This window comes from Candidatus Kurthia intestinigallinarum, from assembly GCF_003991225.1.
GTDB lineage: Bacteria > Bacillota > Bacilli > Bacillales_A > Planococcaceae > Kurthia > Kurthia populi.
Genome location: NZ_JTFC01000042.1, coordinates 115,343 through 171,844, shown reverse-complemented (window position 1 = coordinate 171,844; position 56,502 = coordinate 115,343). Strand labels below are relative to the sequence as shown.

General features: G+C 39.1%; 65 protein-coding genes (2 of these 65 only partly in view). 32 read left to right on the top strand and 33 right to left on the bottom strand.

What is annotated here, in order from left to right; genetic code table 11:
- From QI30_RS17370 to QI30_RS17360, 3 genes are all read left to right on the top strand, one after another.
- Positions 1-160, top strand: partial view of a DMT family transporter gene (locus tag QI30_RS17370; RefSeq protein WP_126991846.1) — the final stretch only. 167 nt of this gene lie to the left of the window's left edge; only the last 160 of its 327 coding nucleotides appear in the window; its start codon lies beyond the left edge, outside the window; it ends in the stop codon at positions 158-160.
- A gap of 1 nt (position 161) precedes the next feature.
- Complete coding sequence (locus QI30_RS17365) at positions 162-473, top strand: DMT family transporter (RefSeq protein WP_126991845.1); 312 nt, start codon at positions 162-164, stop codon at positions 471-473.
- A gap of 86 nt (positions 474-559) precedes the next feature.
- Entirely contained in the window at positions 560-2,011 is a 1,452-nt protein-coding gene (locus QI30_RS17360; protein ID WP_126991844.1) for a M20 family peptidase, read from the top strand.
- A 38-nt stretch (positions 2,012-2,049) separates the two neighbouring features.
- Here QI30_RS17360 and QI30_RS17355 read toward each other — a convergent pair whose 3' ends face one another.
- On the bottom strand, positions 2,050-2,697 hold the full coding sequence (locus QI30_RS17355; RefSeq protein WP_126991843.1) for an HAD family hydrolase: 648 nt from the start codon (positions 2,695-2,697) through the stop codon (positions 2,050-2,052).
- A 280-nt stretch (positions 2,698-2,977) separates the two neighbouring features.
- Between QI30_RS17355 and QI30_RS17350 the strand changes: the two genes are divergently transcribed.
- From QI30_RS17350 to QI30_RS17335, 4 genes are read left to right on the top strand one after another with little or no spacing between them, the layout of a single operon-like run.
- Complete coding sequence (locus tag QI30_RS17350) at positions 2,978-4,114, top strand: betaine/proline/choline family ABC transporter ATP-binding protein (protein WP_126991842.1); 1,137 nt, start codon at positions 2,978-2,980, stop codon at positions 4,112-4,114.
- A 12-nt stretch (positions 4,115-4,126) separates the two neighbouring features.
- Positions 4,127-4,762, top strand: a complete 636-nt coding sequence (locus tag QI30_RS17345; RefSeq protein ID WP_126991841.1) for an ABC transporter permease — start codon at positions 4,127-4,129, stop codon at positions 4,760-4,762.
- 12 nt (positions 4,763-4,774) lie between these two features.
- On the top strand, positions 4,775-5,695 hold the full coding sequence (locus QI30_RS17340) for an osmoprotectant ABC transporter substrate-binding protein (protein ID WP_126991840.1): 921 nt from the start codon (positions 4,775-4,777) through the stop codon (positions 5,693-5,695).
- A gap of 2 nt (positions 5,696-5,697) precedes the next feature.
- Entirely contained in the window at positions 5,698-6,393 is a 696-nt protein-coding gene (locus QI30_RS17335; RefSeq protein WP_126991839.1) for an ABC transporter permease, read from the top strand.
- Positions 6,394-6,529: 136 nt separating this feature from the next.
- Here QI30_RS17335 and QI30_RS17330 read toward each other — a convergent pair whose 3' ends face one another.
- Together QI30_RS17330 and QI30_RS17325 are read right to left on the bottom strand one after the other, a co-directional pair.
- On the bottom strand, positions 6,530-6,889 hold the full coding sequence (locus tag QI30_RS17330; protein ID WP_126991838.1) for a hypothetical protein: 360 nt from the start codon (positions 6,887-6,889) through the stop codon (positions 6,530-6,532).
- Positions 6,890-6,891: 2 nt separating this feature from the next.
- A complete protein-coding gene (locus QI30_RS17325) occupies positions 6,892-8,226 on the bottom strand; it encodes an MATE family efflux transporter (RefSeq protein WP_370323631.1) in 1,335 nt (444 codons plus the stop codon).
- A 75-nt stretch (positions 8,227-8,301) separates the two neighbouring features.
- Between QI30_RS17325 and QI30_RS17320 the strand changes: the two genes are divergently transcribed.
- On the top strand, positions 8,302-8,838 hold the full coding sequence (locus tag QI30_RS17320; protein WP_126991836.1) for a 5' nucleotidase, NT5C type: 537 nt from the start codon (positions 8,302-8,304) through the stop codon (positions 8,836-8,838).
- A gap of 50 nt (positions 8,839-8,888) precedes the next feature.
- On the opposite strand, the gene QI30_RS17315 is transcribed toward QI30_RS17320, so the two are convergent.
- The 3 genes from QI30_RS17315 to QI30_RS17305 are packed head-to-tail and all read right to left on the bottom strand — an operon-like array spanning position 8,889 to position 11,378.
- Positions 8,889-10,037, bottom strand: a complete 1,149-nt coding sequence (locus tag QI30_RS17315) for an MGDG synthase family glycosyltransferase (RefSeq protein WP_126991835.1) — start codon at positions 10,035-10,037, stop codon at positions 8,889-8,891.
- Between the two features lie 44 nt (positions 10,038-10,081).
- A complete protein-coding gene (locus QI30_RS17310; RefSeq protein WP_126991834.1) occupies positions 10,082-10,678 on the bottom strand; it encodes a DedA family protein in 597 nt (198 codons plus the stop codon).
- A complete protein-coding gene (locus tag QI30_RS17305) occupies positions 10,668-11,378 on the bottom strand; it encodes a polysaccharide deacetylase family protein (RefSeq protein WP_126991833.1) in 711 nt (236 codons plus the stop codon). Before QI30_RS17305 ends, QI30_RS17310 begins: the two co-directional genes overlap by 11 nt.
- 179 nt (positions 11,379-11,557) lie before the next feature.
- On the opposite strand from QI30_RS17305, the gene QI30_RS17300 reads away from it, so the two are divergent.
- Positions 11,558-12,061 (top strand): RNA polymerase sigma factor, encoded by a 504-nt coding sequence (locus QI30_RS17300; RefSeq protein ID WP_126991832.1) that lies wholly within the window; start codon positions 11,558-11,560, stop codon positions 12,059-12,061.
- On the top strand, positions 12,054-12,896 hold the full coding sequence (locus QI30_RS17295) for a DUF3298 and DUF4163 domain-containing protein (protein WP_126991831.1): 843 nt from the start codon (positions 12,054-12,056) through the stop codon (positions 12,894-12,896). Before QI30_RS17300 ends, QI30_RS17295 begins: the two co-directional genes overlap by 8 nt.
- 360 nt (positions 12,897-13,256) lie before the next feature.
- Here QI30_RS17295 and QI30_RS17290 read toward each other — a convergent pair whose 3' ends face one another.
- Positions 13,257-13,772 (bottom strand): DNA-3-methyladenine glycosylase I, encoded by a 516-nt coding sequence (locus QI30_RS17290; RefSeq protein ID WP_126991830.1) that lies wholly within the window; start codon positions 13,770-13,772, stop codon positions 13,257-13,259.
- 107 nt (positions 13,773-13,879) lie between these two features.
- On the opposite strand from QI30_RS17290, the gene QI30_RS17285 reads away from it, so the two are divergent.
- The 3 genes from QI30_RS17285 (at position 13,880) to QI30_RS17275 (ending at position 16,866) form a co-directional block, all read left to right on the top strand.
- Positions 13,880-14,080: a YwbE family protein gene (locus QI30_RS17285; RefSeq protein WP_126991829.1), complete on the top strand. Its 201-nt coding sequence runs from the start codon at positions 13,880-13,882 to the stop codon at positions 14,078-14,080.
- A gap of 383 nt (positions 14,081-14,463) precedes the next feature.
- Positions 14,464-16,233: a bifunctional metallophosphatase/5'-nucleotidase gene (locus QI30_RS17280; protein ID WP_126991828.1), complete on the top strand. Its 1,770-nt coding sequence runs from the start codon at positions 14,464-14,466 to the stop codon at positions 16,231-16,233.
- 108 nt (positions 16,234-16,341) lie between these two features.
- Positions 16,342-16,866: a DinB family protein gene (locus QI30_RS17275; RefSeq protein WP_126991827.1), complete on the top strand. Its 525-nt coding sequence runs from the start codon at positions 16,342-16,344 to the stop codon at positions 16,864-16,866.
- Here the strand turns inward: QI30_RS17275 and QI30_RS17270 are convergent.
- Both QI30_RS17270 and QI30_RS17265 read right to left on the bottom strand, forming a co-directional pair.
- Positions 16,807-17,250 carry a hypothetical protein gene (locus QI30_RS17270; RefSeq protein ID WP_126991826.1) on the bottom strand — a complete coding sequence of 148 codons (444 nt, stop codon included), beginning with the start codon at positions 17,248-17,250 and terminating at the stop codon, positions 16,807-16,809. The genes QI30_RS17275 and QI30_RS17270 overlap by 60 nt on opposite strands.
- The gene (locus QI30_RS17265) at positions 17,247-17,972 is read right to left on the bottom strand and encodes an alpha/beta fold hydrolase (protein ID WP_126991825.1); all 726 of its coding nucleotides are present in this window, start codon (positions 17,970-17,972) and stop codon (positions 17,247-17,249) included. The genes QI30_RS17270 and QI30_RS17265 overlap by 4 nt, the downstream gene beginning before the upstream one ends.
- 189 nt (positions 17,973-18,161) lie before the next feature.
- On the opposite strand from QI30_RS17265, the gene QI30_RS17260 reads away from it, so the two are divergent.
- A complete protein-coding gene (locus QI30_RS17260) occupies positions 18,162-19,814 on the top strand; it encodes an FAD-dependent oxidoreductase (RefSeq protein ID WP_126991824.1) in 1,653 nt (550 codons plus the stop codon).
- Between the two features lie 118 nt (positions 19,815-19,932).
- On the opposite strand, the gene QI30_RS17255 is transcribed toward QI30_RS17260, so the two are convergent.
- The gene (locus QI30_RS17255) at positions 19,933-21,450 is read right to left on the bottom strand and encodes a flotillin family protein (RefSeq protein ID WP_126991823.1); all 1,518 of its coding nucleotides are present in this window, start codon (positions 21,448-21,450) and stop codon (positions 19,933-19,935) included.
- 201 nt (positions 21,451-21,651) lie between these two features.
- Between QI30_RS17255 and QI30_RS17250 the strand changes: the two genes are divergently transcribed.
- The 8 genes from QI30_RS17250 to QI30_RS17215 all read left to right on the top strand — a co-directional run bounded on the left by QI30_RS17250 (position 21,652) and on the right by QI30_RS17215 (position 29,469).
- Complete coding sequence (locus QI30_RS17250; protein WP_126991822.1) at positions 21,652-23,061, top strand: C69 family dipeptidase; 1,410 nt, start codon at positions 21,652-21,654, stop codon at positions 23,059-23,061.
- A gap of 221 nt (positions 23,062-23,282) precedes the next feature.
- Positions 23,283-23,996, top strand: coding sequence for an HD-GYP domain-containing protein (locus tag QI30_RS17245; protein ID WP_126991821.1), 714 nt, complete (start codon positions 23,283-23,285; stop codon positions 23,994-23,996).
- Between the two features lie 281 nt (positions 23,997-24,277).
- Positions 24,278-25,525, top strand: coding sequence for a LysM peptidoglycan-binding domain-containing protein (locus QI30_RS17240; protein ID WP_233600624.1), 1,248 nt, complete (start codon positions 24,278-24,280; stop codon positions 25,523-25,525).
- Positions 25,526-25,644: 119 nt separating this feature from the next.
- Positions 25,645-26,682 (top strand): ABC transporter permease, encoded by a 1,038-nt coding sequence (locus tag QI30_RS17235; RefSeq protein WP_126991819.1) that lies wholly within the window; start codon positions 25,645-25,647, stop codon positions 26,680-26,682.
- Positions 26,682-27,359, top strand: a complete 678-nt coding sequence (locus tag QI30_RS17230; protein WP_126991818.1) for an ABC transporter ATP-binding protein — start codon at positions 26,682-26,684, stop codon at positions 27,357-27,359. The genes QI30_RS17235 and QI30_RS17230 overlap by 1 nt, the downstream gene beginning before the upstream one ends.
- A 267-nt stretch (positions 27,360-27,626) precedes the next feature.
- Positions 27,627-27,905 carry an AbrB/MazE/SpoVT family DNA-binding domain-containing protein gene (locus tag QI30_RS17225; protein WP_126991817.1) on the top strand — a complete coding sequence of 93 codons (279 nt, stop codon included), beginning with the start codon at positions 27,627-27,629 and terminating at the stop codon, positions 27,903-27,905.
- Positions 27,906-28,081: 176 nt separating this feature from the next.
- Positions 28,082-28,777: an MIP family channel protein gene (locus QI30_RS17220; protein ID WP_370323630.1), complete on the top strand. Its 696-nt coding sequence runs from the start codon at positions 28,082-28,084 to the stop codon at positions 28,775-28,777.
- A gap of 287 nt (positions 28,778-29,064) precedes the next feature.
- A complete protein-coding gene (locus tag QI30_RS17215; protein WP_126991816.1) occupies positions 29,065-29,469 on the top strand; it encodes a hypothetical protein in 405 nt (134 codons plus the stop codon).
- A 37-nt stretch (positions 29,470-29,506) separates the two neighbouring features.
- Here QI30_RS17215 and QI30_RS17210 read toward each other — a convergent pair whose 3' ends face one another.
- Both QI30_RS17210 and QI30_RS17205 read right to left on the bottom strand, forming a co-directional pair.
- Positions 29,507-29,890 (bottom strand): SET domain-containing protein, encoded by a 384-nt coding sequence (locus QI30_RS17210; RefSeq protein WP_126991815.1) that lies wholly within the window; start codon positions 29,888-29,890, stop codon positions 29,507-29,509.
- A gap of 62 nt (positions 29,891-29,952) precedes the next feature.
- Positions 29,953-30,264, bottom strand: a complete 312-nt coding sequence (locus QI30_RS17205; protein WP_126991814.1) for a DUF3784 domain-containing protein — start codon at positions 30,262-30,264, stop codon at positions 29,953-29,955.
- Between the two features lie 231 nt (positions 30,265-30,495).
- Here QI30_RS17205 and QI30_RS17200 point away from each other — a divergent pair, with 231 nt between their 5' ends.
- Both QI30_RS17200 and QI30_RS17195 read left to right on the top strand, forming a co-directional pair.
- Positions 30,496-30,873 (top strand): nucleotide excision repair endonuclease, encoded by a 378-nt coding sequence (locus tag QI30_RS17200; protein ID WP_126991813.1) that lies wholly within the window; start codon positions 30,496-30,498, stop codon positions 30,871-30,873.
- A gap of 200 nt (positions 30,874-31,073) precedes the next feature.
- A complete protein-coding gene (locus QI30_RS17195) occupies positions 31,074-31,979 on the top strand; it encodes a tyrosine-type recombinase/integrase (RefSeq protein WP_126991812.1) in 906 nt (301 codons plus the stop codon).
- 104 nt (positions 31,980-32,083) lie between these two features.
- On the opposite strand, the gene QI30_RS17190 is transcribed toward QI30_RS17195, so the two are convergent.
- Entirely contained in the window at positions 32,084-32,452 is a 369-nt protein-coding gene (locus QI30_RS17190) for an OsmC family protein (protein WP_126991811.1), read from the bottom strand.
- A gap of 128 nt (positions 32,453-32,580) precedes the next feature.
- Between QI30_RS17190 and QI30_RS17185 the strand changes: the two genes are divergently transcribed.
- The 4 genes from QI30_RS17185 to QI30_RS17170 all read left to right on the top strand — a co-directional run bounded on the left by QI30_RS17185 (position 32,581) and on the right by QI30_RS17170 (position 35,838).
- Positions 32,581-33,108: a DUF308 domain-containing protein gene (locus tag QI30_RS17185; protein WP_126991810.1), complete on the top strand. Its 528-nt coding sequence runs from the start codon at positions 32,581-32,583 to the stop codon at positions 33,106-33,108.
- Between the two features lie 57 nt (positions 33,109-33,165).
- Positions 33,166-33,828: a glyoxalase gene (locus QI30_RS17180; protein WP_126991809.1), complete on the top strand. Its 663-nt coding sequence runs from the start codon at positions 33,166-33,168 to the stop codon at positions 33,826-33,828.
- 39 nt (positions 33,829-33,867) lie between these two features.
- A complete protein-coding gene (locus QI30_RS17175) occupies positions 33,868-34,704 on the top strand; it encodes an AraC family transcriptional regulator (protein ID WP_126991808.1) in 837 nt (278 codons plus the stop codon).
- 399 nt (positions 34,705-35,103) lie between these two features.
- Complete coding sequence (locus QI30_RS17170; RefSeq protein WP_126991807.1) at positions 35,104-35,838, top strand: hypothetical protein; 735 nt, start codon at positions 35,104-35,106, stop codon at positions 35,836-35,838.
- A 148-nt stretch (positions 35,839-35,986) separates the two neighbouring features.
- Here QI30_RS17170 and QI30_RS17165 read toward each other — a convergent pair whose 3' ends face one another.
- Entirely contained in the window at positions 35,987-36,322 is a 336-nt protein-coding gene (locus QI30_RS17165) for an NINE protein (protein ID WP_126991806.1), read from the bottom strand.
- Positions 36,323-36,608: 286 nt separating this feature from the next.
- Here QI30_RS17165 and QI30_RS17160 point away from each other — a divergent pair, with 286 nt between their 5' ends.
- The gene (locus QI30_RS17160) at positions 36,609-37,034 is read left to right on the top strand and encodes a response regulator (protein ID WP_126991805.1); all 426 of its coding nucleotides are present in this window, start codon (positions 36,609-36,611) and stop codon (positions 37,032-37,034) included.
- Between the two features lie 56 nt (positions 37,035-37,090).
- Here the strand turns inward: QI30_RS17160 and QI30_RS17155 are convergent, their stop codons facing one another.
- Positions 37,091-37,735, bottom strand: a complete 645-nt coding sequence (locus QI30_RS17155) for a VC0807 family protein (protein ID WP_126991804.1) — start codon at positions 37,733-37,735, stop codon at positions 37,091-37,093.
- Positions 37,736-38,087: 352 nt separating this feature from the next.
- Between QI30_RS17155 and QI30_RS17150 the strand changes: the two genes are divergently transcribed.
- The gene (locus QI30_RS17150) at positions 38,088-38,489 is read left to right on the top strand and encodes a PaaI family thioesterase (protein WP_126991803.1); all 402 of its coding nucleotides are present in this window, start codon (positions 38,088-38,090) and stop codon (positions 38,487-38,489) included.
- 79 nt (positions 38,490-38,568) lie between these two features.
- Here QI30_RS17150 and QI30_RS17145 read toward each other — a convergent pair whose 3' ends face one another.
- The 6 genes from QI30_RS17145 to QI30_RS17120 all read right to left on the bottom strand — a co-directional run bounded on the left by QI30_RS17145 (position 38,569) and on the right by QI30_RS17120 (position 44,636).
- Positions 38,569-40,395, bottom strand: coding sequence for an endonuclease/exonuclease/phosphatase family protein (locus QI30_RS17145; RefSeq protein ID WP_126991802.1), 1,827 nt, complete (start codon positions 40,393-40,395; stop codon positions 38,569-38,571).
- A gap of 273 nt (positions 40,396-40,668) precedes the next feature.
- Positions 40,669-41,169 carry a hypothetical protein gene (locus QI30_RS17140; protein ID WP_126991801.1) on the bottom strand — a complete coding sequence of 167 codons (501 nt, stop codon included), beginning with the start codon at positions 41,167-41,169 and terminating at the stop codon, positions 40,669-40,671.
- Between the two features lie 36 nt (positions 41,170-41,205).
- Positions 41,206-41,703 (bottom strand): hypothetical protein, encoded by a 498-nt coding sequence (locus QI30_RS17135; RefSeq protein WP_126991800.1) that lies wholly within the window; start codon positions 41,701-41,703, stop codon positions 41,206-41,208.
- A gap of 60 nt (positions 41,704-41,763) precedes the next feature.
- The gene (locus QI30_RS17130; RefSeq protein ID WP_126991799.1) at positions 41,764-42,237 is read right to left on the bottom strand and encodes a hypothetical protein; all 474 of its coding nucleotides are present in this window, start codon (positions 42,235-42,237) and stop codon (positions 41,764-41,766) included.
- On the bottom strand, positions 42,230-43,699 hold the full coding sequence (locus QI30_RS17125; protein ID WP_126991798.1) for an FAD-binding oxidoreductase: 1,470 nt from the start codon (positions 43,697-43,699) through the stop codon (positions 42,230-42,232). The genes QI30_RS17130 and QI30_RS17125 overlap by 8 nt, the downstream gene beginning before the upstream one ends.
- A 94-nt stretch (positions 43,700-43,793) precedes the next feature.
- A complete protein-coding gene (locus QI30_RS17120) occupies positions 43,794-44,636 on the bottom strand; it encodes a methyl-accepting chemotaxis protein (protein WP_126991797.1) in 843 nt (280 codons plus the stop codon).
- A gap of 164 nt (positions 44,637-44,800) precedes the next feature.
- On the opposite strand from QI30_RS17120, the gene QI30_RS17115 reads away from it, so the two are divergent.
- The gene (locus QI30_RS17115) at positions 44,801-45,250 is read left to right on the top strand and encodes a VanZ family protein (protein WP_126991796.1); all 450 of its coding nucleotides are present in this window, start codon (positions 44,801-44,803) and stop codon (positions 45,248-45,250) included.
- 34 nt (positions 45,251-45,284) lie between these two features.
- On the opposite strand, the gene QI30_RS17110 is transcribed toward QI30_RS17115, so the two are convergent.
- The 8 genes from QI30_RS17110 to QI30_RS17075 form a co-directional block, all read right to left on the bottom strand.
- Entirely contained in the window at positions 45,285-45,926 is a 642-nt protein-coding gene (locus tag QI30_RS17110; RefSeq protein ID WP_126991795.1) for a hypothetical protein, read from the bottom strand.
- Positions 45,923-46,579, bottom strand: coding sequence for a hypothetical protein (locus QI30_RS17105; protein ID WP_126991794.1), 657 nt, complete (start codon positions 46,577-46,579; stop codon positions 45,923-45,925). The genes QI30_RS17110 and QI30_RS17105 overlap by 4 nt, the downstream gene beginning before the upstream one ends.
- Positions 46,569-47,231: a hypothetical protein gene (locus tag QI30_RS17100; RefSeq protein ID WP_126991793.1), complete on the bottom strand. Its 663-nt coding sequence runs from the start codon at positions 47,229-47,231 to the stop codon at positions 46,569-46,571. Before QI30_RS17100 ends, QI30_RS17105 begins: the two co-directional genes overlap by 11 nt.
- Positions 47,228-47,887 (bottom strand): hypothetical protein, encoded by a 660-nt coding sequence (locus QI30_RS17095; protein ID WP_148113872.1) that lies wholly within the window; start codon positions 47,885-47,887, stop codon positions 47,228-47,230. The genes QI30_RS17100 and QI30_RS17095 overlap by 4 nt, the downstream gene beginning before the upstream one ends.
- On the bottom strand, positions 47,862-48,728 hold the full coding sequence (locus tag QI30_RS17090) for an ABC transporter ATP-binding protein (RefSeq protein WP_126991791.1): 867 nt from the start codon (positions 48,726-48,728) through the stop codon (positions 47,862-47,864). The genes QI30_RS17095 and QI30_RS17090 overlap by 26 nt, the downstream gene beginning before the upstream one ends.
- Entirely contained in the window at positions 48,725-49,102 is a 378-nt protein-coding gene (locus tag QI30_RS17085; RefSeq protein WP_126991790.1) for a GntR family transcriptional regulator, read from the bottom strand. Before QI30_RS17085 ends, QI30_RS17090 begins: the two co-directional genes overlap by 4 nt.
- 129 nt (positions 49,103-49,231) lie before the next feature.
- Positions 49,232-50,854, bottom strand: a complete 1,623-nt coding sequence (locus QI30_RS17080; protein ID WP_126991789.1) for a long-chain fatty acid--CoA ligase — start codon at positions 50,852-50,854, stop codon at positions 49,232-49,234.
- Positions 50,855-50,874: 20 nt separating this feature from the next.
- The gene (locus QI30_RS17075) at positions 50,875-51,996 is read right to left on the bottom strand and encodes a thiolase family protein (protein WP_126991788.1); all 1,122 of its coding nucleotides are present in this window, start codon (positions 51,994-51,996) and stop codon (positions 50,875-50,877) included.
- Between the two features lie 118 nt (positions 51,997-52,114).
- On the opposite strand from QI30_RS17075, the gene QI30_RS17070 reads away from it, so the two are divergent.
- Positions 52,115-52,891 carry an ABC transporter substrate-binding protein gene (locus QI30_RS17070; RefSeq protein WP_126991787.1) on the top strand — a complete coding sequence of 259 codons (777 nt, stop codon included), beginning with the start codon at positions 52,115-52,117 and terminating at the stop codon, positions 52,889-52,891.
- A 54-nt stretch (positions 52,892-52,945) separates the two neighbouring features.
- On the opposite strand, the gene QI30_RS17065 is transcribed toward QI30_RS17070, so the two are convergent.
- From QI30_RS17065 to grpE, 4 genes are all read right to left on the bottom strand, one after another.
- On the bottom strand, positions 52,946-53,812 hold the full coding sequence (locus QI30_RS17065) for a carbohydrate kinase family protein (protein WP_126991786.1): 867 nt from the start codon (positions 53,810-53,812) through the stop codon (positions 52,946-52,948).
- Between the two features lie 44 nt (positions 53,813-53,856).
- A complete protein-coding gene (locus QI30_RS17060; protein ID WP_126991785.1) occupies positions 53,857-54,246 on the bottom strand; it encodes a DoxX family protein in 390 nt (129 codons plus the stop codon).
- 240 nt (positions 54,247-54,486) lie between these two features.
- Positions 54,487-56,235: an Hsp70 family protein gene (locus QI30_RS17055; protein WP_126991784.1), complete on the bottom strand. Its 1,749-nt coding sequence runs from the start codon at positions 56,233-56,235 to the stop codon at positions 54,487-54,489.
- Positions 56,236-56,248: 13 nt separating this feature from the next.
- A protein-coding gene (grpE, locus tag QI30_RS17050) for a nucleotide exchange factor GrpE (RefSeq protein WP_126991783.1) crosses the window boundary here: on the bottom strand, positions 56,249-56,502 show its 3' portion. Its footprint extends 502 nt past the window's final position; the window shows 254 of its 756 coding nt (coding positions 503-756); its start codon lies beyond the right edge, outside the window — the gene reads right to left on this strand; it ends in the stop codon at positions 56,249-56,251.

Here is a 56,502-nt window from a genome sequence, read left to right as displayed (position 1 = left end):
GTATGCAGTATTTACGGGTATCGGCACAGCGGGCACAGTTGCTGTTGGGATGTTATTTTTAGACGAGCCATTTAGTTGGTTGAAGATTTTATTTATTACGACATTATTAGTAGGTGTTATTGGCTTAAAACTTGTCACAGGTGAAAAGGAGGCAGCTTAACATGGCTTGGATCGCATTAATTGTAGCAGGTTTATCAGAAGTAATCGGTGTAAATGGAATGAATATGTTGGCGCGTCGTGATAAGCGTGGCCTATTTGTGATGATTATTGGTTTTATCATCAGTTTCTCGCTCTTAAAATATGCGATGATGTCGCTTCCGATGGGCATGAGCTACGCTATTTGGACAGGGATTGGTACAGTGGGTGCTGCCTTGATTGGAATGTTTTTCTACGGTGAGTCTAAAAGTGCGCTACGTCTAGCGTGTATCGCGCTTATTCTTGGCTCAGTGATTGGCTTGAAATTAATCGCGTAAATGACAAGGCCTGATTTAGTATCAGGTCTTTTTTTATTGCATGAAAACGTTTTCCAAATTATAGTAATGAAAAGGAGTGGTGCGAGATGTGGAAAAAAATAGGCCTCATTATTTTAACTGTAGTCGTTGTTTTTTTCATTGCGACGATTACAGTAACCATTTTACAAAAGACAAAGCAGCCTGAGGTGAAAAAAGTAGCTGTAGCGATAGATGAGGACAAGGCTCTTAACCATTTATCGCAATCGATTACCTTTCAAACAATTTCATACGATGATCGTACGAAAATCAATTTTAAGCCGTATGATGAATTTTTATCTTTTTTAGAAAAAACGTATCCACATGTATATGATGAGCTGGATGTAAAGCACATTAATGACTACAGTGTCGTATTTAAGTGGAAGGGACAAAGTAGTGACGCACCGATTGGGCTCATGGCGCATTATGATGTTGTGCCTGTCGCAAAAGGAACTGAAAAGAACTGGGAACAGCCACCATTTAGCGGCATAATTGATGATAAGTACGTTTGGGGGCGCGGTACATTAGATGATAAAGTAGGGGTTATTAGTATTTTAGAAGCTGTGAATCATCTGTTAGCAGAAGGCCATAAGCCAGCACAAGACCTTTATTTACTCTTTGGTCATGATGAGGAAATTGGTGGCGATGAAGGTGCAGCAAAGATTGTCGCGTACTTAGAGAAGGAAGGCATTCATCTGCGTTATGTGCTTGATGAGGGGGGTGTCATTGTAGAGGATATGATGCCAGGTGTAAGTGAGTCGATTGGCGTTATTGGAATTGCAGAGAAGGGCAGTGCGAATGCAACGCTCACAGTAGAGGGAAGCGGCGGCCATTCATCACAACCAAAGGATGTTACTACACTTGGCCGTTTAGCACATGCCATTTCAGCTCTTGAGGAAACGCAATTTCCAAGTGATATTCAGGGCCCTACAAAAGAGATGTTCACCTATGTGACACCAGAAATGTCCTTTGGTTACCGATATGTATTTGCGAATCAGTGGTTATTTAAGCCGATTATTAAATCCATTTTACTCGACAAACCTGCTACAGCGGCTGTTACACGAACAACGATTGCCCCAACCGTTTTAACTGCAGGAGATAAGACAAATATTTTACCAGAGAAAGCGACGGCTACAATTAATATGCGCGTCATTCCTGGCGATACATTGGATTCGTTGAAAAAGGAAATCGAAAAAATTATTGATGACAACCAAGTGCAAGTCCATGTAGAAGGCGAAGTCGCATCAAGTGTGTCTAAAACAGATAATGCAGCCTTTAAAGAAATTCAACAGGCTATTTTAGCGACGCATGACAATACGGTTACTACGCCTTACATTATGATTGGAGGAAGTGATGCCAAGCACTATCAAGATGTCGCCGATGATACGTACCGCTTCTTACCAATCGCGATGGAGAAAGATGGCTTAGAGCGAATGCATGGCACAAATGAGCGTATTGAAAAACAAGCATTTATCGATGCGATTTCCTTCTATGTAACCTTAATTAAAAATAATATGAACTAAGTAATAAGGAGGCTACCATGTATAGGTAACCTCCTTTTTTAGCCATTCATCGTTTTTAATGTTAATAAATCCATGACATTATTGATTAAATAGGTAGGCTCTTCTGCTAATAAACTTTCTTGTGAATGGCTACCCCAGGTCACCGCACATGTTTTAATACCAGCCGCCTTTCCCATTTGCAAATCAAATGTCGCATCCCCAATCATGACCGCCCTTTCAAGCGGAAAGTGATGCCGCTGCTGTAGTAGGAAAATACTTTCTGGATTTGGCTTATGCTCTGCGACCATATCGGCACCAATCACATCGCTAAAATAATCACGAATGCCAATGAGTGTGAGGTTGCGTAATAACGCATTACTATGCTTACTAGACGCAACATAGCATGCATCTAGTTTGGAGAGTGTCGCTAAAACTTCGGGAATCCCATCATAGACATGGATATATTCTTGTTCATATTCTTTATATAAAATGCGAAATAATGTAATAAGTTCAGCTAAATCTGTGTCATTGAGTGGTTCAGCTGCCATTGCTTGAAATGATTTTTCAATTGGAATGCCCATATAGTAGATAATGGTTTCATCACTTGGCACGGTTAAGTCTAAGTCGAAATAGGCTTTACGTGTCGCAATTAAACTACATTCACGTGAATCTGCTAATGTACCGTCAAAATCAAAAATAAAGACCATTCTAGCTCACTCCTTTCAAGTCACGTACGTTATTCTTTACCCGAAAAAGGCAAAAGTTGAACAGCATCATAACAGCTAGTACGCAACGCGCTAAATAATTTTTTAAAAATAATAATATCGTCGATTGGTAAAAGAAAAAATTATGAAAGGTTTCGAGTAGAAAATGATATTTATGTCCATTTTATGCGTGTTGTTAGTTTCGGTGATGAGTGTTTTCTATCTTTTGTGTTACAATTGGATACTTTTAGGGTATAGGTTTCAGTAGAAAGGGGAGAAGCATATGCTGAAATTAGAACATTTATCAAAAGTATATCGGGGTGGCAAAAAGGCAGTAGATGACCTCAATATCGAAGTGGAAAAGGGTGAATTCATTGCCTTTATCGGTACGAGTGGGAGTGGGAAGACGACCGCCCTTCGTATGATTAATCGAATGATTGAACCAACAAGTGGTACTATCACATTAAATGGTGAAAATTTGATGAAGAAGAATCCGGTGGCACTACGCCGCTCCATTGGGTATGTTATTCAACAAATTGGCTTAATGCCACATATGACAATCCGCGACAATATTACCCTCGTACCAAAGCTTTTAAAATGGTCAAAAGAGAAGAAGGACCAAAGCGCCGAAACATTAATCGACCTTGTTGACCTTCCTCGTAGTTATTTAGACATGTACCCTGCACAGCTATCTGGTGGTCAGCAGCAAAGAATTGGGGTACTACGTGCACTTGCTGCGAATCAAGACATTATTTTAATGGATGAACCGTTTGGTGCGCTAGATCCTATCACACGCGATACCCTACAAGATTTAATGAAGGACTTACAGCAGCGTTTAGGCAAAACGGTTATTTTTGTGACACATGATATGGATGAAGCCATTAAGCTTGCGGATCGTATTTGCATTATGCATAACGGGCAAATGGTGCAGTTTGATACACCAGATAATATTTTAGCCGCGCCAGCGAATGACTTCGTACGTGAATTTATCGGCTCACATCGCCTGATTCAAAACAAACCAAGTGCCAAACTCGTAGATGATGTAATGATCAAGCCGATTACGATTTCAATGGAGAAAAGCATTGATGAGGCGATTTTAATGATGGTCAAACGTCGTGTTGATACGTTGTTTGTTGTCGATGGAAAAGAACATTTACGTGGCATGATTACAGTCGAGGCCATTACAACGAATCGTAATTCGACAGATACGGTGTCTGATGTGATGACAAAAGATATTTATGCCGTACATACGGGCACCAAACTTCAGGATACTGTACGTCGAATTTTACGTCGTAATTTAAATAATATTCCAGTAATTGATGATGAAAAACATCTTGTGGGGCTTGTCACCCGCGCAAACATTGTCGATATTGTGTATGACACAATTTGGGGCGATGAGGAAACAGAAAAAGCAGAATAGGGGGCGTTATCCATGATGGAATTTATTCAAGCTAATAGTAGCGATATGCTAACGAAAACATGGGAACATCTCTACATTTCGCTAATTGCACTGGGCCTCGGCATTGTTGTTGCAGTACCACTTGGCATTTTGTTATCAAAAACGAACAAGGTCGCGAAAGTCGTTTTATCGATTACAAGCGTGCTGCAAACATTACCATCACTCGCAATTTTAGCGTTAATGATTCCATTTTTAGGCGTGGGGGTTGTCCCTGCAATTATCGCATTATTTATTTACGTACTATTACCGATTTTAAATAATACATACTTAGGTATGCGGTCGGTAAATTCAAACTTAGTCGCTGCGGGAACAAGTATGGGTATGACCCGTTGGCAAACGATTTATATGGTCGAATTGCCGCTTGCGATTCCTGTGATTATGGCAGGGATTCGTCTATCAGCCGTCTATGCCATTTCATGGGCAACACTCGCATCTTATATCGGTGCTGGCGGATTAGGCGACTTTATTTTTAACGGTTTAAACTTATATCAAACAGACTACATCGTAGCAGGGGCTGTCCTTGTTACCGTACTCGCACTACTTGTTGATTTTATTTTAAGCCGTGTTGAAAAATGGGTGACACCAAAAGGCTTGCGTGTCGAACGATAAGGGGGAAGGATAATGAAAAAGCTTATATCACTTTTAGCTTGTAGTATCCTACTCGTTTTAGCGGGATGCTCAAGTCAAAACGCTGTTGAATCAGGAGATCAGGTCACGATTGCGTCTGTTTCTACAACAGAAAGCTCCATTATGGCCTATATGCTACGTGATATGATTGAACATTACACAGATGAAGAAGTAGAGATGATTAATAATTTAGGAACGAGTACGACACTTCACCAGGCAATGCTAAACGGGGATGCGAATGTTTCTGCAACGCGTTATACAGGAACGGATTTAACAGGGGCACTCGGTGAGGACCCCATTTCAGACCCTGATAAAGCATTATCAACGGTTAAAAAGCTAACGAAAGAACGCTTTAATCAAACATTCTTTGATTCGTATGGCTTTGAAAACACCTATGCTTTTTTAGTCACAAAAGAAACAGCAGATAAATATAATTTAAAAACCGTCAGTGATTTAGGGAAGGTCGCAAAAGATTTACAAGCCGGGGTAGATACTTCTTGGATAAACCGCGAAGGGGACGGCTATAAGGGCTTTACACAGGCATATGGTTTTGACTTCAAAAAAGTATATCCAATGCAGATTGGGCTTGTCTATGATGCCCTACAAGCAGGGAAAATGGATGTGGTCCTAGGCTATACAACAGATGGTCGTATTAGCAGCTATGACTTAGTCGTGTTAAAGGATGATAAACAGTTCTTCCCGCCATATGATGCGAGTCCACTGGCAACAGATAAATTACTAGAGAAAAAACCGGAAGTAAAGGCGGCAATTGAGCGCCTAATCGGTAAAGTTTCGACAGAGCAAATGCAGAAGCTAAACTATGAAGCGGATAATGATTTAATTGAGCCGTCAATCGTAGCTGAGCGCTTCTTAGAAGAGCATAATTACTTTAAAGACGATAAAGGAGGCGAGTAAAAATGGCAGATATGAATACACTCGAGCAATTTTTTTACTACCTCTCTGAAAACGGCTCCTATGTAGTACTTCAATTTTTAAATCACTTTTTAACATCGATTTACGGCGTATTGCTTGCGGCAGTTGTTGGTATTCCGATTGGCGTGTTAATTGCGAAGTATGGCAAACTCTCTGGACCGATTATTACAATCGCCAATATTATTCAAACGATACCAGCACTCGCATTACTCGCGATTTTAATGCTTGGTATGGGACTTGGTCGTCCGACGGTTATCGTTGCCGTATTCCTATATGCGTTACTACCCATTATTAAAAATACGTATACCGGCATTACAAATATTAATCAAGATTTAATTGATGCGGGTAAAGGCATGGGCATGACGCGAAGTCAAGTGCTCTATATGATTGAGTTACCGTTATCCTTGTCTGTTATTATCGGTGGTTTGCGCATCGCCCTTGTTGTGGCGATTGGTGTCGTAGCCATCGGGGCATTCATTGGTGCCGGTGGTCTTGGCGATATTATTATTCGCGGGACGAACGCAACAAACGGTACAGCGATTATTTTAGCAGGAGCGATACCGACCGCGTTAATGGCGGTCATTGCTGATATTATTTTAAGCTTTGTTGAGCGTCGATTAGATCCAGTGAAGCGACATAAAAAAGCTTCAACACCAGAAGTACAATCATTAGAGAATTAATAGAGGCTGGGACAAAACACGTTATTTTCTTTTTTTAGCATTCGCAACGAAAAACCGGAATCGCGCTATGGTGCGATTCCGGTTTTTCTTATGCTCATATAAGAGGTTGTTTGAACATATATGTCTAGCCTCTTTTTTACCCTTTAAATTCCTCAAATGGCTGAATCGTTAATTTCATTTGTAAAATGCCTAATTGCTCATCTGATAAGCCATAAAAATCTGTTGCTGCATTATTCAGTGCTGTTACAATGAATGGTCCGAAAATACGCATTGAAAATTTATCTTCATCTGAAGCGATACGGAATGAAAAGCCTTCTTGGTCATATTGCGCGTTTTCATCACAAAATAGTACGACATTTGGTACGACATCATTTAAGCTAGCTGGCGCTAATTTGCGCTCCTCTAAGCCAAGCTGATCTAATGCCCATGTAAAATCAAGCTGACCTTCTTTCGACATTATTTGAACCCCTTGATCGGTTGCGATAAGATAATGCATCTCTAAATCCCCCTAAGTGTTTTTCTTCTAAATTGGAACCATAAAAATATGGAGCGAACATATAAATCAATTAATAATGCGAGCCAGACACCTGCAATGCCCATATTGAGTGTAATACCTAGTACATACACCCCGACAATGCGTAGTCCCCACATACCAACCGCAGTGGCATACATCGGTGTTTTCGTATCACCGGCACCTTGAAGTGCACCAGCTAACACAAAGCTCATCGCCACAGCAGGCTGTGCAAAAGCATCAATGCGTAGCGCCGTGACGATTTGGTCAATGACTACAGGGTCGTCAGTAAACCAGTGTGCCATCCATGGACAAAAAATAAACATGAGCACACCGAGTACAGACATTACAACAATCGTTACAACTGTTGACAGCACCCCGTATTCAAATGCTTCCTTCATACGTTTTGCCCCAATACTAGCGCCAACAAAGGTCGTTGCCACAACCGCCATCCCATACCCAGGCATAAACGTAAATGCCTCAATATTTTCAGCAATCATATGTGCCGCATACGTGTCCGCTCCGATTTTAATAATCAGACCAAAGTACACAACCTGCCCAACACGCATAATGAGTCGTTCTAGTGCAGCGGGTGTAGCTAAAGCTAAGAGCTGCTGCAGGAGTGTTGCATCATTTGGGCTACGCCAACTGAAGCGCAATGCCGTTTTTTGGACCGCTTGATACAGCCAAATACTATTCACGATTCGAATGAGGACAGTCGCATACGCAGCACCCGCCACGCCGCCATCAAGTACGATAATAAAAATATAATCAAGCCCGATATGAATGATGTTCAGGATAAAGCTGATTTTAAGCGGAGTTGTTGTATTACCAGTAGCGCGAATGACGCTTGCGAGCACCATTGTTAACGAAATAAAGAATGCAGGAATACCAACAATGCGTAAATAAACCGCACCTAGCTCAACAATTGCTTCTCCTGCACCCATGACGCGTAGCATATGCTCGGCAAAAAACTGCGTAGCTAATCCAAAGAGAATACCAGAGACAAGCGCGAGAATCGTGGATTGCTTTGCGGTCTGCCGTGCTTTGCTTATATTGTCTGCACCTAAATACCGTGCAATCAGTGACGAAGCGCCGACACCAATTGCCATAAAGATAGCCATATAAATCGCAATAATTGCATTGGCGATACTGACCGCTGTCACTGCATCTAAGCTAACCTTTGAGACAAATAGTGTATCGACAAAACCAACGAGTGTTTGCAAAATGTTTTCAAACATAGCCGGAATGCCCATGACAAGGATAGCTCGTAATTTTTTCTTTCTTGTATTATATTGCTCAAGTTGTAATTTTTCCATCATGCTAAAAGTATAGCACAATAGTTGCGCTTTTCGTCTAGAGCCTTTAGAGTGGATTATAGAAGGCGAGGTTTTTTCATGAAACGTATTGCACTTGACATGGACCAAGTAATGGCGGATTTGGTCGCAAAATTTTTAAGCCGCTTCAATGAAGATTTTGATAAAAACTACACGAAAGAAGATGTTGTAGGCAAACGCTTACCAGAGCTAGACGAACAGGCACCACAAGCATTATACAATTATTACGGGGACCCTACATTCTTCCGCGATTTACCAGTCATGCCACATAGCGTTGAAGTCGTAGAGCGTCTAAGTGAACACTATGAAATTTATATTGCGACAGCAGCAATGGAAGTCCCCCCATCATTTATGGCGAAATTTGAATGGCTACAACAATTTTTCCCAACAATTCCACAACATCAATATGTTTTTTGTGGCGATAAAAGTGTCATTCAAGCAGATTATTTAGTCGATGATACAGCGCTTCAACTAAATCGTTTCAAAGGCACTGGCGTGATGTTTACGGCGCCTCATAATATGAATATGGAGTATCCAATTCGCGTGAATGATTGGCTTGAAATAGAAAAATTTTTCATGGATGAATTAAATAAATAATAAAAACCCCGAGAGGACTTCAACTGCACAAATCCTCTCGGGGTTTTTGTTTAAGATAGTAACGCGAGCTTATTAAAGCGTTTATGCGATTTATAATGATCTCGCGGTAATATGTGTAGCACCTGTTCAATAAAACGTTCGGTATTTAGCTCAATGTCTTGCTCATATGCGGTGATAGCACGTTCAAAGCGAGCACATTGCACTTCATCTTCTAGTACATTCATAACTTGTGCAATAGCAGGTTGGGCTGCGTCAATTGGATAAACAAGCTGTTTTGGTATTAAATAATCCATATTGATTTGTTCTTGCCCCGGTAGCACAGAGGCGACAAAAATAGGTATACGTTTTACAAAAGCTTCTGAAATTGTTACACCACCAGGCTTTGTGATGATACCATCTACTTGCTCATAGAGTGCATTCATCTCTTCTCGGCTAGAAATATACGCAAGTGGTGTCACATTTGGTACCTTACTTGTCTGTAGTGTATCAAAAAGTTTTTGATTATTGCCACATAGCACCGAAAAATGCGTATCTGGATAGGCACTACACTGTGCTGTAAGAGAAGCTATATCCCCTAAACCGCTATTCCCACCCGCTACAAGTAAATGCTTTGCCTTTGAGCTTTTTACTTGTTTCACACGCGTCATAGCTGGATGAACAGGAATACCTGAGATTAAAATTTGCTCCGGTGCAATATTGAATGTTGTTTTTAAATGCTCACCAACTGCTTTTGACGGTACTAAATGAAGATCGACACCGTCCTTTGCCCACACACCCCCTGCAAAAAAGTCCGTATAGGCGTTAATGACAGGCATAGAAATATGCCCTTTCACTTTTAAGTTGCCGACAGCATGCGAAGGGAAACTATGTGTACAAATGACCGCTTCTGGTTTCTTTTCTAAAATGATGCGTTCAAGTGTTTCCTCCATCAAGTTTTCCCATGGTGAAAATGGTTTAAAATTATATGTTTGTTGATTGAATTGCTTCGCGTAAAACTTACTGTACGAGACGGGATGCTTTTGAATCCATGATAAGTAAATACGTGAAATCATTTTTTCAATACGTGGAAATGTATAGTTGAAAATATCGAGCTTTTCCACTTCTTGTGATGGGTCTTGTTTTTTTATATGAGCAGCAATGGCATCTGCCACTTGATGATGCCCAGACTGCATTTGCATAAATGGTAAAATCAAAATCATAATTAACACGTCCTTTACGTCCAAATAAAGTGCGACAAAATGTATTATTTTTTGCTTTGTACTTGTTTACGTTTATGTTTAATAAAGAAAAATAAAATAAATGCAAGGCCAATAAAAATACCGATAAAAGGTAAATATTCATAACGAATTGTCACAACATTGGCAGTAGCATAGCCAAGCATCATAAAAGGCACTACCCATATTGTCGTACCAATTAAACTTACAATGACATAAGGGATAAATGGGATTTTTGAAATACCGGCTAAATAAGGATTAATTTGACGAGCCCCTGGAATAAATAGGCCAATGAGCAATGCTTTTTTATAATTTGCTTCATATTTTTCCTTAAAGGCTTGTACTTTAAAATCACTCATTTTCATTAGTTTCGTTACTTTGTTAAAAACAGGCGCTCCTGCATAACGGCCAACAGCATAACTTGATAAGAAGCCTATAAAGACACCGAAAAATGCGGAAAGAATTGTTGGCAGTGCTGGTAGCGTGTGTTGATGAATTAAAATACCAATAATAACGACCAATGTTTCCTCTGGTGCTGGGATGCCCACGACACCAAAGAAAAGACAAACAAAAATAATTAATGGTCCATAGCTTTCGACAAGAGATAATACATGGCTAGTGTCCATTTTTTTCTAACCACGCTTTCGGGTCTGTGAACTGCTGACCTTCGAGCGTAGCCTGGTGAAGAAACTGCGATAATTGATGCAGCATATAGGCTGGGGCAGTGTCATCTGCTCCAGGGTTTTGTCCACAATCATGCAATACATAAGTTGCGCCGTCTTGACGCTTTGCATGAAGTTTTTGTAATAATGTCGTTTGACATGTACGGATTTTCCAATCGCCAAAAATCCCTGTCCACATAACAGGTGTTAAATTTAGCTTGCGAGATACTGGTAAAGTCGCGAGAGAAATATGACCATAAGTTGGTCGATACAAGGCAACCTTCGACTGTGTAAGGTTTTCTACAACCTCTTTTGCGTGTGCGACTTCTTTATATAAGCCAATAGGTGACAGTCGGTAACTATTTTTATGCGTATAGTGATGAAGTCCAATCACATGGCCTTCTTGTTGCATACGCTTAATTATCTCTGGGTAACGCTCCGCTTTTTCCGCAACAACAAAGAAAATGGCTTTTATTTCGTATTGTTTTAAAAGATCAAGTAGTTGCGGTGTATATGCTGGATTAGGTCCATCATCAAATGTCAACATGACTCCTGGCATACCATTATTCTGCACGATGCCATAGGAAGTACTACGGATAAACACTGTAGGTATGACAGTGTAGGCTGCTGCAAGTCCAACTGCAGCGGCAAGTATTTTTTTCATAATAACCAACCCCTCATAAAATAGAACGTTCAATTTGTAAAAAGGTGTCCTATATTCCATTATTTCGTTGAATATGTTATTTTTCAATGCCTTTTTTGAAAATGCTGGATGAAATAAAAACTTTTTCAGGTAACAAGAACGTCTATTCGTTGAACTAGTTTGGTAAAGGAGCTCCTTACATGACAAAAAGACACGACATACGTGCGCAGTTTGTGGCATGTGTAACGGATTATAAAGACGATTTTTATCGTTTAGCATATAGCTATGTAAAAAATCAGCAGGATGCGCTTGATATTGTGCAAGATGCGATACAAAAAGGCTTACAGGCACTTGAGCGCTTAGAAAAAATGGATTCGATGAAAAGTTGGTTTTATAAAATTGTTGTACGAACAGCTATCGACTTTTTGCGAAAACATAAGCGTGTAACGGTAATGGATGATGACACGCTTGACTATTTACAAAGTGGCGCAGAAGACCATTACGAAGATATCGACTTACACGAGGCACTTGAGCGTTTACCAATCGAATATCGCACTATTATTGTTTTACGTTATTTTGAAGATTTAAAAATCGATGCTATTGCAGAAATAGTAGATGAAAACGTTAATACCGTTAAAACAAGATTGTATCGTGGTTTAAAATTATTACGTATTGAAATAACGGAGGGAACCGTTCATGAATAAAAAATTGCATGAATTACGAGAGGAATACAAAAATATACCGATTCCTGTGGAGTTAGATAAGCTTGTCACAGAAGCATTGCATGAAAAGCCGAAGAAAAAACGGTTTGTATGGCCGATGACAAGCGTCGCAGCAGCAACGGTCTTTGTTGCATCGGTAAACCTAAGCCCTGCAGCAGCGGATACATTATCCAAAATTCCTGGCGTCAAAGAGCTTGTTGAGGTTGTTACATTTGAAGAAGTACATGATGGCAAGGGCACGACAAAAATTGATGTAGCGACACCGAAAGTGAGTGGACTCGAAAACCAAACGCTTGAAAATAACATAAATGCAGACTACCAAGCAACAACAGAAAAACTGTATCAAGAATACAAACAACAAAAGGGACATTTCGCAGTGGCTAGTGATTATAAGACGATTACCGACCATCATGGCATTCTATCGATTGAGCAAACGATTCTACATGTACAAGCATCTGGCTATGAGCAGAAACGCTATGTGACCCTTGATACAAAAAATGAAGCGCTTATTACATTACCGAGTTTATTTAAAGATACTTCTTATATAGAAGTCATTAGTGAAGAGATTATTCGCCAAATGCATGCGCAAATGAAAGCGGATGACAATAAAATATACTTTGTAAATCCGGAACAGGAACCTGTTGATGTTTTCAAAAGTATTCATAAAAATCAACAATTTTATATTAATGATAAAGGCAAGCTCGTCATTTCGTTTGATGAATATGATGTAGCACCAGGCTATATGGGCGCTGTTCAGTTTGTCATTCCAACGAAGGTGATTCAATCGATTTTAGTAGGGGATCGCTATATTCGATAAAAAATAAGGGAAGTACGTTTTGTCGTACTTTCTTTTTTATGTACCAAAAGAGGGTGTGGTAGCCACATAGCAACGAATAATGACTGCGTAGCGTAAATAAGCGGTTTTCATTCTTTTTTCTTCTATATTTCAATCATAAGGAGGCGACAACATACGAGTAGAAATAAAGTCATCATATAAAAAAGACTGGGACAAAACACGTCATCTTCTTGTTTTAAAGATTGCAACAAAAAACGGGAACCGCGCCGTAGCGTAATTCCCGTTTTCTTATGCTCATAGGAGCGGTTGTTTTTGCGTATGTCAAAGTCTCTTTTTACTTATCTTGTCTCTGTATCAAACAATACAATATTAATTTCTGCATTATATTTTTTCTTCTTCAGATTTGATATACAAATAACATCTTTTTTCATGCTGAGTAGGCAGGTAACCGCATGCTATCAAAAAACTTTCTGCTGTCGTTTTGCCAACTTGCTTGAAATAGGCACATAATTGTTCAATTCGGTTTTCTGGTGGTACGACATCAAGGAAATTTTTGAAGCTACCATATTGTTTCTGAATAGTTAGGAGCTGCTGTGCGTTATAAACAGTAGCAGCGATTTTTGCCGTATGCCGGATAATCGATGCGTCCTCTTTCAACTTCTTTTTCTTAGCGTCATCAAACTGCGCAACATGTTTTATCGTAAAATTAGCAAATGCCTGTTTAAAACCGTCGCGTTTTCGGTAAACAGTTGCCCATTTTAAACCTGCCTGGAAAATTTCAAAGGTCAATGCTTCAAAAAGCTCGTCATCGGTTTCTCGCTTTGTTCCCCAAATCTTATCATGATAATGGATGAGATCGGCATCATACTCACACCATCTACAGCGAAACTTTTCCATTGAATCACCTCATATCTTTCGTTTATTATAACAAATATCGAACAAACGTTCTAATTATATGACTTAAAAATATGATACACTTAAAACGCATTAAAGGAGGTTGAAAAATGGACGGCAAAAATCGTAAAGATGTATATAGTGGTCTGAAAGTTGATATTGTATTAAAAAAAGATCAACGTACAGGTAAGACTGTACAAGGAATCGTGAAAGACTTATTAACAAATAGTAGCTCACATCCCCATGGTATTAAAGTACGCTTGACAGACGGGCAAATCGGACGTGTATGTAATACTTATCCGGAGAAATAAACGTGTTAGTTATAGTGTGTCTAAAGGAATTGTCATTTCAGGCAATTCCTCTTTTTTATATTCGTTTAAAACGTTTTCTATCATTAAATTAATAACTTTAGTAAACCTTTTTTATTTTAAATAAGTTAACTAGGTTAATTTAAGGTAACTTTTATAATTAAATAGAATAAAAGTATTTGTTTTAATACATTATTGCTTATACCGATAAGACATACTTACGCGAACTAGCAAAAAAAGGATATTTAATTTTCGATTTCGTTTCAATTCTGAAAAAAAGATGAAAAAGCGCACACATTACGAATTTCGAAATATTTTTAAAATTATATTGAAAATTTGAATAATTATTTCTATAGTTAGAGTATTAGATACAAAGGGGTGCAAGAATGAAAAAATCAAAGTTAATCGTTTCATTAAGTGCGGCATTGCTATTAGCGACAGTGCCATTTACAACAACGGATGTCATGGCAGATGCTAAAGTGGTGGACAAAACTGTACCTGTGCAGTTTTTAGGCATGAATGATTTACACGGTTATATCGATGGCAACAACAAAAAAGATGCCAATGGTGCCGCAATTGGGGGTATGGCTTCTCTTGCATATCATTTCGAACAAGAAAAGGCAGCTTTTGCAAAGGCAAATAAATTAAAAGCAACTAAAAATTCATTAGCGATTCAAGCGGGTGATTTAGTTGGTGGTTCTCCTGCAATTTCCGGGCTACTACAAGACGAGCCTGTTATGAATATCGTCAATGCAATGAATTTCTCTGTAGGTGCTTTAGGGAATCATGAATTCGATGAAGGCATTGATGAATTTAAGCGACTTCTTAAAGGAGACGCACCAATTAAAAACGTTACACAAAATTATGAGCTCGTGAAAGATTATCAGTATAATAAATCGTCTATGGATGTCCTATCAGCAAATATTAATGACAAAAAAACAAATAAGCTTTTAAAAGGCTTTAAACCATATGTGATTAAAAAGGTAGACGGCGTTAAAGTCGCCTTTATTGGCGTGGTCACACCAAGTATTAAAGATGTTGTGCTGGCACAACATACACAGGATATCGACATTGTAGATCCTGGGAAGGCTGTTGCGAAATATACAAAAGAGTTGCGCAAAAAAGGCGTAAAAGCAATTACTGTTGTGGCACATGCTTCTGTATCAGCGAATAAAGAAGCAAATTCTTCTATTCCAACACAAAAAGATGAGCAATTAACAGGTGAAGTAATCGACATGCTAAAAACGGTGAATAAGCTCGATCCGAAAAACTCAATTGACGTCGTATTTGGTGGTCATAATCATGCGTATGCAAATGATACATACAAAAAGGTGCGTATCGTTCAAGCTTATAATTATGGTGAAGCCTATTCGGTTGTAAACGGTAAAATTAGCAAGAAAACAAAGGATTTTGTTTCTACTCCATCGGCAACGATTAAATACAATTATACACAGCCTGCTGATGTATTGAATTCAAATAAAGTATCGAAAAAGGTTAATAAAATTGTCACAGAGGCGAAAACAATCGTTGGGAAAATTATGGACCAACCAATTGCTACCTTAGACGTTGATAGCTTATCAAAAACCGCACCAACAAAAGTACGCCCGACCGACCAGTACCCTATCGGCGGCTCTGAAGTCGGTAACTTAGTAACAGATGCACAGCTAGATTATGCGCGTTCAATTGATGCAGAAGTAGACTTTGCATTTACAAACTCTGGTGGTGTACGCTCAAACTTAAATGGTATCGCAAGTGCTAATGGCTTTACAGTTACACGCGGTGCAGCACAAGCTGTACAACCATTTGGCAATACATTAAACATCATTGAATTAACAGGCGCACAAGTAAAAGCAGCAATTAATGACCAATTCATCGGTGGTTATGGTTTAGAAATGGCGGGGTTAAACTATACATTTAATGAAAATGGCGTCGTTGATGTTTTTGTGAACGGACAAAAAATCGATGAAGATCGTATCTATAAAGCGGCATTAAATGACTTCTTACTAGGAGGCGGCGATAAATTCCCAACCTTCATTGGCGCAAAAGTGACACAATATTTAGGTGTTGATACAGATATTTTCATTAATTATGTTGAAAAAATAGGGACTATTAAAAAAGAAGATGTCTCGACATTACGTTTAGAACGTGTAGAATAATGCAAAAAAGACAGCTCCTATTCACTGGGGCTGTCTTTTTTTATAAAATGTACATCGATTCCTCAAATTCATGCTAAAATAGGCGTTGCGAAATGCTAGGAGGAAACAATGAATACACAAGATTATAAATGGGTCACACAAGGACGAGACGTTATTATGGCGCAATGCGCACAATTAAGTGAGGCACAATTAGCACAATCACATGGCTTTGCATTAGATAGCGTTAAAGATACATTATTACACATTACAAAATGCTATCGTAACTGGATTGGCTCATTTTTATTAGGCAATGATTCTATTGAGGACTTCCCCGTAGAGATTGTAGAAAAAATGACATTAGCTGATATTCAAGAAGTATATGTACTAGTTGATAAATACGTCGCATTAGCCCTTCGAACATTTGAAGATTCGATGGATGTGATGACTTCTTCCGCATCTGACTTTAAACCAACTGTACAAAAAACACCACATCATCTTTTATTACACGCGTTCACTCATGAATGTCATCACCAAGGTCAAATAACCGCTATGCTAAGCTTAATGGGACATACGCCAAACAATACGAATATCGTTTTATTTTTTGACATCAATCGCAATTGCATAACTAACATCACCTTTATCCCATCTTGCTGAAATGGTATACATATATAGTCCCTTTTTAATCGGTGCTTTAAATGTCTGATTTTCTCTTTTTACGTCAATTGAATGCCCCGCTTCATCTTCTAATAATATACTTTCAGAATCTCCTACTGGCTTTTTACTAAATTGATAGCTCATTATAGCCCCTGGTTTCACAACAGTTGGTGTAATAAATCCCTCTTTCACCATTTGTGTCGGTGCTATTTTATCGACACATTCACTTGATATTAAGCTACTCCAGCAATAAGTTCCTTGTGTGACTTCTACTATCTTATTATCCGCTTTAACTGATAGTGAAGGAATCCCTGTTGCATAATTCCAATAAATAGCGCCACCAATCATTACCATAATAACAACAATTAATGTTATTTTTTTCATTTATACTCCCCTAACTGATTTGCAATATCAAATGGATTTTCCGTAAGTACATCATGTCCGGTGTCCACACGTATACAATTTGTTTGCAGCAGTGTTGTCATAAATCGCTGCATGGCTTTTTGGCGCACTTGTTCGGCTTCTATAGGCTGAGTCGCAATAAATAATGTGATCGGTTGCATAAGTGCTGGTAGTTTAAATTGATAGCTTATTTTTGTATAGGCAACCGCTGTTTTCTCCGATACCTTTAATTGCACATGTCCATCTGTATGATGAAAACGTTGGAACACCGCTTCTTCAAGAACATCATTCCATCTTAGTGCCTCTTCTTTTTCAGCTTCTACTGCCGCTTCAAAAGTTGGAAACTGCATTTGGGCGATAAACTGCCTAGCGCCTTCGATTTCTTGCTCGAGCGATACGCCAAAATCTGCCGACTGTAAATAGCCACCATCTAATAACACTAGATGCGCTACATTTTTCGGAAAGCGCTGTGCATAAGCTAAGCAGATGATTGCGCCAAGTGAATGCCCGACTAACATGACAGGCTCGGTCACCTTATGATGTAGCCATGCCACTAGCTCCTCCATTGTAAAATCAGCTAACGCTTCTTCCTCACCATGTCCAGGCAAATCATAGGCCTCTATATCCTCATTCGGTAATAGCTGTTGCAACTCTTTAAAATAATGCTTCGTACCCCCTAATCCATGTAAACAAACCCATTTCATTTTCTTTCCCCCTTAAGTATAAGTATATCACCTATATTTCCTTTAAATTAAAATAACTACCATTTTTGCAAATGTGTAGCAACACTAACACCATATTGCAAGCGCTAACATAGGCGCGGTGAAAAGATTTGTACTCCTGTTTACTAATTGTTATATTTGGAATAAATAAGGATATTAGGAGGTATTTGTATGGTTAATTGGACAGCAGAATATGATGTGGTAGTCGTTGGTTCAGGGGCAAGTGGCTTTGCTGCAGCTATCACCGCTAAAAATGAGGGGCTAAAAACATTACTTATCGAGAAAGAAGCAGTATTTGGCGGTGCATCGGCGCTTTCTGGAGGCGGTGTCTGGATTCCAAACAATCGCTATTTAGTCGAAGCAGGCGTGGCTGATTCTTATGAAGATGCTAAAAATTATTTAGATTCAACGGTTGGAGATCGTGTATCCGACGACATGAAAGAAACGTATTTAAAACGCGGTATTGAAATGCTCGATTATTTTCATGAGCTAAGCCCTCACATGCGTTATAGCTACGCCAATAACTACTCAGACTATTATCCAAATCGTAAAGGTGGCAAGGGACGTGGCCGTTCGATTGAGCCGCTATTATTCGATTTAAATGAACTAGGTGACTGGCAAAAGCTAATGCGCCCCCCTGCAATGGATACAAAGGGCTTTGTTATGACAGGTCAAGACTTCCATAAAGTGAATATGATTTCTCGTACATGGAAGGGCAAGCTACGTTCGCTTACACTTGGCTGGCGTCTTATGCAACATATCGTCTTGAAAAAAGAATTTGGTGCATTAGGGCAAGCATTAATCGGACGCTTAGCCCTAGCTTATAAAGAGCTAGGTGGCGAAATATGGGTCAACTGTGGCTTTGAAGACTTTATTTATGAGGAGGACCGTGTTATCGGCATTACAGCAAATAAAGACGGCCAAGCGATTTCATTAAAAGCGAATAAGGGGGTCATTTTAGGAAGCGGCGGGTTTTCACGTAATCAAGCATACCGGGAAAAATATTTACCGCAGCCAACTAATGCGGCATGGTCCTCATCACCGGAGGGACAAACAGGTGATATTATCACACCTGCTGAAAAATTAGGGGCACAATTTGATTTAATGGACCGTGTATGGGGGGCTCCGTCCTTCCTTGACCATAAGGGCCGTCCATTTTTCCTTGTGGCAGACCGCGGTATTCCAAATATGATTATCGTTGACCAGCAAGGAAATCGCTTTATTGATGAGCCAACACCTTATCATGAATTTGTCGATGTCATGTATGCGCATGAAAAAGAAGCAGGCTCGGTTCCTTCGTGGCTGATTTTAGATAAAAAGGCTAAGAAACGCTATATTTTCGCCGGTTTATTCCCAGGACAGGATTTCCCACAAGCCTATTATGACAATGATATCGTTTTATCGGCGCCAACCATTGCAGAACTGGCACAAAAGATGGAAGTTCCGGTAGATGCTCTACAGCACACAATCGAGCGTTTCAATGGCTTTGCTCGCAATGGCATCGATGAAGATTTCCACCGAGGTGAATCCGCACATGACCGCTACTACGGTGATCCGACGCTTAAAAATCCAAATCTAGATGTTATTGAAGAAGCGCCTTTTTATGCGATGCGTGTCTACCCAGGCGATATTGGCACAAAAGGAGGCGTAGTTATTGATACACAGGCGCGTATTTTAAAAACAGATGGTCAACCAATTAATGGCGTCTATGCGGCTGGTAACTGCTCCGCTTCGGTGATGGGCGAATCTTACCCCGGCCCAGGCGCAACGCTTGGACCAGGTATGACATTTGGCTATATTGCCGCAAAACATTGTAATCGCTAATCACAAAAAAAGCAGTGGACTCGATCGAGTCCACTGCTTTTTTTAACGACTTGGTGATAAGCTCACCTGATTATTCGTTTGAGTTGTTAACGGCGCAAGAAATGTATACCTATCTTCCCTAGCGGTTATTATCATCTTCTACATTGGCTTCAAAATTTTCTAATTCCTCAGCAGAAATCGTCTCAATAGGCATTGGATAATCCTCTTCTAATGCTTGCTCTGGCTCAGATTTTGCCGATAAATAATTACGACCATAGGATGCATTTGTTTCAAGTAAATCTTTCACATCAATCCCAGTCGTTTCTTTTAGGGATTTTTGGACCATGGCCATGACACCGACTGTATTTCCCGCGACGCTTTGTACACCGCCTCCTTCTGCTCCAAAATCCATCACCTGTACATTATCAATCGATGCAAGTGGCTCTGCAACGGCGCGCGCAAAATCTGGCAATACTTTAATTAACATTTCTGCAATCGCTGCCTCACCGTATTCCTTCATTGCTTCAGCTTTCATCTTAATCGCTTCCGCCTCAGCAATCCCCTTCTCACGTATCGCATCAATTTCGATTTGATTTTTACGTGCAACCGCATCATTTTCTACTTTTAACTGAAGTTCCTTAGAACGCGCATCGGCTTCTGCTGTACGCTCTGCAATACGTGCTCTCGCATCACTCGCGATGACATCCTTTTCTGCAATGATTTGCGCATCAATAACTGCCTGCTGTTTTGCTAACTCTTTCAGCTCTAATTGTGAATTTTCACGTTCCCGCTTTGCCTGTGTTTCCTTTTCAATTAAATCGAGTTCTAGCTCAGCTTGCTTTTTCTCATAGGCTTGCTTTGCAATCGCACGTTGCTCATTTAGTTCACGCTCACGACGTGTTTTTTCAAGCTCTAAATCATTTGCAGCTTTTGTCTGCTCTAATTGTAAATCCGTCCGTTGACGTGTAATTTCAATATCCGATTCATTTTTCGCACGTTCTGTTAACTGCGCATTACTCGCTTTATTCTCCTCAATTTGACGCTCTGCATCAGAACGTGCATTTTGTGCCTGTTTTGACGATTCAGCAAGCTTTGTAATCCCTAAGTTTTTCAAATAGCCAAGCTCTGAATCGTATTCATCTGCATCTAATACACGGTCTAATGAAAAGTTAACAACATTGAAGCCCATTGCCTTTAGATCTGCCTCTGATTTTTCTTGTACGACTTGAATAAAGTTTTCTCGCGCATTATTTACTTCAAGCGCTTCTTGCTCGGCAACTGTGGTACGCAGCTTGCCTTCTAGAATAACACGTAATTCTTTTGAAATTTCCTCTTCTGCCTTACCCATGAATTGCTCCGCAAATTTAATAACAGATTCAAGCTCATCGGCTACTTTAATGGTAGACGTTGCATGAACAGTAATCGGTACTTCATCTCGCGTTAAAATCCCTTCTGCTTTTAATGGAATTTGGAATGAGTTCAGTGAAATAGAATCAGCAGATTGGAATGGCGTAACAAGTACCGTGCCCCCACGTACAACACGAAGGCGACGACCATCTTTAATATAGACGCCCGCTTCCCCCTCTTTCCCGATATTTTTACCGGAAATAATTAATGCCTCGTTCGGCGCGACCTTTTTATACCCGAATTTAAACATGTAACTTCCCCCTTTTTCGTGGTGGATATAATTTCCACTTACTATAAGTTTATGGGAATTGATTACTCATTTCAATGCATAGCCGGTAGGACGGTGCTGAATCACTACTATTTCTAGGTACTCTCTAGTTGAATGTTCTTATAATTTAATATCGATATGATATAATTTGTTTTGAAAAATGAAAAGTTAGGTGATGATTTTATGAAACAACGAAAAGAAGGTTCTTGTACAACGATTTTAGTCGGTAAAAAAGCATCGATTGATGGTTCAACGATGATTGCGCGGAATGAAGATAGCGGAAGTGCTTCGTCTAATCCACAACGTTTTATCGTGATGAATCCACAGGATCAGCCACGTCATTATAAATCGGTGCAAAGTACATTTGAAATCGATTTACCAGAAAATCCAATGCGGTATACATCTACACCAGATGCAGCAGAGGGCTTTGGTATTTGGGGAGAATCTGGCATTAATAGTGCTAATGTGGCGATGACTGCAACAGAAACCATCACGACGAATACACGTGTATTAGGTGCAGACCCATTTGTTGATAATGGTATCGGTGAAGAAGACATGCTTACATTAGTACTTCCTTATGTGCATTCTGCTAAAGAAGGCGTACAACGTTTAGGAAGTATTTTAGAACAATATGGCACATACGAATCAAACGGTATCGCTTTCTCGGATGCCGATGATGTATGGTATATGGAAACAATTGGTGGTCACCACTGGGCAGCTGTTCGTATTCCAGACGATGCTTATGTCGTGGCACCAAACCGTTTCAATATTGATCATTTTGATTTTGATTCAGCGGATACACTTTGCTCAGAAGGATTACGTGAGTTTATCGAAGTTCATCATTTAAATCCTGATTTTGAGGGCTATAATTTACGCCATATTTTTGGTAGTGCTTCAATTAAAGATACGCGTTATAACAACCCTCGTGCTTGGTATGTCCAACAATTCTTCAACCCAGAAATCGAACAGCAACCAATGGAGCAAAACCTACCATTTATTTGCCATGCCAATCGTAAAATTTCTGTAGAAGACGTCAAATGGGCGCTTAGCTCACATTTCCAAAACACCGAATTTGACCCATATGGTGAAGGCAGCGAAGATACCAAATTTATGTTCCGTACAATTGGTATTAACCGTAATCAGGAATGTCATATTCTACAAATCCGTCCAGACGTTTCACCAGAAATTGCCGGTGTACACTGGCTTGCATTTGGACCGAATACATTTAATGCCATCGTTCCTTTTTATGCAAATGTATTAGATACACCAGCTTGCTACCGTGATACAAAATCGACATTTGATATTACAAAAATTCATTGGCTAAGCCATACAATTGCCCTGCTTGGAGATACGAATTTTGATTTATACAGCGATCTACATCGTGCCTACGAACAAAAAACGGTGGCAAGTTGCCGTAATATGCAGCTATTAGCAGACCGCGAGGCTACTAAGCAAACAGACATTCAAGCTTATTTAGGCCAAGTGAATGAGGAAATGGCGACATTATGCTTTAACAATACGAACCAGTTACTCGGTAACATGATGGCAACAGGTACAAAACATATGTCTTTAAATTTCTCATTAAATGATTAGTCTACTGAAAGAACCGTTCTTGTGACGGTTCTTTTTATTTATGTACTGTATCTTTGGTCTTATTATTTTTTGAATTTAAATTCTTTTTAAAAATTATCCCTCCTATAATAACATTATTTTTTCGAATTTTTTCACAGCATAGTGTATAATTATTTAAAAATCCCTCAAAAAAATGATAGATATTCCTTTTATAGAATTTACCTTTGTGAAGGAGGCATTAAATGGAATCGGCAAATTGGATTGATCACATCAACATTTGTTCACTACTCGCATCATTAAAACAAAAAGTAGGTGTACCTGATGATGTAACAACGAAACAAATCCAACCAATTTTACAAGAGGCGCTCTTAATCGTTAAACAAAATAAAACATACCTGACATTATTAACACAATTATTAGAACATGAAAAAACAGTACTTCGACATTCTTTTCATGTAACAGTCTATTCGCTTGCAATTGGCTCAAAAATTAATATGAAAAGAGAAGAACTACAACATTTAGCACTAGCAGCTCTCTTACATGATATTGGCAAAATCTCAATTCGGTCTACTTTGTTAAATAAACCAGGAAGGCTTACTCAAAAAGAATACGAGGAAATAAAAACACATACCATTTGGGGGCTGGACTATTTGCAGTCCTATGCACCATTCCCAAATGGTATTCAAGAAGTTGTTGTGCAGCATCATGAGCGCTTAGATGGAAGTGGTTATCCATATCGTTTAACAGCGAAATACATCCATCCATGGGCAAAGATTGTGGCAGTGAGTGATGTTTTCGATGCCTTAACAGCGAAAAGATGCTACAAACAAGCGATGCCTCCTATAGAAGCGCTTAGCGTTTTACAGCATGATATAGACAGAAAATTAGATGCTACGTATGTTGCACTTTTGGCATCATGTATTGCGACGCCTATTATGAGTAAATACAAAGACTAAAAATATTTATTTAGATTATCTTAAATGGGTATGCTTCGGCATACCCATTTTTTTATTGGTTAAACATTAAGAATACAATAAAAAATAACAAAATAAGCAAATAAACATTAAAATATTACAAAAAGTAGGTAATTTATATTTCAAAAAAATATTTAATAATATGTTTATGACATAAATAAGATATAATCGCATTATTTGATCGAATTTTATCATCTATTCGTTATTCAAATGACACATTTCTTTTCTACAATTAAATAAAAACAATTAGAATGGAGATGCCTATGAAAACTTCCACTAAGACAGCAACCACGATTTTTTTTGGTACTGCAATGGCCCTTACTTCAACAATGGATGCCTCTGCCGCAACATACACTGTAAAAGCGGGCGATTCATTAAGTAAAATCGGCTCTAAATATGGCGTATCTTACCAAACGCTTATGCAACAAAACGGGCTTTCTTCTACCGTTATCCATGTTGGACAAATTTTAAAAGTTAATAAATCAACTTCAAAATCTCCGTCCACTACAAAACAACCCTCAACGACATCATCTAAGAGTACATATACTGTGAAAGCGGGCGATTCATTAAGTAAAATTGCAAGTCGCTATGGCACAAGCTATCAAAAACTAATGACGTTAAATAATCTTTCTTCGACAACGATATTTGTCGGTCAAAAATTAACCGTTTCAGGTAAGACAACGACGACTGCTCCTTCTTCGGATTCATCGACGACAAGTAGTTCATCAAATACGTCATCAAAAAGTTATATTGTAAAAAGTGGCGATTCCCTAAGTAAAATTGCGGCAGCGCACGGAACAACCTATCAAAAGCTAATGACATTGAATAATCTTTCTTCGACAACAATTTTTGTCGGTCAAAAATTAACCGTTTCAGGAAAAGTATCAACTCCTGCTCCGTCAACGGGTTCCTCTTCAAACTCGTCAACAACGACCGAAACAGCATCAAGTAACTCGTCTACCTATACTGTGAAAGCTGGCGATTCCCTAAGTAAAATTGCGGCAGCGCACGGAACAACCTATCAAAAGCTAATGACATTAAACAATCTTTCTTCGACAACGATTTTTGTCGGTCAAAAATTAACCGTTTCAGGTAAGGTATTAACAGCGTCTACAAATACGACCGATAAAACACCTTCAACAACACCTGTTTCTAATTCTGATAACGTCATCGCAAATGCATATAAGCATTTAGGTGTACCTTATGTATTCGGTGGTTCAAGTCCAAGAGGATTTGATTGCTCGGGCTTTATTTATTATGTTTATAATCAATCAGGTAAAAATATGGGTCGTACAAACGCGGCTGGCTACTATAATATGGCAAAGAAAACATCTACACCTCGCGTCGGCGATCTAGTATTCTTTAGCGGCACGTATAAAAGCGGTATTTCACATGTTGGTTTTTATATCGGTAATGGACAGATGATTTCTGCGGCAAGCTCTGGCATTAAAGTAGATTCAATTCATACTGGTTATTGGAGTAAATATTTCACAGGATACGGCTCACTATAATTTTCTACCTTTAAAAACAGGCACTGCATAAAAGCAGTGCCTGTTTTTTTACGTGTTCATAACCCATTCATAAAGAGAGATTATACTCGTGATAACGACTTAAGGAAAGGAAGTATACAATGTTTTCATTATCAATTAAAGAAATGACTTTTTTTAAATTAAAGTATTTATTGATTGGGTTTATTTTATTTTTTGTTGCAGCGCTCGTATTTATTATTAGTGGATTAGCAAATGGGCTAGCAAACGATAATGCCTCTTCTATGAAAGAATTAGAGGTAACAAATTTTTATTTAGCGGAGGATAGTGAAAATCGATTAGATCGATCACAGTTTACAATCGAACAAGCAGAAAAAGCGAAAGATGCTTCTGCATTTGGTGTTCAAATGCAAACAACTGAAAAAGGTAAAGATGGGAAAAAAATTGACAGCACGTTTATGACATTTGAAAACGAAAAATTATTACCAACTATTATAGAAGGTAAGATGCCTCAAAACGCTAATGAAGTGATTGTTGATAAAACAATGCAAGAACATGGCGTAAAACTTGGTAGTGTGCTTTATCTACCATCTGTTGAAAAAAAGGTAAAGGTTTCAGCATTCACAGAACATTTTACGTATAGCCATACACCGGTAATCGTTATCCAGCCTGCACTATGGGAAAAAGTAGGATTTACTTATAATGCGCTTGTTTCAACTTCAGGGACTCCTGCACAATCAATTGATGGTGACTGGTCAACCAAAGAAGATGTTGTGGCACAAATTCCAGGCTATAGTGCAGAGCAAAGTTCTCTAAATATGATGCTTAGCTTCTTAATTATTATTGCTGTATTCGTATTAGGAGCTTTCTTCTATATTATGACGATTCAAAAAGTACAACAATTTGGTATTTTAAAAGCAATTGGCGCGAAAAGCAAATCACTTATTCGCGCAACGATGCTACAAGTATTCATTTTATCGATTACTAGCATTACACTTGCTGCGCTATTCGCTTATATCTTACCTCTATTTATGCCAGAAGGAATGCCATTTGTTTTTGAGCCAACAGTTATTTTAAGTTATGGTGCCGCGTTATTTGCAGTTTCATTAATTGGTGCACTCATTTCAACAATTAGTATTGTAAAGGCCGATCCAATTCAAGCAATGGGGAGAGTAGAATAATGACATTAAAACTTCAACATATCACACAGCAATTCCAAGATGGTGATGATACATTAACAGTTGTAGAAAATTTAGATTTTGAGGTAAATAAAGGAGAGCTTGTCGCAATTATTGGTCCGTCTGGATGTGGTAAAAGTACGGTTTTATCAATTGCGGGAGCACTTCAAACTCCAACAAGCGGAGATGTTTTCATAAATGGCAAAAATATTTCAAACTACCCTAAAAATAAATTAGCAGATGTGCGTCTAAAAAATATCGGCTATATTTTCCAAGCATCAAACTTAGTACCATTCTTGATGGTAAAAGATCAGCTAAAAGTAGTTGCTGATTTAAATAATACTTGGGATGAAAAACGAGCGGATGAATTATTAGAAGCGGTTGGTATGAGTCACCGGAAAAAACAACATATCCAACATTTATCTGGTGGTGAAAAGCAACGTGTTGCTATCGCTCGTGCATTTATGAATGATCCAGAATTAATTTTAGCGGATGAACCAACTGCATCGCTTGACGCAAGTCGTAGTGAAGAAATTGTCGCATTAATTGCGCATGAGGTGCATACACGTAATAAAGCTGCCGTTATCGTAACACATGATGAAAGTGTTTTACCTTACTGTGATATCATTTATGAAATGCAACAAGGAAAATTGGTCAAACAAAAAGAAACATCGCAGTAATTGCGATGTTTTTATTTTTCGACAGCTTTTGTCTATTTTTGTCGAAAAAAGTTTTGCGTTATTTCCATTAAAAAAAGCTAGATTTAGCTAAAAAAAGTAATTTTTTATAAAAAAGGCTGTATTAAAGTCCTGAAATACGTATTTTTAATCGTTTTATAGGACTTTAATTGATTGACGCAGAAAAAAAGAATTGGTATGATAGTTTCCGGATAAAGATTTTGTCGAAAAATGACGAATTAATTATATATTATTAGGAGGATTTCCCCCATGAAATCTACAGGTATTGTACGTAAAGTTGACGAGCTAGGCCGTGTCGTTATTCCTATCGAATTACGCCGCACATTAAAAATTGCAGAAAAAGACGCATTAGAAATCTACGTTGATGATGATAAAATTATCTTAAAAAAATATTTACCAAATATGACTTGTGCTGTTACAGGTGAAGTATCAGATGATAACTTCCGCCTTGCTGGTGGCAACTTAATCTTAAGCCCAGAAGGCGCACAAATCTTAGTAAAAGAAATTCAATCTCAATTAAACAAATAAATTCCCCTGCTATTAAAAACTATTTAACGTATCACCTCATGTAAATGATATAAGAGGCCCTACTAAATTTTCGCCGATTTAGTAGGGTCTCTATTTTGTATGTAAAAAATAAGTTTACACTAATAAAGTAAAAGTATCGTATAACGTTATCTAAAATTTATATGGAGGTGTTTATTATGAACAAATTAGTTGCAGAAGCAATCGGCACATTTGTACTTGTTCTATTCGGTACAGGGACAGCTGTTCTTGGCGGCGGTATTGAAGGCATCGGTATTTTAGGCATTGCCATGGCATTTGGTCTATCTATTATCGCAATGGCTTATTCAATTGGTACAATCTCAGGTTGTCACGTCAATCCAGCTGTTTCAATTGCGATGTTCGTAAATAAACGTATTAACGCAACAGAGTTAGTTTATTATCTTGTAGGGCAAGTTATTGGTGGTATCTTAGGCTCACTTGTCTTATTTACATTCTTAAATTTATCAAATTTATCTACTATCAACATGGGGCAAAATGGTTTTGGCGATCTAGGCGCAGGTGGTGCACTATTAGTTGAGTTTATCTTAACATTTGTCTTTGTACTTGTTATCATGGTTGTTACAGGTCGTAAAGGCAATGCGAACTTAGCGGGCCTAGTTATTGGTTTTACATTAGTATTAATTCACTTACTAGGTATTCCATTAACAGGTACATCTGTAAACCCTGCTCGTAGCTTAGGACCAGCTGTTTTTGCTGGCGGTGAAGCATTATCACAATTATGGGTGTTTATCGTTGCGCCAATTCTTGGTGGTATTGTAGCAGCTATAGTTGGAAAAATGTTCTTCCAAACAGAGCAAGGTAATGAATCAATTGTTAATAAAGATATCGATTAATTCATATAGCTTTTAATCTAACAAGTGGCTTTAACATACGTGTAAAAGCAACTGCCCCTATAAGCATAAAAAACCGGAATCGCGCTGTAGTGCGGTTCCGGTTTTTCGTTGCGAACGCAAAAAAAAGGAAATGACATATTTTTTACATTCACGTTTTTACGAGCATTTAAAGCTATTAAAAGAGAAGATTTTGCATAAATTTGCAATAAATTTTATAAAAAACATAAAAAGTTAAAAGATTTATATATCTTATTCTCTGTATAATAAATAAGAAGCGAGGTGGGTAAATGAATTTTGAAGTATTTGATTTAGCTTTTGAACAATTATTTCATGCAACACAGCAAGCAGGAGAAGATTTTAAACGCATAATGGAATATGAAAGCTTTTGCATTTTAGAGAAGTATAAACAAATGATTTGGCAATGCCGTGAAGTTTTCTCTTTTAATTATGACCTATACTTAATGCATTGTACCTTACACGATGAACACACGCAGAAAATGTTAACGGTTGCAATGGACGTGCGACTAGCGCAGTTTATTCAATTAGCGAATGATATGCATGATGCTGTCGCACAATGGGGCCAATATGTTCGTTTCAATAATATTACATTGTTGATGAATGAAATGCTTGATACCATTGATCATTCCATTGTTTTTTTAAGTGATTGTTTCCAAGAAAAAGGAACGATATAAAAAGAAGGTCCTCCAAATTGGAAGACCTTCTTTGTCTTTATTTCACTTCTTGTTCTTGCTCTTCATTGAACCATAATGGATCCATATCATCGATATCGCCATTATAATTAATAAATACTTCTTCGCCCGCTTTAATATCTTTAAAAGCAGAGAAATCAAATGTTTCATTATCAAAATTAATATCATACGTTGCATTTGGTTCATATGAATGGTTGAATAGCATACCATAACCTAATAAGATTGCTGAGCGTCCAATACCATATTCAAATGCGTAATCCGCAAATACTGTTTTTTCAATATATTGATGTTCTTCATTTGGATAAGCCAGAACAGGTGCTTGGTGGAAAAGTGTGCCTGCTTTAATATCTACGGTCGCAAATACGCCACGACCACTTACTTCTGAGTTTTTAATTTCAATCATTGTTATGTTGGTTCTCCTAGTCAGGTAAATTATGTTTCGCTATTAACTGTAACATGAATTGCCTATGAACGCTTGATTTTTTTACTCGTATTCATATAAATCAGTCCTGCTATTATAATAACAATCATTAAAATTGTCGCAACAATACCAAAACTTTGATTGTTTGTTTTAATACTAGGTATAATTAATAGAAGACACCCTGTAATACCTAGCATCATTACACCCATCGCACGACAAAGAGCTACTTCATCATACTTCTCCTTTTCTAATGCTGCCATCGTATTATACCCGGCAATTAAAAATGCACCTTTCCCCATAAGTAGGATAATACTTAAAATTAAAAATAAAATAATAACTACCCCTAATATAATCATACGCCACCTCCTGAATCTATTTTACAATATTTAACACTTCTAAATCTATTATTGATACAAAATTCTTACTTGTGGTGCTATCTACTATATGTGCTGAAGCAGCAAAAATTGAAAATTTTTTCTCAAAAGTGGGAACCAAAGTGGGAACCGTTTAAAAACGTTGCACTATATCTTTTCTATAAAGCATGATATAATAGGCTTTCAAGACATTTAAAAAGGACTGAAATTCACTTGATTAATATTGAAATGCCAAAACCAACCGTTGTTATTCAACAACGTGAACAACAACTAAAAGAAGGCGAAGCGCCAATTACGCCATTCCATGGTTTTATTGATTTACACAAAATCACTCGTGAAAAAGGCGGTATCTTCTTATTTTATAATGAAGCAAACGAAGTACTATTCGTTGGTAAAGCACGTAAAATCCGTCAACGTGTGAAAAAACACTTTGAAGATAACGTATCTCCAGTAAAAGATCACCGTAACGAAATTTTCAAAATTGAAGTGTATGAAATTGAAGATCCAATGGAACGTGAAATTTATGAAACATACGCTATCAATGCTTTCGAAGCAAAATGCAATGTAGATAAAGTATTCTTCGACAAATAAAATAACGTAAAAAACAGGAGGCGATTTTTTTAATCTACCTCTTGTTTTTTTTATGTTTTAAAATAAAAAATTTCACAAAGAAAACTATATCTATCTATGTTTGTACTCTTTTTCTAGTGCTTGAATGACCGATTCTAAAGCGACTTTCACCCCAAATTATGCTACAATTTACTAGATGAATGTACGAAAGGATGAGCAACGTGAGCGAACAAAAAATCGTCGGCATTGAGGAATTTGAAACACGTCGTCGGCATGCACTACGCGACGCGGAGCGTAATGCCTTCGAGAGTCATATACCTGTATCCTACAAACATGACATTAAAAATTACCGCGCTTATGTAGATCATACCCGTCAAGCACCTACTGCAGAGAGTATGTATGATTATTTGTACTATTCGATTACAGAGGAAAAAGTGAAAAAGACGACATTTGAAAAACGATTAGCAGCCATTAAAAAGTTATTAAAAGTAGAGTATGGCATTACATTTTTAAATAATGAAGCGTATTTAAAAGAGACAGCCTACTTGCGAAGTTTATTTAATAAGGAAGAGTTTGCACGTCAAAAGCAAATTAAAGGGAAAAAACCTGTAGATTCCGCGCAGTTGAAAGAGGCCTTATCGTTACTAGATGTTCGTGGACGTGCGATTTGTCTCGTTAATTTAATTACTGGCAATCGTCCAAATGAAATGGTCGCCTTACAAATGCGCGACTTTGATTTAACAAGCCATACCGTTGATGTGTATTTGAAAAAGCAAAAGACATTTAAAACGAAGCGTTTAACGGATGAAGCAATCCAAGCCATAAAGCTCTACATTCAGGAATATGACTTAAAAACGGATGATTACTTTGTTGGACAAATCATTGCCAATCAATACGGCAAAAAATACCGTAGTAAGCATGTTACTGAACGTAGTTATTTAAATGATTTGAATAAGTGGACAGGCTTATCCGGCTATAATTTCCGAAAAACTCTCGTAACAGATATGCATGAAAAAGGAGCAGACCTTGCGACAATCGCTGAACAAACTGGTCACCGCTCACTTGATACGATATCTAAGCATTACTTATCTGTATCAGATAAAACAATTGATAAATTTTTACCTTAAAAAAAGAGGTTGGTACAAAATATGTCATTTTCCTTTTTTTAGCGTTCGCAACGAAAAACCGGAACCGCACTACAGCGCGATTCCGGTTTTTCTTTTTCATTTATTTAGTGTTTTGTAAATTCAACTGTTGCTTCATTTTTCAATGTATTACCGATAATACAACCACGTTCAACCGTGATTAAGAATTTATCCTCATCATATTCAGATGGGAATGGTGGATAAGTAAGTTTTAGATGGAAATGGGTAAAGCGTTTTACACCTGATTCAGAAAGTGTACCCTCTACCTCTGCTGCTAAATCCGCTTCATTATAGTCAATGCCATCGCGCTCTAGTACTTCACGCATTGTTTTTACAGCACATGAGGCAAGCGTTGCTTCCACTAAAATTTTAGGATCTGCACCTGGCAAATCGTATGTTTTATCACCTGAATTAATTGTAATAACGTCGTTTATCTTTTGAATTTTTGTAGCCATTCTATCGCCTCCTACTGTCATTTTTCCCTGCATCTTTTAAACTAAACGTAAAATCATTTAAGTTTTTCTGCAAAGTAGTAAATTTTCCATAAAATTTATGATACGCTTTAATAAAGGGAGGCGCTTTTATGAAAAAATTAAATCGATTCACGCTCGTATTTGCATTATTGAGCTTTGTGCTATCATTATTTTTATTTATTAAGCCCATCAGTACATTAAAAGTAATTGTTATTACATGCGCTGTTATTGCCATCATAAAAGGGGTATTTGATTTATGGAGATACTTCCAAATCAAAAAGAAAACGGGTAGTGGCCCAACATTTCGCTTAATTACAGGCATCACGATTGGAGCATTAGGTCTGTATTTATGTATTTATCCAACAGGCGGCGTAACGATTATTGGCATTATTTTTGCGATTTGGTTCTTAATTGAAATCATTGGCAATTTAATCGAAATACAAGTAATGCGCGCGCAAAAATCATGGTATCTCGTTGCGATGATTTTTAATCTATTATGCTTAGTCGTAGCCGTGCTATTACTTATTCGTCCTAGCTATGCGGCGATTAGTTTAACATTAATGTTTGCATTTTATTTCTTATTCCAAAGTATTGCCCTATTTGTCGGCTATTTTGGTCTAAAGAAATTAACACATTAAAAAAATAGGGCATCCACTTCAGTGGGGCCCTCTTTTCATATCGTTAGGAGGAAAAACATGGACATTCAAGAAGTGATTTGTCAGATTGCTAATATCGATGACACAGTGGCATTTTATGAAGCAATGGGCTTTAAGGTGAGCAAGCAGGCTACAAGTGCTAGCGTGGAAATTGGCACGAGTAAGCTAACATTTATTAGTGGCCCGGATGCTTATACGTATCATATCGCCTTTAATATCCCGCGAAATGCTTTTCCCGATGCGAAGGAATGGCTACAGCAATTTGTAGAATTAATTGCTGAAGATGGCGAAGATGAAGTGTATTTTGAACGAATTGATGCCTACTCTGTCTATTTTTATGATCCAGCCGGTAATATTATGGAGCTTATCGCGCGCCGCCAAGAGGTTGAGGACGCAGAATATGAGACCTTTTCATCTGACACCATTTTAGCGATTGGTGAGGTGGGCTTTGTGATGCCACATATTGAGCAGGCACTGCATGTCATGGAAGATTTTCATATTCCTGTACGCGCCGGAAGCACCCCTTCTACGACAATGATTACATTTTACGGAGAAAATGGCTGCTACATTATTACCGCTCCTGCAGGGCGGAAATGGCTCTTTTCGTCACTTGTCGCCACGCCTTCTCCGATTACGATTCACACATCGTATGGCACGATTATGTATCCGACAAATCTTGCCAAAAATCATCGAGAGACGTAATGCACTTTCCCCTATACTAATTGTAACGAGGTGAAGGAAATGAATTTACAAAGGTTTAATGACGTTTTGCATTATATTGAGGCGCATATTACAGAAACGATTGCAATAGATGACCTTGCGCGCTGTGCGATGCTCTCACCGTACAATTTGCAAAAGCTTTTTACGGTGCTAACAGGTATTCCACTTGGTGAATATATTCGCCGCCGCAAGCTCTCTCGCTCATTATTCGAGCTACTTGAGACTAAGCAATCCATCCTTGATATTGCCCTACAATATGGCTATGCCGGACCAGATAATTATACGAAGGCCTGCAAAAAGTACTTTGGCTGTACCCCATCTGATATTCGCGCTAAGCGTCAAACTGTTTCCGCATTTCCGAAGCTCTCGATTCATGTTCAAATTAAAGGAGGAAGTTCAATGAATTATCGTGTCGAACAATTAGATGCCTTTCAAGTAGTCGGTGTAAAGGAAAGCTATGCGTCGATGGATGAAGGTGTAGAAAAAATTCCCGCGTTTTGGCGTCAGTTCTCTGGTACAGATAAAGAGCAACAGTTATTAAAGGAAGCCTCAGATGACGCGATGCTAGGGCTGTGTATCCCCACAGAGGATACTGCCTATGATTATGTCATTGGCGTGAAAACCGATAATACCCCATCATCATTTGAATCCTGGACAATTCCCGCTTCTAAATGGCTTGTCTTCGAAGCGGTTGGACCGGTCCCAACCGCCATCCAGCAAACCACACGTGAAATTTTTGAAAGCTTTTTGCCAAGCTCTCAATATGAATTTACCCAAGCACCTGACTTTGAACGCTATCCTAACGGGGATGTGACCGCACAGGATTATGTGACAGAGATTTGGATTCCTGTAAAATAAAACATTTTAGCTATTAAAAACTGCCCTCATATGATTAATGAGGGCAGTTTTTAATAGAACGTAAACCAAATTCCGACAACTAAAGAAACGAGCACAAATACCACATATAATGATGGGATATCAAACAATAATCCCACTAAGAATCTGAAAAGAGATTTAACCATTTCTCCTTTCCCTTCCGTTTTAGCTTCTTTTATGTATTCATTTATTAAAAAAATAATGTTAATTAAGAAAAAAAGAATTAAGATTAACCCGATTATTTTCACTGTTTTAAACGCTCCTAGCATTTATTGCTTATACTAATATAACATTTAATATAGAAACATTGAATTTATCGCCTAACACCTTCTTAACTTTCAGCAAAATTGGCCGTTATAGTAACTAGAAGGACGTGAAGCTATGAACCGACGATTTCAGATAATGATGACCCTTGCGTTAGCAAGTGCTCTTACTTTTTCAACACTTACAGTAGATGCCGCAAGCTATAAGCTTAGCAGCAATAAACTCGTAAATGCACAAACGGGGAAAACAGCAAAAGGCTATATTACGTATAATAAAAAGCTCTATAAAAATGGAAAGATTTTTAGTGGCATTTATAGCGATAAGCTATACAAAAACGGCAAAGTCGATAAGAAAAATTATTATGTCACCGGTAGCACACTCTATAAAAATGGGCGCATTGTGTATTCACTCGTTTTATACAATGGTGTGCTCTATAACAGCTCGATGCGTGCTGTCGGTAAAATCGTTTATGATAATAAACTGTATGTAAATGGCAAAATAAAAGAAGGCATTGTATTATCCTCTAATAAACAATTATATGAAAATGGTGTATTGAAAAAAGGTTTTGCGATTTATAAGAACCGTATTTATTTTGATGGTTTACTTTATGGAGATACGGTTGTCTTTAATAGCCAGCTTTTTATCGAGGGTGATTTAGCAGAAGGTTTGAAGGTATACGATGACCATTTATTTTTAGATGGCAAGCTCGCACCTGGTTATATGTTGTATAACCCAACAGGTGATCCTGAAAATTTTGAAGCAGAGGTGTTGTATTATAAAGGCTTTATTGTGAAGGGTGAATTCGTTTACGAGGGCATGACGTATATCGATGGAAAAATTGTATTACCGTAATTAAAAAGAGGCTTTGACATATGTATAAAAACACCCGTTCCTATTAGCATAAGAAAAACCGGAATCGCACTGTAGCGCGGTTCCGGTTTTTAATTGCGAACGCTAAAAAAGGAAAATGACGTGTTTTGTCCCAGCCTCTTTTATATGCTTAGTTATGAATGCGACGTTCTGCTTCTTCTTCATAATATTCGCGTTGGACAACATTTGCTTGCTCAACTAATGTTGGTAAACGGAAAAAGTCAACAATCCACCAAATAATCGCAATTCCTAATGCGACAACGCCAATATCAATTAAGAATGCAAAAAAGAATACCAGTGTTAGCGTTAAAATCGCTAAGCCGCTTCCCATATGGTTTAAATAAAATTTATGAACGCCAAAAAGGCCAAAAATCCAACGTTTACGCGCTGTTTTTAAATCACGATAGCCGTCTTCTTTTAATTTTTCTTCAACGTATGCCGCACGTTTTTCTTCTACTGTGCTCATGTAAAATCCTCCTACATAGTGCTCGTTTTATGTCACTTTCTATTATAGAAGAAAATACGTTTAAAAATCGTTAAATTTGAAAGTTTCTTTTACATTTTTATGTACTAGACAAAAAAACATCGCTCTAAGCACATAAATTATCCATAATTACAGATTTTTTCTTTTTATATAGACTAGCAAGTAATAATTTTATATGATTTAAATGCTTTATAAATTTTTTTATTGCGTATTTTGTCGAATAATGTCATAATATGAACGCGTGAATCATTTAAAGGAGGTCGATTTCATGCGCATTATCATCTTTGAACAAGATTATAGCGATATTAATACGATCCATAACTCAATTGAACGATTAGCAAAATTTAAAGAATATACAATTTATCAAGTGTTAACAACACGTAAAGTACAATCCATTTTAGATTACCTAGAAAGCTACGTGGCAGACAGTTACTTTATTTCTATTCGCCCCGATCAGCCCGAAACACTTGATCTAGCAAAACACGTTCGTCAAGAGAATCCATCAACCCAAATTGTTTTGATTATAGAAGAGCAAACTGCTGAAATACAAGCACTTGCGACGCAAATCGACGCATCCCATATTATTGAGAAAAATACAAAAGCGACACTACAACGTTATGTTGAGGAAGCTTTTGAGACAAATTACCAACAATATATGATTGATTCAGCTATTCTTAAAAAATCAATTTCTTAAATAAATCAAAAACAGGAGCCGCGTCGATGCAGCTCCTGTTTTTTCAATTAATCGTTCTAGCTTCCAAAGAACTTCTCGCGTTCTTCTTCTGACATATGCTTGCCTGCCTCTTTCATAATCAGCATAACTAAGATAAAGGTAATGACCATAAAAGCGATATTCATACCCTGCTTCAGTAAAATCCCCTTGTCATAGGCATTCACACCGTATTGTGTAATTAAATAGCCTTGTAATAACGCAGATAAAATTTCTTTCACAACAATGGATAGCGTGAAAACGACAAATAGTAATTTTACTTTCTTCGTATGGAAAATGGGTAGTATGCGTGCGCGGCGTTCTGGGTCAATCGCAAATAAATCAAGTGCCATATAAAGCATTAATGGCTTTTTAATTAAAATGGAAACAAAATACACGCCTGCTAGTACATATGTGTAGTAAACATTATTCCATAATAGATTCATTGCCGACCCAGAGAATACCGTAATGAGCATCGTAATAATTAAATCGGCTAAAATAAAGGTCCCGAACACATTCAACTTCTTCTGCTTGCTGAACATATATAGGCCATAAACAATACCGATGCCGGCAGAGATGACCATGGCCATATAATCCGTTAAGCCAATTTTGTCGCGCATATGCCAGATAACGAGTGGGATGGCTACATAAAACACCAAATCCCATAGTGTGGAATTTTTTTTCATATGTATATCGCCCTTCTATTCTATTTTATGTACATACAATACCATACTCATTACAAAAAGAGACAAAAAACCTCTGGAATAATCGAGATTACTGCATTTTAAAGAGGATAATGCCATGTTCAATGCATAAACTGACTAGGATTTAAAACTTATAAGCTACCTAAAAATGAATGCCATTCGAACTAATGGTACCGTTGCCATTTTATACAACGGCCTAAGTTTACTATACATAATCTTCGCCTATTCTAATGAGTTTTGCGTAAATTCATGCAGTTTCTCGAAAACAATCGCATTTTTTTACAAGGTTCATTATCCTTATAATTAGGATAATTAATTAAAGGGAGTTTTATTTTTGACAACTCAGATGACGATTCAACAAGCGTTTGAACATACCGAACTTTGGAATACAATTGGTTTTGAATTTATAAAAGGGGAAAATGGCGAAGCAGAGACAGCCCTTGATTTCCGCCCGGACCTTACAAATGTTGCTGGCACACTACATGGCGGCATGATGATGACAATGCTTGATAATACAATGGGCATTGCCGCATACACATTAGGATTTGATGTCGTGATGACGATTCAAATGGAGACACGATTTATTCGTCCTGTACAAGCTGGTCGCCTACGTGCAACAGCCGTAACGATTGACCGCACACGTACAACTGCGATTTTAGAAGGTCGTATTTACAATGAAGATAATGAATTAATCGCCCTTTGTACGTCTACGTTCAAAGGCGTCAATCATAAATAGCAGCGAATAGGATAGAACCTGTCTCGAAATAAGAAGAAGGAATCGCGCCAAAGCGGATTCCTTCTTTTTTTAAGCCTCTTTATTTTAATTTCACTTGTGCAACTAATGGATCGTGGTCAGAGGCGCGTCCTGCTTGCTCTGTGAAGTCTGCATTGACGTGAACAATGTCAATTTTCGCGCCATTCTTTAAGCTTTTTGAAACGAAAATATGATCAAGCACTTGTGAGTTTCCTTGGTACACATATGTGTAGCGCTCATTCGTCGGTACTTTATGAATTAAATTTGCCATGCCAGCCTTTTCAAATGTTTGAAGCGGCTTGCTGAACTGGAAGTCATTATAATCGCCGACAGACACGATATTCGCTTTTGGATTTTTCGCTAATACATCACTCACGAAGTCACTGACAACGTTTGCGATTTTTTGGCGCTGTACTTCACTCGCTAAGTTAACGGGCTGTACTTGGCCAAATAACGGTGTATCGCCCCCTTTTGAGTTCCAGTGATTGGCGATAACGATTAAATCTTTGCCATCTGCTGTAAATTCAGCAGCTAACGGCTTACGGCTATCCTCGAATGCTTCATTTGTCGGGTCAATTCGCCCTGGATTTACTGTTAAGCCTGTTTTCTTGTTGTAGCCAACTGCTGTTGTCGCATCCCCTGCTGGTGCACCTGATTTTAATGATACACGCTCTGGGTTGTATAAGAAGCCGACACGAATATTCGCATTCGGTGCGCCACCGTCCTGATTGTTTTCAGGGTCGATATTGACGTATTGATACGTTGGACCGCCCGCTTCCTCGATTGCTTTAATTAAGCGCTCATATGATTCATTTGCCTTGCTGTCGCCTGCTTTTGCGCCGTTATTGTCCTGCACTTCTGTGACACCAACAATATCTGGGCTACCAAGGCTATTGGCAATTGAATGAGCTAATTTTTCAGCCTTCGCATTCGATGTTTCGGCTGTGTTATTTGAGAAGTTTTCTAAGTTAAATGAGCCGACTGTCACTTTTTTCTTAGATGCTTTTAGTTTCGTTGTTTCCTGTGTTGCCTTGCCTTGTTTATAGGTTTTTTGCATATTCTCTATGTTCGTGAAAATTTTATAGTTGGAATAACCGTAGCCAACAACGCCTTCGATTGTACCATTAAATTCATCGCCCGTATTGACGTTGTAGTCACGTACATTGTCACCAAAGAGCTTGAATTGTACGCGGTCTGCATTAGCATCGTTCGCTTCAAATAGTACGCCGCCATTTTTCGTATCTGTATGGCGTGATTTTAACACCGTAATGACATCGCCATATTCCTGCGGTGCTACAGCCTTAACATCCTTTACAGCTACGCGCATGCTTTCTAGGCTTTCCCAGTAATCAATCGCATCTTCATTTGGATCAAATTTCGTAAATTGATCATTGTCGATAACTGATTTCGGTAAATTTTGCTTTGTAATTTGGACTGCTTTTGGTAACGTCACATTTTCCGCTTTAATCGCTACTTGCCCGCCCTGGTCGTCACGCGCATTAATTTGCGTCACCGGTAAATCCATCGTGCGCTTGTCGCTATAGCCCTCGATATAATACTCATCCACCTTACCTGTTACAGAAACAAGGTCGCCTACTTTGACATCTTGGCTATATTTCCCTGTATAAACGGTAATGGCTTCCGATGTACGGCTATCCTTATCTGCTTTCGCATCCGGTGTTTGCATATGGAAGTAATACGCGCCATTTAATTTATACGTAAATGTTACGACGCCTTCTACTTGCTGCACAGTTTTCCCCACATAGCTGGATTGATGTGTAGCACCTTGAATATCATGAATTTCCGTCGTATCTGCTGATGCCTGCCCGCTTACTGCCGTTAAAATACCTACTGATAAAAGTGATGCTGTTAACCATTTTGCTTTCACTAGAAAGTCCTCCTCATAAAAAAAGATACAAAGCTTGTTAGTATTTTACAAAAATTTATACATAAATGTAAGTAGCTATAGACCGTATTATTTGTAAAGCTTTGTAGGCAGAATAGTCTAACTATTCTTTACAAAAAATTAAAAACAGACCCCTTACTACTGTGACCTTCTTAAAGGAGCAGCCCGTTATTATTAAAAAAAGGATTAAAAAAAGCACATACCACGCTTTTTTCGCGGAATGTGCTTTACGTTACTCTCGACCATCCATTATATTTACAGCTCTATCTCCATTTGATCTTCTTCCCATTTGCCTGTTACTAGATTTAGCGCATCTTCTTCATCTGTAAATCTAAAATAAATAGGTAAAGGTAATGTAACTTGTGCAAGGTCAAAGCATTTTTTTACCCAGTCACTAACCTCTTTCATTGTAATTTCTTCTAAATCATTCTTTTCAAAAAAATCAACAAATTGTTCTAACTGCTTACCTGTATCAAATTCTTTATACAAGATAGCAGAATCAACTAAATAAACACCATCACTATATTCACTATTATCATCAACTGCATCAACACTATCAAACATATCCTCATTAACCGCTAAATAAATTTCAAATTGTTCATCACTCAAATCATCCATCGATGAAACGACAATTAATACCTTAGCATCTGCTGGGAATTTCAGATTTTCTACGTTTTTAAACGCATTTACTAATGTTTCTGTTTGCTTATCTAAGTTTTTTTGAATTGTTTTTACATATTTTTTCACACGATACATCGGAGTCCTCCTCATTAATTAAAGAAAATCTTTGTTTTACAGCTCTATCTCCATTTGATCTTCCCATTTGCCTGTTACCAAATTCAACACTTCATCTTCATCCAAAATCATAAAATAAATTGGTACATTAAAAGTGATTTTTGCTTGATCAAAACATTTTTTGACCCAATGCCCATATTCTTTTATAGTAATTCCTTCTAAACCATTGTCGCTATAAAACTCACTAAACATTTCTTCTTCTTTTTCATTAAAGTTTTTTGAATCTTCATCATAGAGAGCAAAATTAGTAAGTAATTTTACACTAGAGGTATATTCACTATCATCTTCGACCGGATCAACCGAATTAAACATATCTTCATGTGCTTCTAACAAAAGATGAATATCATCTAAAGAAAAATATGCCCACGCAAATAAAACAGCCGTCTCATCTGGAAAACAAACATTTTCTAAACCCTTAAAAGATTCAATCAACTCATTTGATTTTTCCTCTAAATTAAATCTAACTTCTTCTACATAGCTTTCTACACTAAACACTTTAAAACCCTCCTATTGTAAAAAACACATCCAACATTTTCTTGCTGGATGTGCTTGTTGTTATTTTTTCTTACACTTTTTAAGCGCCATTACTATGGCACAAATGACGAGCATAAAACCATAGATGGCGACAAAAATCTGTGGTACTACAATGGTCACAGTTGATAACGCCACCATCGCTAAGCCGACAATGACATAGTGCCATACAACTTGTAGCTTATAGGTTTCTTGTCCGACATGCCATGCACGAAAATAGCCTTGTAAAAAGCCGAGTATTACTTGCATCACGCTAATGATATAGAGGCTCTCTACATCTAATGTCAGCATATAAATCATACCGAGTAGCGCAATCGGCAACGCAATTGGCATCGTCCATTTTTGCTGGAGATGATAGCCAAGTGCTGCACCAAAGGAAAATAGCGCAAAAATAAGTGCAAATAATGAAAAGGTTAACGTACTATTTTTTAGCCAAAATAAATAATACGGAAAAATAATTACCTGTCCGACTGTGATGAATAGCGGCCACTTAGTCATTGGCATGCTTCACATAATTATCATAGAAATAATTGCGGAAAATAATATCTGGGTCCTGCTGCTGTTTTTCGTCATACACACTAGCGGCATTTGGATACGCCTTTTTAAACTGGTCGGTCGTCTGGTATGGATAATACGGTAAATAATACGTCCCTTCATGCTTTAATGTCACATCTGTCCATTGACGAATCAAGGTCTTGGCCTCCTCAATCGACTGCTCGGATGTACCATGTTGCAGCAGTACAACGAAGCCCATCATGTCATCCGTCGCATAGTTCAGCGCCGTTGCGTCATCTTTTGCAACATAGCGCAGTGTAATATTATGTACTTTCACATCATTCTTTTTATCATCATGCGGCAGCACTTGCTGAAGCTCGTTCACATAGGCTTCAAATTCATCTAGTGGTACGAAAAATTCCTGAAGTACCTCTACGCGCCCCGGTTTGGTATATTCCATAAAGGTAGACTCAGAGCGCATCGCATCATTACGATTAATTTCTTTATCATCAATTAACTTCATATAGCCGCGCTGCAATTGCCAGAAACCATTTTCAAGCGCACCGCCTTGACGTCCTAAATCAAGCCCGAGTTTACTCAAACGCTCAGAGCTTTCACCTTTTAACGGTGAGGTGTGATCAATCGCTTCCATTTTTTCATAATCAATCGTATACACATCCTCTAAAAAGCTATTCGGCGCCACACTAATACGCGCATAATGCATGGCAATGCGGTCATCTTTTAAAATACTACGCATATGTGGTGCATAATCCGCCATCTTCATTTCAGTCGTATGCATCGTATAAACGGTATTGTCTGTCACATCGAGCGTCACATCAACAATAACGCCAAATAAACCATAGCCACCTAAAATATACTGTAGGCGCTCGTCATCTCGGCCTCGTTTTAACGTTTCAAATTCGCCCTGTGCATTCACAATTGTCAGCTCACGTACCGTACTGGCCATCGAGCCATAGCGAATATCTCGTCCGTGCGCATTGACGCTGAGCGAGCCACCTATTGTAAAAATCGATTGCGACTGTGTCACTCGGAGTGCCAAGCCTTTTTTCGCTAGTGCCTCTTGCACATCCATCCAGCTAGCACCCGCTTCGACCTTCACGGTTTTTTGCTGTTCATTCACCGATAGCACACGATTAAATGCGCGCATATCGATAACAATTCCGTCTTTATAGTATGTATGTCCACCTTGTGAGTGTTGAAGCCCCGCGATGCTAATGGTGCGCTTCGCCTTTTGCGCCTCTTTTACGATTGCAACAAGCTCTTCTCGCTTCTTCACCTCATTAATTTGTGCGACCTTTTCCGGCATTAGACCGGTATAGTCTGTCGTCATTGCCGTTTGTGATAAGCCATATGTTCTTTTTTCAATTGGAATTTGCCACCACACAACGCCTGTCATGACGCCGACAAGCCCTACTAACAGGCCTGTCTTTGTAGAACGTTTCATACAATCACCTCTTCTCTATCATAACAAAAAACTAGATAGGGAAACGCAAAAAAAGGCACAACCCGTCTAAGAGCCGTCCCTTTTTATGTTTGAACTATACTTTTTTCGCTAATTCATTTACTTCTTCTGAGACATTCGTTAATTGCTCTAATGAATCGGCAATCGCTGTAATTGCAATGCCCTGCTGTGTTGAAATTTCGACAGTATCTTTTAGTGTTTTTGAAATATCAATTACTTGCTGACGTAGATTTTCCATCACATCGTTAATTTCTGTCACCGAATCTGCTGATTGATTGGCTAGCTTCGTAATTTCACTTGCAACAACTGCAAAGCCTTTACCTGCTTCGCCAGAGCGAGCCGCTTCAATCCCCGCATTCAGCCCTAAAATACGTGTGCTTTTTGCGATATTATTAATCATTTGTAGCATTTTTTTCGTATTTTCTGTGTACGCTAGCATCTCTTTTTGTGCTTGTTCAAGCCCAGCCATATGATGCTGGAACTCAGATGAAGAGGCCTGTACTTCCTCTGCGGCCGCCGCAATACTCGTTGTCGAATTCGCAACCATATCTGCCGCCTTTGTCAGCTTCGTTTGTACTTCAATCGGCTTCGAAATCCCTAAGCTTCCAATCACCTGATTACGCTCATCAAAAATAGGAATACCAATAAATCGAAAAGCCGTACCATATTTTTCAACAGGTACATCAACGATTACTTTCTTGCGTGTACGAAAAATATCAAAAACAATATCATCTGATTTTAGTGGACGTTGTTTGCTCATACGCACTTTATTTTGATCAAATGTTCCTCCATTATGCTCCCAAACGGTATGTGTCAAATCGGTCATCGCAAAAAACGAGCCCTCATCAAATACATCGACAATTAACGGTAATGTGCGTTCTAGCTCTTCTAAACGATTCACTACAATTGTTTCCATCATCTACAAAACCTCCGTTCTTTAGTCCTAGTAACATTGTATCATTTAATTTCTTTTTATTGTAGTTTTTTTATTCACTGTTCAATCTTCATTGTTTTACAGAACTTTCTTAAGAATTTCTTCATTTTTATACGCTAGTATAATAAGCATAGAAACGAGGTTTTTTTATGTACCGATTTTTTTATTATGCGATGATGCTGTGCTATGGCGGCTTAGTTATCGAAACGGTTTTCTTATCACGCGACCATTACCGTAATGTAAACTTGCAGCCTTTTGATATGATTCACGCACAAGGGACACTAGACATCAATGTATGGGGTAATGTGCTATTATTTATTCCACTTGGCATCTACCTCATGATTCACTATAAACAAGTGGCTCTTTGGGGTGTCATGCTAGCTAGCCTCTGTATTGAAATTTTTCAATACATCTTCGCGCGCGGTGCGTCCGACATCGATGATTTCCTATTAAATACAATGGGTGGTCTAATCGGTATGGGACTGGCCTGGATACTCGGCAAATGCTTCGCTGATGTACAAAAAGCCGTTGCGATGGTCTCGATGATTATCGGTCTACCCTTTATTGGACTTACGCTATTATTATTTATCGCAAATTAAAAAAGACATGATGCAAGCGCATCATGCCTTTTCATTATTCTTTTACAACGTTTAAGTTCTTCGGTACTTCAAGCAGCACGAGCACATCTTGAAAAACGTCACCCTCTACGTCATCTACCTGAAATCCTTCGTCCTTAATAAAATCTAAGCGATCTGTTAATACTTTTACGGTCGGCATATCTTTTCGTCTAATGTCCACTTCATTTTCGCCTTCATCAATGATCAAACTCGGAAGCTCACCCGTTAGATTCATTTGCTTCGTTGCATACTTCAAATAATACACTTTTCCTTCTACGGTATTTGTCAGTTTATTGCTGCGCACGATTTTATAGCGAACTTCCTCGTTTTCATGAATATAATATTCTTCAGCAGTATCGACGTCTTGTACCCACATATTATCTTCAGGAATCATTATTTTTTTATTATTAAATTGCTGTAATAATTGTTTGTTGTAGGCATCCATTTGCTGTCTCTGCTCCGCTGATACCTGCTTAGCTGTCGGCTCTGATATCGAAGTAAGGATGGCACCTAGCAGTAAAACGGCCACATAGCCCAAAGCAATCCATTTAATCGACTTGCCTAAGCGAATTTTAATGAATAATTTACGCGAAACAAGGGCCACAACCAACACAAGAACGATTAAGAAAATAAAACCAAAAACACTTATATGACTCATTTTGCCATTGCCCCCTTAAAGCGCCATTGTAAAAAGCCAAATTCTACGACGAGTAGCATCGCGCTAAAGCCAAGCCACTGCCATGATGTGAATAAATGCCCAATACTGTATATGTAAGCAACCACACAAAGAATAATCGTCACCATATAAATACTTACCCACATCCATTGTTTCGATTGTTTCAATAATCTAACGGTATAGCTCCACATGCTCGCCGCTAAAATAAGCAGGAAGCAAATAAGCATATTTTTATAAAAATAACCAGATGTTAATAATGTCGTATCATAATAGGTTGCGGCATCCGAATACTTCCCGCCGTAAGCTACGTATGGAATAAGTAATGCTGTCACACTGCCATATAGCGCTAGTAGCATAAGCATTAAGCTATCTACACGGATTTTCACAGATAAAGGAAGACGAAAGACGTCTGTTGGCTCTATTTGCGCGACCTTGATTGCGCCAAAGCAAATCGCTAGTAATGTTACTAAGAAGGTCGTATTGGCATTGAAGATGGCATACACCACCGTACCGCCGAATTGTCCAGCGATTGAATTTAAGCTAAAAAATAATTGCACGATTATTAAAATAATAAAGAAGCCACGCATTTTCTCGGTTGTTTGCTTCCACTGGATACGATAATAATTAGTTGTCATGCGTTTCTCCTCCTTCAAAAATTTGTTTATCATGACGATCTAGTACGCGTGTATGCATCGGCACACGTACATACGCCACATATGGATTATTATTGCCATCATAGTATGATTCGTCCCATGCTACCGGCAATAATGTCACGCCCTTTGCCGTAAGGTCGAGTGTTTCTTGCTGCCCTCTTACAATCAACTTATCTTTTTTAAATTGAATGGTCGGCTCCGGGTATAAAGCGCTGACATCTACATCGCCTACTAAAGATGGACGCTTGTACATGCTTACTTCTACCTCACCCTCTAAATCAGATGCCTCCTCTACTACATACAAAACTTGATGTTCCTCGATTTCGCTATTCATATAAAATAAATCCTTTTTATAGGCGAGTGTTTTCGTATAAAGTAGAAAATCAGCATATGCATCGCGTTTGCCACTCGCTAAATCTGTTAAAAATTGTTGCTGCTCCTGCTGATAATTTTTCACCTGTGCTACTGTATAGGACATTGGCGTCTCTTTCGTTAACAGCTGATAAATAACGGGGCTCGCTAGTAACACAACGGCATATAGTCCAACAATTAGCCCGATAAATCGTTTGCCCGGGTGCCATTTTAAGATGACACCGAGCAGTAAGAGTAACAGAATCATAATTAGAAATGTCATACCGCTTCCTCCTGACGTATCATCCAAATAAGTGCAGCTGCCAAAATAACTGCGATACTTGCCGTTCCGATATAAAGTACATGCTCGAACAATTGTGCAACGACGATCATTGCTACTAAGCTAACAATACACACAAGAAATGCATACACTTTATTTATCGCGTATAAAAAGCCCAGTATACAAGCCATCATCAACCATACAAATAGCAGCATTGCCTGCAACCATACCTGTTCATTCGCTCGTAAAATCGTTTGTTCCGGCTCAATTAATAGGAAATAAATGCCGATGACATAACGTGTTAAAATAATCGCCAGTGTGAGGGCTGCACTATAAAGCACAGCTATAACGATGCTTCCTCTTTGCTTCACATGCTTTGGAAATTGAAAAGGCTCTAGACGCTGCTGCTTCAGCGCCGCTCCTAGCATCATCGTACTCAAGCAACCGGCTACGATAAGTGGAACTAGATTGTAATAAATTGAGGTGAATTGAAAATCAGCAAATCCTTGCATTCGTTGGTCTTCTGTTACGAGAGCGAGGGCAAGTGCTATGAGCTGTGAAACAATTGTAAATAATACAATTTGTCGATTATTTCGCCACGTCCATTTTATAAAAAATCGGCTTAATTGATTACTACTCATTGTTTGAAAAGACATCATCAATCGACCCCTTTTTTTCTGCCGTCAAATATAAATACAAGTCCTTAGCGCTAATCGCCTGCTGTTGGAAATCACCTGCTATATGGCTTGGCACAAGCACCCGGTCACCGCCAAATGGTGAGCGCTCGAGAATTAAAGCATCCGGATAAGCGGCAAGCATACGAGACAATTCACCTTCCCAAATCATATGTGACGACGCAAAGTCATCAATATTATCATGCACGAGCACCTTGCCATCATGTAAAATGACAATTTCTTCAAGTAAATGCGCTAGCTCATCTAGTAAATGACTAGAGATAATTATTAACCGCGGGTAGGCAATATACTCTTTTAAAATCGCGCGATACATATCTTTACGCAGGCCCTCATCAATCCCATTTACTGGCTCATCTAATAATGTCACCGCCGCACGTGTAGCGAGACCAAAAATAGTCGCAAACATCGACTTCATTCCTGTTGATAGCTGCTGGAATGTTTGATGAAGTGGAATATCAAAATAAGTAAAGAGTTTTTCACTTAATGCCTGGTCCCAGTGCATATAAAACTGCGCTCCCATTTGACATAGCTCACGTAGTGATAAATTCGCTGGAAATGTCATATTCGGATGAATGTAAATACTATTGACGGACACATATAAATTATCAAAGGCAGATTGCTCTAAAACCTCTACCTTGCCCTTCGTTGGTTTTTCTAAGCCAGCAAGTAACGACATCAATGTCGATTTCCCTACGCCATTACGACCAACCAAACCTACTAGCTTTGGCTCATCAATTTGTAGATTTAACTCATCTAACACTATCTTTCTACCAAATTTTTTTCGTACATTCACACAGTTAATCATCCTAAGTCCCCCTTACGGAAAATGCGTTCAATCAAAGCGATAAGTTGTACTTCTGATATGTTTAAACGCTGTGCCTCTTCGACTAATTCCGCTACCTTGCCATGTAAGCCATGCTGTACGCGCTCATCCATTAGTTTTTCGCGTGCCCCTTCCATTACAAACATTCCTAATCCCCTTTTCTTATACAGTAATTCTTTTTCAAGTAAAATCGTTAACCCCTTGCCAGCAGTGGCTGGATTGACATTAAATTTTTCTGCCAATTGATATTGTGAAAACACTTTCGCATCCGCTTCAAGGCGCTGTTCAATAATTTCATTTTCAAGCCATTGTGCAATTTGCACATAAATCGGCACTTGCCCATCTTGTAGCTGCATAACGTCCTTCCCTTCAATTTCATTAGTGCATTACTGTTGTAATGTACTATACATCTTTTTCAAATTTTTAGCAATATGAAATTTTATTTTTCCATAAAAAAAGAGGAATCCGAAGACTCCTCGCGCTTGTTATTCAGGTAATTGATAGTCCTTTAAATCCTCACGCAATTGCTGCTTTAAGAATTTGCCGACCGATGTTTTTGGAATTTCTTCTAAAAAGACGACATCATCTGGTATCCACAGACGTGCAAAATCTTGTCGTAAATGATCAAGTAGCTCTTCTTTTGTAACAGTGTCTTTAAATTCTTCTTTCACCACCACACAGGCAACCGGACGCTCAAGCCATTTCGGATGTGGTACCGCAATGACCGCCGCTTCTGCGACCTTTTCATAAGACATGAGCGCATTTTCTAACTCAATCGAGGAAATCCATTCACCGCCTGATTTAATTAAATCTTTCGTACGGTCGGTAATGCGAATATTGCCATCTTTCGTATAAACCGCAATATCTCCCGTATAAAGCCAGCCATCTTTAAAGGCATCATTTGTACGCTCATCGCGGTAATACTCTGCTGCAATCCATGGTCCTTTGACAATTAGCTCGCCCATCGTCTCATCGTCCCATGGTACATCACCGTTTTCATTCACAATACGCGCTTCTACGAGTGGCACTGTAAGCCCTTGCGTTGTACGAATGTCCATGCGCTCCTCATAATCATACTGCTCTGTTTGTGACGTATAAATCGATACACTCACAAGTGGAGATGTCTCCGTCATACCATAGCCCGTATAGAAGGTAATGCCCATTTCCTCAAAAGCTTTTGCCATACTAATTGGCGAAGCTGAGCCGCCACTGACAATGAGACGGAGACTTGATAGGTCACGCGGCTTTTTCTTTTGCTCTTGTAAAAAACCGAGCCAAATCGTTGGCACGCCTGCTGAGATCGTCACACCGTATTGCTCACATAAATCAAGTAATAATTCCGGTGTGAAGAGTGGTCCAGGTAATACTTGTGTCGCACCCAAATTCACGCATACAAACGGCATGCCCCATGCATTTACGTGGAACATTGGCACAATCGGCAGCATAATATCATGCTCGCTTAACGCCACACTATCTTTAAACATCATTGCAAAGCTATGCAGTACGATACTGCGATGCGTGTAAACAACGCCTTTTGGCATACCCGTTGTGGCAGATGTATAACACATCCCAGCCGGTGTATTTTCGTCAAAATCTTCGGCAAAGACATGTGTTGGATCGCCCGACTGAATGAGGTCCTCATAGGAATAAACATTCGGTAACGTTGTCGCTGACACATCTACCGCATCCCCACACACAATAAAAGTTTTCACCGTTTTTAGTAGTGGTGCTACCGCCTCGATTAATTTTAAGAGCGTATGGTCAACAATTAATACGTCATCCTCGGCATGATTAATCACATATACAATATGCTCCGGTGACAAGCGAATATTTACCGTATGCAAAATCGCCTCACTGCATGGCACCGCAAAATACATTTCTAAATGGCGATGGTCATTCCAACAAAATGTCGCAATTTTTGTACCGCGTGTCATACCTAATTTCGTTAGCGAAGAAGCTAGACGCCGCGTACGCTCTGCGTATTCCTTATACGTAAATTCATGCATTGTTTCTGGTCCTGTACGTGAGTAAATTTTTTTATGCCCAAAATACCGTTCTGCTCGTTTAAAAAAACCCGTTAACAATAAAGGTGTATCCATCATATGCATATGTCTCGCTCCTTTGTCGTTTACATTTTTTCTAAAATCGTTGCATTCGCCATCCCCATACCTTCACAAATCGCCACTAGACCATACTGTAAATTTTCACGCTGCATGCGGTACAGCATCGATGTCACAAGCTTCGTGCCGGTCGCACCTAATGGGTGGCCGAGCGCAATAGCACCGCCGTCGGGATTTACTTTTGTTAAATCCGCCCCAAGCTCCTGTGCCCAGACGAGTGGCACCGGCGCAAATGCTTCATTGACCTCAAACGTATCAATGTCCGCTAGTGTTAAATTTGCACGCTGTAGCACACGCTTTGTCGCCTCAATCGGTCCGGTTAGCATGAGCGTTGGGTCAGAACCTACGACACTACGCGCAATAATTTTAGCAAGCGGCTTTAGCCCAAGCTCCTGTGCCTTTTCAAGCGACATAACAACAACCGCCGAAGCACCGTCACTCATCTGTGAGGCATTGCCGGCTGTAATAACGCCATCTTCTTTAAAAACCGTTTTAAGTGCCGCAAGCGACTCGCTATTCGTATCTGGGCGCGGTCCCTCATCACGCGTCACATGCCCAATCGCTGTGATTTCTTCGTCAAAATGACCCGCTTCGATGGCTTGTAACGCGCGCTTATGGCTCGTTGCCGCAAAGTCATTGACGTCCTCTTTCGTTAAGGCCCATTTCTCCGCCATACGCTCTGCTGATAACCCTTGATGAATAATGTCATATTGCTCTCGTAAGCGCTTACTTTGTTGCGCACCATCTGTATGAATAAACATTGGGACACGTGTCATACTCTCGACACCCCCGGCAATCACAATGTCCATATCACCCGCAAGAATAGCCTGTGCCGCAAAATGCATGGCCTGTAGACTAGAGCCACACTGACGGTCAATCGTTACACCTGGCACTTCAATTGGGAAGCCCGCCATTAGCGTTGCCGTACGCGCAATATTCATGGACTGCTCCTGTGATTGTGTCACACAGCCAATAATGACATCCTCAACTGCCGCCTTTTCAATACCGGCTCGTTTAACAACACTTTCTAAAATATCTGCTAATAAATCATCTGGGCGTACATCAGCGAGGCCACCTTTTCGACGGCCAACCGCGGTTCTTGTTGCTGCTACAATTACTGCTTCACGCATTTAAAATCCCCCTTAAACTAGCATATTCTGTCTTTTTATATGTATTATTTTACATGATACAGAAAATTTTCACAATTTTCTGATGAATATTTTATAATAGAAGATGAGGTGAGAACTATTGACAACCATTCATGATCATTTAGGTCGACAACTTGTAGTACAACCGGGGCCCCAGCGCATTATTTCACTATGCCCCGCTATTACGGAGACATTGCTTGAATTAGGCAGTAAATCTGTCGTTGGGCGCACCAAATATTGCATTTTCCCACAAGAAATCGTCGAAGATATTGCAGTCGTTGGTGGCACAAAAACGATAGATGAAGCAGCCATTCACGCGCTCAATCCGACATTAATTATTGCGGAAAAGGAAGAAAACACAAAGGAAATAGTCGAGACATTAGCCGCGCACTACCCTGTATTCGTATGCCAGGTTGAGACCGTAGATGATGCCTATCGTTTGATTGAAACACTCGGTACATTAGCGAGCGTGCAGCAAGCGGCAGTTGCATTAATAGACGAGATTCAAAAAACCTTTGCACAACTTCCGGCACTATCTGGTAATGCTGCCTATATAATGTGGCGAAAGCCGTATATGGCGGTCGGTAAGACGACCTATATTACGAGTCTACTCGAAATGCTCGGCTTCACCAATCCTATAACGAAGCTTGACGGTCGCTATCCTGCGGTAACGATCGAAGATTTGCAGCAGGCAAAGCTTGACTATGTCCTGCTGTCCTCTGAGCCATTCCCGTTCTCTGAAAAGCATCGCGCAGAATTTGAACCATATTTAGCAAACGCAAAAATCATTTTTGTAGACGGTGAAATGTTTTGGTACGGCGCACGTATGCTCAAGGCAGCGCATTATTTTAATACGATTCAACAAGCGTTTAACTAAGCAAAAAAGGCACTGTGTCATATTGACATAGTGCCTTTTTATCGAATTATACAATTATAGTTCTTCTGCCATTGGTAGACCGGTCATGGCTCCTTTTCGCGTAACAGCCATAGCACCTGCTTTATTCGCACGTGCAAAAATTTCCTCTAGTGAGCGCTGCTCGACAATGCTTTGAAGCATCGCCGCCACAAAGGCATCCCCGGCGCCCGTTGTATCAACAACAGATGCGGCATAACCTGGCACATGAAAAGAACGCGCGGCGGTTTGTACAATACAACCCTTTTCGCCCTGTGTTATGACGAGTAGCTTACAGGTCGGTAGTTCCCCTAAAAAGGCGTGCTCTTCCTCCGAAATTTTGACGATATCGGCGTATTGCCACATATCGAGAATCGTTTCGCGTGCAAGAGCTTCATTTTGCCATAAATTCAAGCGTAGATTCGGATCATATGAAATCAATGCGCCTTGTGCCTTCGCTTGTTTAATCGCTGTAATGGTTGCCTGCTTCGTTGATTCCTGAGTGCATGAAAGCGAGCCGTAATGGAAAATCGTTACGCCATCAAAGGCCGCCTTCGCTTCTCTAACCGTCGCAACGGATAAAAATTGGTCCGCACTTGGCTGCACGATAAAATCAAATGAGCGTTCGCCGTTTTCAAGCGTCACAAACGCCATACCTGTATGTGCCTTATCTGTTGTAAACATAGACGTCGTATCCACACCGTAAGACGCGCAAGTATCCGTTAAAAAGCGGCCATTTGCGTCATTGCCGACCGTTGTCATAAACGCCGCATTACCGCCTAATTTGGCAATTCCTACTGCGACGTTTGCCGGTGCTCCGCCTGCGCATTTTTCATACACTGTATTTGTATCATCTAATGGCAGCATATCAATTAATGCTTCGCCAAATGTTAAAATCTTTGTCATGTCCATTCACCCTATTTTATCGTACGCTATGAAGTGGATTTTCGCTATGCTTTTTTGCGTGTGAATGAATAGACATTAAATGGTGCTAACACAAAATAAATCGCCATTACTGCTAATACAAGCTCTAACTCATAGCCAGCCCCTTGGTCATTACCCAAAAAGCCATTTGCTGCTTTCACGCTGAAAATAGCACCGAGCATAATCGCAACGAATGCAATCGCGACATAGCGCGTGGCAATACCTAAAATCATTAAAATACCACCTAGCACTTCGATGATGGCAACCACGTACGCTAAGCCACCTGGCAAGCCGATAGAATCAAACCATGCGGCAGTATTGCCAACGCCTCCTTGAAATTTAGATAGTCCATGTATTAAAAATGATGCGCCAAGCATAATACGTAATAGCAATGTAGCAAGTTGTTGTTTTTCCATAATAAGCTCCTTTTTTGTATTTGCAAACGATGTTGGCCATCTATCACTTACGAATTGTAAGTAACTTTAAAATGAATACTTGATAAAGTCAACCATTTTACTAAGAATTACGTGATATGCCTTATAGTCTGTGAAGTTTCGTTTCACAAATTAACGACAATATTCCTTAGTTTTCATTATGAAAAAATAAAAAAGCACATTTAAAGTACTCACTTTAAACGTGCTCTAGACACAAGATGCCTATTCAATAATCTCCATTAATAAATCAAGTAACGCTTCCTCGCGCGTCTTCACAAGCTCAACATCCGTTTCTTGAATCGCATATTCAAGCTGTTGAATAGCCTCTTCGATTTGTACAGCTTGCTGGGGCTCGGCATTACGGCGCACTTTTTTTGCACGACGAATGACACCCTTCATCTCACTCGCAAGCTTTGATTTTTCCCAGTCATCAAATAATTCGAGCTTCGCCTCTTTCACTTGACGCGCCGACATAATACCGCGCTGTGCATCAAGCACCTGTGAAATCGTACGTCCTGTACTGAGCACTGTCGCTTCAATTTGAATCAGTCCGTTGACGTCATAGCGGAACATAATCTCTACTTTTTCCTTCCCAGCCGCATTTTCTGGAATTTCATCAACAATAAGCGGCGTTTCAGTAATGCGTAAGTCATCATTGACACGCGCATCCTCATCATCCCCTTGATAAACGCCAATATCAATCGTCGTTTGATTATCATTGACCGTATTGTAGATTTTTTTTGCTGTCACTGGAAGCGGCTCATTGCGGCGAATTAAAATATCAAAGTAACCGGATTGACGCTTGCCATCAACAATGCGTAAAACATCGGTCCCAAGTGTATACGGACACACATCAATGACCATTAGACTTGATTCCTCCGACAGGCTATCTTCTTTCATCGCTCCTTGAATCGCAGCACCTAATGCGACCGCTTCATCTGGGTTAATATCCTTTTTCGCCATGCGCTCAAATTTTGCTTCAACAAGTTGCTGAACGAGCGGAATACGCGTCGCGCCACCAATTAAAATAATGTCATCAATGGCATCTGGTGCAAGTTTTGCATCGTGAATGGCCTTATCAACATGCACGAGGGTCTCCTCTAATAGCGGACGCACAATGTCCTCAAATTCCGCACGTGTAATCGTATAATCAAGTGAAATCGGCTTTCCTTCGTACACTGCTAAAAAAGGTAAATTAAATGTCGCCGATAGTTCACTAGATAATGACTTTTTAACATTTTCCGCTTCGAGCTTCACACGGGCATGACGCTGTGTAATCTCGGACGCTTCACCAAAACTAAATAGTGGCACATCATATTGCTCCGCAAACTGCTCCGCTACCCAGTCCACTAATAAGCGGTCTAAATCCATACCACCTAAATGATTGTCCCCTGCGCTCGCCTTGACTTCGATTAGATTTTTATCCAAACGTACGACGGAAATATCAAAGGTTCCACCGCCTAGATCATAGACGATAATATTTTTCTCACTATCAGGGTGATCTAGTCCATAAGCAATCGCTGCTGCGGTTGGTTCATTCAAAATACGCTCGACCTTTAACCCCGCGATTTCACCAGCAATTTTAGTTGCTTTACGCTGTGCATCTGAAAAATACGCCGGTACTGTAATGACCGCTTCGGTAATTTTTTCACCTAAAAAATCTTCTGCGGCCTGCTTTAAATACTTTAAAAAATGTGCTGAAATTTGTTCTGGTGTAAAGCTTGTTTCGCCGACCGTTATTTTTTCATCCGTCCCCATCTTCCGCTTAATTTCGAGTACGGTTTGCTCCGGGAGGGATGAATATTGATTTTTCGCCACACTGCCCACAACTAGCTCGCCGTTAATATTTTTTTGAAATACAGATGGGGTCGTGCGCTCACCTCGTGAATTGACAATCATTTCAGGCTGACCATTTTTAACATACGCCATCGCTGAATTTGTTGTGCCTAAATCGATTCCTAAAATTGTCATATGCTCTCCTCCGTTACATGACGGTCATCACTTTTGCTTCGCGCAACACGTCATTCGTCTCTTTTATATAAAATCCTCGCTCGAATACTTTGCATACATGATGGCGCGCTACATCAGGCGCGAGACTGCACGGCATCGCGCCGATACTCACCATATATTCACCATCTAATTCCTTATGTAACACATCTAGCTCATAAACATTAAAATGCGCGAGCTGCTCAATTAACTGTGCAATTAATAATGTTAACTGCGCAAGTGTTGCTGCTT

Excerpts from the sequence above, each read along its gene's own strand:
- QI30_RS17365 (WP_126991845.1), top strand. The coding sequence starts at position 162 with ATGGCTTGGATCGCATTAATTGTAGCAGGTTTATCAGAAGTAATCGGT.
- QI30_RS17360 (WP_126991844.1), top strand. The coding sequence starts at position 560 with ATGTGGAAAAAAATAGGCCTCATTATTTTAACTGTAGTCGTTGTTTTT.
- QI30_RS17355 (WP_126991843.1), bottom strand. The coding sequence starts at position 2,697 with ATGGTCTTTATTTTTGATTTTGACGGTACATTAGCAGATTCACGTGAA.
- QI30_RS17350 (WP_126991842.1), top strand. The coding sequence starts at position 2,978 with ATGCTGAAATTAGAACATTTATCAAAAGTATATCGGGGTGGCAAAAAG.
- QI30_RS17345 (WP_126991841.1), top strand. The coding sequence starts at position 4,127 with ATGATGGAATTTATTCAAGCTAATAGTAGCGATATGCTAACGAAAACA.
- QI30_RS17340 (WP_126991840.1), top strand. The coding sequence starts at position 4,775 with ATGAAAAAGCTTATATCACTTTTAGCTTGTAGTATCCTACTCGTTTTA.
- QI30_RS17335 (WP_126991839.1), top strand. The coding sequence starts at position 5,698 with ATGGCAGATATGAATACACTCGAGCAATTTTTTTACTACCTCTCTGAA.
- QI30_RS17330 (WP_126991838.1), bottom strand. The coding sequence starts at position 6,889 with ATGCATTATCTTATCGCAACCGATCAAGGGGTTCAAATAATGTCGAAA.
- QI30_RS17325 (WP_370323631.1), bottom strand. The coding sequence starts at position 8,226 with ATGATGGAAAAATTACAACTTGAGCAATATAATACAAGAAAGAAAAAA.
- QI30_RS17320 (WP_126991836.1), top strand. The coding sequence starts at position 8,302 with ATGAAACGTATTGCACTTGACATGGACCAAGTAATGGCGGATTTGGTC.
- QI30_RS17315 (WP_126991835.1), bottom strand. The coding sequence starts at position 10,037 with ATGATTTTGATTTTACCATTTATGCAAATGCAGTCTGGGCATCATCAA.
- QI30_RS17310 (WP_126991834.1), bottom strand. The coding sequence starts at position 10,678 with ATGGACACTAGCCATGTATTATCTCTTGTCGAAAGCTATGGACCATTA.
- QI30_RS17305 (WP_126991833.1), bottom strand. The coding sequence starts at position 11,378 with ATGAAAAAAATACTTGCCGCTGCAGTTGGACTTGCAGCAGCCTACACT.
- QI30_RS17300 (WP_126991832.1), top strand. The coding sequence starts at position 11,558 with ATGACAAAAAGACACGACATACGTGCGCAGTTTGTGGCATGTGTAACG.
- QI30_RS17295 (WP_126991831.1), top strand. The coding sequence starts at position 12,054 with ATGAATAAAAAATTGCATGAATTACGAGAGGAATACAAAAATATACCG.
- QI30_RS17290 (WP_126991830.1), bottom strand. The coding sequence starts at position 13,772 with ATGGAAAAGTTTCGCTGTAGATGGTGTGAGTATGATGCCGATCTCATC.
- QI30_RS17285 (WP_126991829.1), top strand. The coding sequence starts at position 13,880 with ATGGACGGCAAAAATCGTAAAGATGTATATAGTGGTCTGAAAGTTGAT.
- QI30_RS17280 (WP_126991828.1), top strand. The coding sequence starts at position 14,464 with ATGAAAAAATCAAAGTTAATCGTTTCATTAAGTGCGGCATTGCTATTA.
- QI30_RS17275 (WP_126991827.1), top strand. The coding sequence starts at position 16,342 with ATGAATACACAAGATTATAAATGGGTCACACAAGGACGAGACGTTATT.
- QI30_RS17270 (WP_126991826.1), bottom strand. The coding sequence starts at position 17,250 with ATGAAAAAAATAACATTAATTGTTGTTATTATGGTAATGATTGGTGGC.
- QI30_RS17265 (WP_126991825.1), bottom strand. The coding sequence starts at position 17,972 with ATGAAATGGGTTTGTTTACATGGATTAGGGGGTACGAAGCATTATTTT.
- QI30_RS17260 (WP_126991824.1), top strand. The coding sequence starts at position 18,162 with ATGGTTAATTGGACAGCAGAATATGATGTGGTAGTCGTTGGTTCAGGG.
- QI30_RS17255 (WP_126991823.1), bottom strand. The coding sequence starts at position 21,450 with ATGTTTAAATTCGGGTATAAAAAGGTCGCGCCGAACGAGGCATTAATT.
- QI30_RS17250 (WP_126991822.1), top strand. The coding sequence starts at position 21,652 with ATGAAACAACGAAAAGAAGGTTCTTGTACAACGATTTTAGTCGGTAAA.
- QI30_RS17245 (WP_126991821.1), top strand. The coding sequence starts at position 23,283 with ATGGAATCGGCAAATTGGATTGATCACATCAACATTTGTTCACTACTC.
- QI30_RS17240 (WP_233600624.1), top strand. The coding sequence starts at position 24,278 with ATGAAAACTTCCACTAAGACAGCAACCACGATTTTTTTTGGTACTGCA.
- QI30_RS17235 (WP_126991819.1), top strand. The coding sequence starts at position 25,645 with ATGTTTTCATTATCAATTAAAGAAATGACTTTTTTTAAATTAAAGTAT.
- QI30_RS17230 (WP_126991818.1), top strand. The coding sequence starts at position 26,682 with ATGACATTAAAACTTCAACATATCACACAGCAATTCCAAGATGGTGAT.
- QI30_RS17225 (WP_126991817.1), top strand. The coding sequence starts at position 27,627 with ATGAAATCTACAGGTATTGTACGTAAAGTTGACGAGCTAGGCCGTGTC.
- QI30_RS17220 (WP_370323630.1), top strand. The coding sequence starts at position 28,082 with ATGAACAAATTAGTTGCAGAAGCAATCGGCACATTTGTACTTGTTCTA.
- QI30_RS17215 (WP_126991816.1), top strand. The coding sequence starts at position 29,065 with ATGAATTTTGAAGTATTTGATTTAGCTTTTGAACAATTATTTCATGCA.
- QI30_RS17210 (WP_126991815.1), bottom strand. The coding sequence starts at position 29,890 with ATGATTGAAATTAAAAACTCAGAAGTAAGTGGTCGTGGCGTATTTGCG.
- QI30_RS17205 (WP_126991814.1), bottom strand. The coding sequence starts at position 30,264 with ATGATTATATTAGGGGTAGTTATTATTTTATTTTTAATTTTAAGTATT.
- QI30_RS17190 (WP_126991811.1), bottom strand. The coding sequence starts at position 32,452 with ATGGCTACAAAAATTCAAAAGATAAACGACGTTATTACAATTAATTCA.
- QI30_RS17185 (WP_126991810.1), top strand. The coding sequence starts at position 32,581 with ATGAAAAAATTAAATCGATTCACGCTCGTATTTGCATTATTGAGCTTT.
- QI30_RS17180 (WP_126991809.1), top strand. The coding sequence starts at position 33,166 with ATGGACATTCAAGAAGTGATTTGTCAGATTGCTAATATCGATGACACA.
- QI30_RS17175 (WP_126991808.1), top strand. The coding sequence starts at position 33,868 with ATGAATTTACAAAGGTTTAATGACGTTTTGCATTATATTGAGGCGCAT.
- QI30_RS17170 (WP_126991807.1), top strand. The coding sequence starts at position 35,104 with ATGAACCGACGATTTCAGATAATGATGACCCTTGCGTTAGCAAGTGCT.
- QI30_RS17165 (WP_126991806.1), bottom strand. The coding sequence starts at position 36,322 with ATGAGCACAGTAGAAGAAAAACGTGCGGCATACGTTGAAGAAAAATTA.
- QI30_RS17160 (WP_126991805.1), top strand. The coding sequence starts at position 36,609 with ATGCGCATTATCATCTTTGAACAAGATTATAGCGATATTAATACGATC.
- QI30_RS17155 (WP_126991804.1), bottom strand. The coding sequence starts at position 37,735 with ATGAAAAAAAATTCCACACTATGGGATTTGGTGTTTTATGTAGCCATC.
- QI30_RS17140 (WP_126991801.1), bottom strand. The coding sequence starts at position 41,169 with ATGTATCGTGTGAAAAAATATGTAAAAACAATTCAAAAAAACTTAGAT.
- QI30_RS17130 (WP_126991799.1), bottom strand. The coding sequence starts at position 42,237 with ATGACTAAGTGGCCGCTATTCATCACAGTCGGACAGGTAATTATTTTT.
- QI30_RS17125 (WP_126991798.1), bottom strand. The coding sequence starts at position 43,699 with ATGAAACGTTCTACAAAGACAGGCCTGTTAGTAGGGCTTGTCGGCGTC.
- QI30_RS17120 (WP_126991797.1), bottom strand. The coding sequence starts at position 44,636 with ATGATGGAAACAATTGTAGTGAATCGTTTAGAAGAGCTAGAACGCACA.
- QI30_RS17115 (WP_126991796.1), top strand. The coding sequence starts at position 44,801 with ATGTACCGATTTTTTTATTATGCGATGATGCTGTGCTATGGCGGCTTA.
- QI30_RS17110 (WP_126991795.1), bottom strand. The coding sequence starts at position 45,926 with ATGAGTCATATAAGTGTTTTTGGTTTTATTTTCTTAATCGTTCTTGTG.
- QI30_RS17105 (WP_126991794.1), bottom strand. The coding sequence starts at position 46,579 with ATGACAACTAATTATTATCGTATCCAGTGGAAGCAAACAACCGAGAAA.
- QI30_RS17100 (WP_126991793.1), bottom strand. The coding sequence starts at position 47,231 with ATGACATTTCTAATTATGATTCTGTTACTCTTACTGCTCGGTGTCATC.
- QI30_RS17095 (WP_148113872.1), bottom strand. The coding sequence starts at position 47,887 with ATGATGTCTTTTCAAACAATGAGTAGTAATCAATTAAGCCGATTTTTT.
- QI30_RS17090 (WP_126991791.1), bottom strand. The coding sequence starts at position 48,728 with ATGATTAACTGTGTGAATGTACGAAAAAAATTTGGTAGAAAGATAGTG.
- QI30_RS17085 (WP_126991790.1), bottom strand. The coding sequence starts at position 49,102 with ATGCAGCTACAAGATGGGCAAGTGCCGATTTATGTGCAAATTGCACAA.
- QI30_RS17080 (WP_126991789.1), bottom strand. The coding sequence starts at position 50,854 with ATGCATATGATGGATACACCTTTATTGTTAACGGGTTTTTTTAAACGA.
- QI30_RS17075 (WP_126991788.1), bottom strand. The coding sequence starts at position 51,996 with ATGCGTGAAGCAGTAATTGTAGCAGCAACAAGAACCGCGGTTGGCCGT.
- QI30_RS17065 (WP_126991786.1), bottom strand. The coding sequence starts at position 53,812 with ATGACAAAGATTTTAACATTTGGCGAAGCATTAATTGATATGCTGCCA.
- QI30_RS17060 (WP_126991785.1), bottom strand. The coding sequence starts at position 54,246 with ATGGAAAAACAACAACTTGCTACATTGCTATTACGTATTATGCTTGGC.
- QI30_RS17055 (WP_126991784.1), bottom strand. The coding sequence starts at position 56,235 with ATGACAATTTTAGGAATCGATTTAGGCACAACAAATTCAGCGATGGCG.